We start from the raw sequence: 57,671 nt of genomic DNA, 5'->3' as shown, positions 1-57,671 counted from the left end.
CGGCGTTTAACAGGCGCTTCCGCATCAACAGGCCCCCTGGCGTCGGGGACGAATGTCCGCCCACCGGGCGTGCCGGCCCTACGGGACGGGTTCGACGTCGTTCGCGTGGTCCAGCGCGGCAGCCTTCCTGGCATTGGACGTTCCGCCGTCCCCGCGCAGCTCATCGAGCCGGACCAGGATGACGCCGCCCACAATGAGCACTCCGCCCAGCAGCTGGATGGCACCGGGGAGTTCACCCAGGAGCAGCCACGCCCAGATGACGGCGAACAACACCTCGGTCAGCGACACGAAAGAAGCCACCTTGGATCCGAGGGCGCGGGCCGCCATGATGCCGGAGACGTAGGCCAGGACCGTGGCGAGGATGATCAGGCCGGCCAGGGAAACCCACCAGGGCGTGATCCAGGGTCCAAGCCTCGTATCCGCGGTGCTGAACGCCATGGGAAGCAGGCCCGTGGCTGCGGTCAGCCACATCACGGCTGCACCCACCATCAGCCCGACGGATGCGAGCACGATGGGCGGCAGCGATTCGTTCTCCTTCGCCGTGATGAAGAAGTAGATGGCGAGGCAGACCGCCGCGGCCATGCCCCAGAGGACCCCGATGAGGTCGATTTTGACGGCTCCGGTGAAGTCCAGCACCAGGACCAGGCCGGCCAGGGACAGGAGTGTTCCGGCGAACGTGGAGGCCCGTGGCCTTTTCCTGCTCGCAGCCCAGAGCCACAACACGATGAGGACGGGGGCCAGGTATTCGAGCAACAGGGCCACACCCACGGAGAGCCGGGCCACGGCGTTGAAGTAGAACAGTTGGCACGCGGCCACCCCGATCAGCCCAAACAGGCCAATGGTGACCCAGTTGTCCCGCAACTGGTGCCAGCGGCCCCGCAATGACAGGACGGCAGGGACCGCCAGGATCAGCGCGGCCCCGGTCAGGCGCGCGGTGACGGCAGCGCCCGGTGACCAGCCTGTCTCCAGGAGGGCTTTGGCGAAGGATCCGGAAAGTCCGAAGACTGCCGAAGAGAACAGCGCGATGCCCAGGCCGGAGCCAAGGATCGAACGCACGGCTACGGGATTGCGGGCGGCAGGCACCGTGACCTCCTGTCAGGAGTAAAGTGGGGTAATGGTCCTGACATTACGCCCGCCCCTAGTAAGGAGTCAAGATGGTCTTTGCCCCTGACACTGAGATCGCCCTGCGCACCGTGGTCAACCTGATCAACACTGCAGCAACCGGAAGGGAAATGTTGGTCACCGTGGCCGACCTGGACGGGTTCCTTGAGACGGAGGGGTTCAGCGGGTCCCGTACGGGAGAAGAGGCCGAGGTAGCCAGTGTCCGGGAACTCCGGAGCCGCCTGACGGAACTATGGACCGCCGACGAGGACATGGCAGTAGCTACGGTCAACAGCCTGTTGCGGGAGGCCAACGCCCTTCCCCAGCTGATAAAGCACGACGGGTGGGACTGGCATCTGCACGCCACCACCAGGGAGGCACCCCTGGCCGAGCGGATGGGGACAGAGGCTGCCATGGCCCTTGCGGACGTCATCCGCAGCAAGGAGATGGACCGCATGCTGGTATGTGCGGCTGCTGACTGCGACGCCGTGGTGCTGGACCTCAGCCGAAACCGTTCCAAGCGGTATTGCGATACCGGGAACTGCGCCAACCGCGCGCATGTTGCTGCCTATCGCGCGCGAAGGGTCACAACCGGCTGAGCCGGCCCGCGGGACTTAAGGGTTGCCGGTTCCCTGGCTGTCCGCGTCAGGCGCCTCGGGCGTTCCGCCTGGCCGGTCCTGTCCGCGGGCACCGAAGCCGTGCGAAGCATTCTTGGCTGAACTCAGGTTGACACCGGATCCCTTGCCCAGGTGTTCGGCGTTTTCCTTGTAGCTCATGGAGAGCATGGCGGCGATCACCAGGGTGACGATGAAGGCGATTCCGGCGCCGGTAAAAGCGAGATCGAAACGCGGCGTCCGGGCACTGCCACCGGAAGCGAAGACCAGAACGGCCACAAAAGCGAGGGCGGCCCAGAACGCAGAGAACATCAGCGGCCCCTTCACCGAGGTCCGCAGGTTGCGCGGTTTTCCTGGTTTTTGGTCTGCCAAGGTAAGTTCCTCTCCTCCAGCCACGCCGGAGGGCTGCTGGTCTGATGTATGCGGTGGCCCGCGGATAACCGGTGGGGCACTGCGGCATTTCTACGCCGGGTAGAACCCGTTCGCTTCTAGTTTACGGCTTCGGGAGGGCAGGCCGGGAATCGTGCCTCAGGCTCAGCCCGGACAGTATCCACAGAACCCCGGAGATGATGGCCCCGCCACCGGCGACACCGAGCAGGGCGTGGGCTCCCAGGCTGATGAAAAAGGGCAGTGAAGCCGCGGTGCCCAGACCGATGATTCCTGATGCCACCCAGTCCCGGGCCAGCACGTGCCGCCCGCGGTGCCGGAGCCCGCAGTACAGTTCCGTGGCCCCCGCGATTCCGAGGCCCAGTGCCGCGACAGTCCCGAAGACGCCGTCCCCGTGAAGCAGCACTGCGGCAGCACCGGCACCCGTCAGCGCAGCCCCTCCGGCGGAAAGGATTTTGCCGGGCGCCCCGTCGCGTGCGAAGCCTGTCTTCGGGAGTCCCCAGAGGAGCAATACACCCGTGGCCAGTAGGTACAGGCCGCCGGCAAAGCCCATGACCTCAACGGACGGTCCGGGCCAGAAGATGGTCAGAGCTCCGAAGGCCAGGGCGGCAAGGGCCCGCAGCAGTACCGGCTTCCACAGGTCAGCCTGCCTGGCGGTTTCTGCAGCGGTGCCGGCGGGTGTCAGAGGTGGGTTCGGGTTCACCGGTCCAGTTTAGTGGCCGTGCGCCCTAGGGCGAACCCAGCACCATCCAGCGGTCGGACCGGGCCCGCGTCCCCAGGGTCACTGCCCGGGCACTCATGTAACCGAGGGCAAACGCGGCCCAGAGCCAGGCGAGTCCTGCAGCCGAGGAGATACCGGTGAGGGCCACAGTTGCGAGCAGGGGCGCATAGACCGCCAGGTTGGCGACCCCCGCCACCGCCAGGTACCTGGCATCCCCGGCGCCGATCAGCACGCCGTCGAGGACAAAGACGTAGCCGGCGATGGGCTGGCCGGCGGCCAGGATCCACAGGGCATACGTCAGGGCGGATTGGACTCCTGCGTCAGCCGTGAACAGCGCGCCAACCCACGGCGCGGCTACAGCCAGCAGGACACCGGTGACCACTCCGAATCCGGCGCCCCAGCGGATCATGGTCCGGGTCAGGAGCCGGGCACGCTGGGGATGGGAAGCCCCCAGTTCCTTGCCGATCAACGCCTGCGCGGCGATGGCAAGGGCGTCCAGGGCAAAAGCGAGGAAGGAGAAGATGGTCATGGCGAGCTGGTGTGCGGCGAGATTTACGGCGCCCTGTCCCGTCACCACAAACACTGTGGCCAGGATGGCGATGCGCAGGCTCAGCGTGCGGAGCATCAGCCACGAGCCCACGCGGGTCATGGCCCGGACTCCGCGCCAGTCCGGCCACAGGCTGATGCCATGGCGGGCGGCGTTCCGCTGGACCATCATCAGATAGACCGCAGCCATGGCCCACTGCGCCAGGCTGGTGCCCGCGGCCGAGCCCGCCACTGACCAGTCCAGGCCATAGACGAGCCAAAGGTTCAGGACAATGTTCAGGGCAAAGCCGGCGGTGGCGACCACCAGCGGCGTCCTGGTGTCCTGCAGTCCGCGGAGGACACCGGTGCCGGCAAAGATGAGCAGCATTGCCACCAGGCCGGGCATGGACCACCGGAGGTAGTCGGTGGCGTAGGACCGTACGTCGCCTTCCGCGCCCATCAGGGTTACCAGCGGTTCAGCGGCCCAAAAGCCGGCAACGGCAAGGGCGATGCCCAGCAGCATTGCCAGCCAGACGCCGTCGCGCCCTGCAGCGAGCGCCTTTCCCAGCTGGCCATGGCCAACCGCCCGGGCCACCGCCGGAGTGGTGGAATAGGCAAGGAACACCATCAGCCCGACGGCGCTGTGCAGCACTGCGGACGCCAGCCCCACACCGGCCAACTGGGCAACCCCAAGGTGGCCCACAATGGCGGAATCGGCCAGGAGGAAGAGCGGCTCGGCGATCAGTGCGCCAAACGCCGGAACGGCAAGCCGGAGGATCTCCCGGGACTGGCCGGCCGGCTTCTTCAGGGCAGCGGGAGCGGGTTGACGGGACACAGGGACAGCCTAGTGCGGCCTGCCCGGCTGACGTTCGGCTTACGTGACGTCCCGAGTCATGACATGGAACACAATCACACGGCATTAGTTGACACTTCAACTAATGATCAGTGAAACTCTTTATATGAACCAGTCACGCCTTACCACCACCGCCATCACCGTCCTGCGCATTATCCTCGGCTTCCTCTTCGCCGCCCACGGCTGGCAGAAGTTCAACGAATGGACTGTCGCCGGCACCCAGGCCGCCTTCGCCCAGATGGGCGTCCCCGCAGCCCAGATCTCTGCTCCCCTGGTCGCCGGCCTCGAACTGGCCGGCGGCATCGCCCTGATCCTGGGCGTGCTGACCCGGATCGTCGCAGCACTCCTGGCCCTGAACATGCTGGGCGCCCTGTTCCTGGTCCACGCCCCCGCCGGCGTCTTCGCAGACAAGGGCGGCTATGAGCTGGTCCTGCTGCTGGCCGCCGCAGCCCTGGCCCTCGCACTGACGGGCGCCGGCCGCGTTTCCGTGGACCGGGCACTGTTCGGCCGCAAGAACTCCCGGCTGGCCGTCCTCGCCTAGAGGGCACCCCTGCAACAGATATAACGCCCGACGGCGGACAGGCACCCAGGTGCGTGTCCGCCGTCGGGGGTTAAAAAGCCTTGGTGATCCGCCCGGGCGTGATCGGCGCCCCTAGCCAGTGACGCCCGTCAGCTCATTGGGAACATGCCGCAGTTCGCCGCTCTTCACTACCCTGCCGGACGTGAGGTCCACGGCGTGGATCTTCGAGCCGGCCGGCTCGGTGACGTAGGCCGTTGATCCCTGAACGAACAGAGTGGGACGTGGATCCTGCCAGATCTCCGGTTCCTCCCAGGCAGGAACCACCGGAACCGAACCAGTCTCAACGCCCGAGACCGGATCAATGGTGTGCAGTGCGCCGTCCGTCCCCAAGACCAGCGCCTCCCCGGCCGGACCGCGGCCCAGGGAGCGGAAGGAGTAACTGGCCCCCAGGTCCACGAGCTGCAGCGTGCCGGTGGCGGTATCCACCAGTGAAATCCGGGTGGGCCGCTCCAGCCCGGCGTCCCGGTCCACCTTGTAGTCGCCGAGAATCACCGGGGACGCGGGGCTTCCGGCCTGGTTACCCATCCGGCCGTACGGGTCAGGACTCGCAACCTTGGTGAAGGCCCCGTCCCGGTAGACCAGCATGCCGTCTTCGCAGCCCACCACCACTGTTGCACCGGCCGCAACCGCCTCACCGTGCACGCCGGGGCAGTCCTCGTTGCGGAGCAGTTCCGCACGCTCCTGGGTTTCCCCGGCCGGAGCAGCCAGCAGCACCAGGCCGCTGCGCCCCTCGTCATTGCCCAGCGTCGCAAGCAACTGTCCGCCCTCCAGCGTGACGGCGACGCCATGGTGGGCCTCGGGCGCGGTGTAGGCGGTGGTTGCCGGCAACCCGGTCTTGAGCGCATCCGAGAGGGTGGCAGGGTCAAAGATCTCCACTTTCCCTGTCCCGTCACTGAAGAGTGCTGTCCGCTTCGCGTGGGTGACCACATGGCCCGCCTCGCTGGCATCAAAAGCGCGGTCCGTCAGCTGCGGCGGGCCGGCATAGGAGTGGCCGTGGTCCCCGTGCCGCTCGGTCCACACGCCGGAATCGAACACGCGGAAAGCATCTCCCGACGAGATCAGCACATGCCTGCCGTCGCCCGCCTGGCTCAACCTGTTGAAGCCCTCAAGCGGCACCTCAGCAACAGTTTCCAGGGTTTTGGCATCCAGGACAGACACTCCGGCCGAATGGGTCAGGACCAGGCGCGGGACCGGCGCACGGGACTCCTTTGCCTCACCCCCGCCTCCGGTTGGATTGCTGCCGGCGGCGGCCCCCGACGGCGGGAGGGCGCTCTCGCCGGGAGCAGCTCCGCAGCCTGAAAGCAGAAGCAAGGAGGCCGCGAGGATAGCCGGGAACGCGAGGGTATGGCGGTTGGTGGGAGACAGATTCAGGGAGGATTTCATCATGTCGCTAATGATACTCATTATTATTAGCGACATGCGCAACGGCATCCGGGGGCGTTTACACCACATCCCGGGATCATGGTGGCAAAGCGCTCAAATACTCACAGTGAGCATCAGCAACTCCCAGAAAACAATCGCAAAAGTCTTGACGTCTACAACGTTGCACTGGTAAACCTGTGAACGATAACAAGGGTGGTCCGCATCACCATCCGCGTTGCTTGTCACCGAGGCGTCCCCTGCCCATCCCGACCCGCCGGCCTTCCAGGCCGGCGCACCCCAGAAAACAGCCACCACAAGTCTTCCGATTGTATTGAAACGATCCAAGCCCGCCGCAGTGGCCGGGCTTCCGCACCGCTCATCAAAGGAGATGTTCGTGATCCATCCCCCTCAAGACAGTCCGCTCAACATGGCGGAACCACCGCCGAACCCTGGCCGGAGCCGCCTTTCCCTGGGCACCAAAGCCGTGACAGCCGCCGTTGCCTCCGCGGCGCTGGCCTTCACGGGCCTGCCGGCAGTCCAAGCGGAGACGGCCCTGCCGCCGGTCGGCAGCGGCTTCCGTTTCGATTTCGGCCCCGGCAGCACCGAAACCGGCTACACCCGCGTCGACGCCGCCACCGCCTATTCCGCGGACGGGAAGTTTGGCTTTACGGACACCGCCGTCACCTCCGGCGTGGACCGCGGCACCGGCGACGCCCTCCGCTCGGATTTCGTCCAGGCGCAGGGCAGCAGCTTCCTGGTGGATCTGCCCAATGGCGACTACACCGTCAAGCTCATTGCCGGTGACGCCACTGAAGCCACCAACATCGCCATAACGGCCGAAAAGATGGCCAAGGTCCAGCTCACGGACAAACCCGCGGGCCAGTACCTGGAAATGGAGTTCCCCATTTCGCTGGTCGACGGGCAGCTGAATCTGGACTTCACCGGGACGGCTGCCAAGATCAACTCGCTGGTCATTGCTGCGCGTGCTCCGCGCGCTGCCACCACTGACCCCGGCGTCTACCTGGCCGGCGACTCCACGGTCCAGACCTACGATGCCGGCTACGTTCCGCAGGCGGGCTGGGGCCAGATGATCGACCGCTTCTTCGATGACAAGGTGGCCTTCAGGAACCACGCCATCGGCGGCCGCAGCTCAAAGAACTTCATCAGCCAGGGACGGCTGGACGAGATCCTCCGGGTCATCAACCCCGGGGACTACCTCATGGTGCAGTTCGGCCACAACGACGCGACCTTCGGCGTGGATGACCGCTACGCCTCCCCGGCCGACTACAAGGAATATCTCAGGACGTACGTCGATGGTGCCCGGCAACGCGGCGCCACCCCCGTCCTGGTAACGCCCGTGGGACGGCGCGACTACGACGAAGCAACCGGCAAATTCCGCGTCAGCTTCCCCGAATATGTGGCCAAGATGCAGGAACTGGCCACCGAGGAGAACGTGGCACTGGTGGATCTCTCCGCCATGAGCCGCGCCTACTACGACACCATCGGCCCGGAGGACACCAAGTCCGTCTTCCTGCACGTCGACGCCGGGGTTTACCCGAACCGGCCCACCGGCACCGTGGACAACACGCACTTCCAGGAATACGGCGCCATCCAGATCGCACGCCTGATCGCAGGCAGTGTCAAGCAGCTCAGCGATCCGCTGGCCGCACATGTCAAGGAGATCACCCCGCCGTCGGCCGTTCCCGCAAAGCCCCAGGGACTGGTGGCCGGGAGCATCTCCAACGCCGGGGCCCTCTTGAAGTGGCAGCCGGTGGAAGGCGCGGACATCTACAAGGTCTACCGCAAGCTGGCCTCCGAACCGGACACCGCCTGGAAGCTGGCCACCACCGCGACCGTCCCCACTGCCAACCTCACCGGGCTGGCCGAAGGCACGGCCTACAACGTCCGCGTCGCTGCCCTGAACGGCAAGGGACTCTCCGAGCCAAGCGACACCCTGAACCTGACCACCAAGGAAGCCAAGTACAAATTCGACTTCGGCCCCGTGGGAGCCCCGGTTGAACCCGGCTACACCGAGGTCAACAGGACCATGGCGTACTCCAAGGAACGTGGATTCGGGTTCAAGGACATCACCGTCCTCAGCGACCGCGATCGCGGCGCCGTGACAACTAACCTCCTGCGCGACTTCGTCCTCAGCGGCACCAGCTTCGAATTCCAGCTCGATGTGCCCAATGGCACGTATGCCCTGAAGACGTACCACAGCGACTGGATCGGCTCCACCCGGACCGACGTAGCCGCCGAAGGCACCCCCTACGGGCAGGTGGCCTCGTCCAAGGCCTCATCCGCCACCAAGATCATCAACCAGGTCCTGGTCTCCGACGGCCAGCTCAACCTGACCATCAGCGGTTCCGGGCAGCGCCTCAACGGCCTCGAGGTCACCCCGCTCCTCGTGGGACCCACCAATCTGCGCACCACGGCCATCGACGCCGGCGCGGAACCGCCGGTGGTGGACCTCGCGTGGGACGCTGTGGGCGATGCCGCCAGCTACAAGGTGTTCCGCAAGGCAGCCCATGAAGCTGACCCGCAGCTGGTCGCAGAGAACGTCACCACAGCAGCCTTCCGGGACAGCAGCGCCTTCGCCGGCCTCAAATACCAGTACTTCGTCACCGCGGTGGACCACACCGGCCTCGAGTCGGTCCCCTCCAACACCGTGGACGTGGCCCTCGTGGATCCGAACACTCCAGTGCCGGCTGCCACCGGCAAAGTGGACATCAAGGCCATCGAAAAGACCAGCATCAGCCTCAAATGGCAGAGGGTCACCGGTGCTGCGGCCTACCAGGTCTACCGGTCCACGTCCCCGGACGGACCATTTGAGTACGTCGGCCGGGCCACCGAGGTGAACTACACGGACACCACGGTCCTGACCACCATCAGGTACTACTACCGCGTGACCACCGTGAACAAGGGCGGCGAATCCGCGCCGTCCGCCGTGATCGGGACCGAAAAGGTCACCATTGTGAACCGGCAGATGGAGGCGCTTGACCGCGCCCCCGTTGCGCTGCTGACAGGCGAAGGCGTCCGGGTAGGCTGGCGCATGCTGGGCCTTGATCCTGAGCAGATCGGCTTCCATGTCATCCGCGACGGCGTCCAGCTCACCGTTGACCCGATCCGGAACAGCACCAGCTACCTTGATGCCGGGGGAACCGCGGGCTCCCGGTACGTCATCAAGGCTGTGGGCAACGGCGCGGACCAGCTCACCGCCGAGTTCGCCCCCCTGGCGCAGGACTACCTGGCGGTCAAGCTGGACAAGCCTGCCGACGACTACACCAAGGACGGGCAGCTCTACAGCTATTCCGCCGGCGACTCCAGCATTGCCGACGTCGACGGCGACGGCACCTACGAGGTCATCCAGCTGTGGTCGCCGTCCAACTCCAAGGACAACTCGCAGGCAGGCTACACCGGCACCGTCTACGTGGACGCCTACAAGATGGATGGGACCAAGCTCTGGCGGATCAACATGGGCCCGAACATCCGTGCCGGCGCGCACTACACGCAGCTGCTCGCCTACGACTTCGACAGCGACGGCAAGGCCGAAATCGCGATGAAGACAGCGGACGGCACACGTGACGCCGCAGGCACCGTCGTCGGAAACGCCACTGCGGATTACCGCAACAGCAGCGGCTACGTCCTGACAGGACCGGAGTACCTCTCGGTCTTCCACGGCGCCACCGGCACCATCATGGACACCGTGGCCTACGATCCGCCCCGCGGAGACGTGGCAGCCTGGGGTGACGGCTACGGCAACCGCGTGGACCGCTTCCTGGGGGCCGTGGCCTACCTCGACGGCGAACACCCCTCCATGATGTTCAGCCGCGGCTACTACACCCGCACCGTGCTGGCCACGTACGATCTCGTGGGCGGCAAGATCCTCAAGCGCTGGATCTTCGATTCAGACACCGCAGGCGCCCAGTACCGCGGCCAGGGAAACCACAACCTCTCAGTGGCCGACGTGGACGCTGACGGCAAGGACGAGTTCGTCTTTGGCTCCCTGACCATCGATGACAACGGCAAGCCGCTCTACAACACCGGCCTTGGCCACGGCGACGCGATCCACACCAGTGACCTTGACCCCTCCCGGCCGGGACTCGAAACGTTCGCCGCCCACGAGGACATGGGTTCCAGCGGGAACAAGGGCGCCACGTTCCGTGACTCCCGGACCGGTGAGGTCATCTGGAGCATTCCGGCCGTCAAGGACACCGGACGGGCAGCAGCCGGCGACATCGACCCCCGGCACGCCGGGGCTGAGGGCTGGGCAATCGGCGGCGACGCCGCGTGGAACTCCCCGGTGGGCGAACTCCGCTCAGCCAAGGGCGGCCTGATCGCCAACAACATCCCGGCGGCCAACTTCCTTGCCTGGTGGGACGGAGACCTGCTCCGCGAGATCGTGGACCACGATTGGGATGCCACCACCAGCAAGGGAACACCCACTATCTCGAAATGGAACTGGGAAACGGAATCGAGCGACCGGCTCCTGACGGCCGCGGGTGCGAAGTCGAACAACAGCACCAAGGGGACCCCGGCCATCCAGGCCGACCTCCTGGGCGACTGGCGAGAGGAAATCGCGTGGCCGTCGTCGGACAGCACGGAACTGCGGATCTACACCACCACCGCAGGCACTGACGTCCGGCTCCGGACCCTGATGCACGATCCTGTGTACCGCCTCTCGGTGGCGCGCGAAAACATCTCCTACAACCAGCCGCCGCATCCCGGCTTCTTTATCGGTGCCGGCATGGAGCTGCCTGCACAGCCGGATATCACGTACACCGGCGCACGTTAACCGCTTGGACACGCCGTAACCGGCAGCGGAACAACACGTTGCACCACGAACTGCCCTGTCCGCCCTCCGGCGGGCGGGGCAGTTCCTGTTGCGTCTTTGTGTCCTCCCTGACGCCCGGGTAACCCCGGCGCCTCAGTAAGATCGCAGCATGACTGAGTCCGCCGCCAATTCCGTGACCCTCCGCTTCCTGGCCGCTCCGATGGACGTGGGCCACAGCGGGTCCGTTGACGCCGGAACCGTGCTGGAGTGGGTGGACAAGGCCGCTTATGCTGCCGCCGTCGGCTGGGCAAAGTCCTACTGCGTCACGGCCTACGTCGGCAACATCCACTTCGCAGACCCGGTGAACAGCGGCGACATGGTGGAGGTGGAGGCCACCATCGTGTACACGGGCCGCTCCTCCATGCATATCCGGACCGTGGTCTCCTCCAGCGACCCCAAGGGTGGACCGGCCACGATGCGCAGCCAGTGCATCGTCATCTTCGTAGCGGTTGGCGATGACGGGAAACCGATCCCGGTAAGGCAGTTTGAGCCGGTGACCGCGGAAGAGATCGAACAGCGCGATCACGCCGTGGCACGGATCAAGGTCCGGGAACGGATCGTCGAAGCTATGAACGCCCAGGAATATACCGACGCCGGGACGGCCGAGCGTGTGACGCTGCGGTTCATGGCCGCCCCCACGGACGTGAACTGGGGAGGGAAGGTCCACGGCGGCATCGTGATGAAGTGGATCGACGAAGCCGCTTACGTCTGCGCTTCCCGCTACTGCGGCCTGGACACGGTAGCGGTCTTCTCCGGCGGCGTCCGCTTCTACCGCCCGCTGCTGATCGGCCACGTGGTGGAAGTGGAGGCGCGCCTGGTTTACACCGGAACCAAGGGAATGCACGTGGCTGTCCACGTGCGCTCCGGTGATCCGAAGACCAGGGAGCTGAACCTGACCACGTACTGCCTCACCGTGATGGTGGCGCGCGACGCCGAAGGCACCTCCGTGCCCATCCCCCGCTGGGTGCCGGTCTCGGAAGAGGACAAGCGGCTGCACGCGCATGCGCGCGAGCTGCTCGAAATCCGGGGCACAGCCCCGGGAAACCGGCTCCCCAACCACCTGCTGGCCCAGGGCTAAGCCCGTTCCAACGGCGGTGGTGGACCTTAGAAGCCGCCACCTCCGGCGTCGGCCGCCATGTTCGCAAAGCGGGAGTAGTGGCCCTGGAACGCCACCACGATGTCCTTGGTGGGTCCGTTACGGTGCTTGGCGATCAGGATGTCAGCCTCGCCTGCACGCGGTGACTCCTTGTCATAGACGTCTTCACGGTGCAGCAGGATGACCATGTCAGCATCCTGCTCGATGGAACCGGATTCACGGAGGTCCGAGACCATGGGCCGCTTGTCCTGGCGCTGCTCGGAGCCACGGTTCAGCTGCGAGAGGGCAATCACCGGCACCTGGAGCTCCTTGGCCAGGAGTTTGAGCGCGCGGGAGAACTCGGAGACTTCCTGCTGGCGCGACTCCACCTTCTTGCCCGAGCTCATGAGCTGCAGGTAGTCGAGGATCACCAGCTTGAGGTCATGCTGCTGCTTGAGGCGGCGGCACTTGGCGCGGATCTCCATCAGCGACATGTTGGGGCTGTCGTCAATAAACAGCGGGGCATCGTTCATCCTGCCCATGGTGGTGGCGATCTTGGACCACTGCTCGTCCTTGATGGTGCCCTTGCGAAGGTCCTGCAGGCCGATGGTTGCCTCGGCCGAGAGGAGGCGCATGGCAATCTCGTTCCGGCCCATTTCCAGGGAGAACATGACCGTGGCCAGGTTGTTCTTGATCGCGGCCGACCTGGCGAAGTCCAGGGCAAACGTGGACTTACCGACAGCGGGCCGGGCGGCGATGACAATCATCTGGCCCGGGTGCAGGCCGTGGGTAAGTTCGTCCAGCTCGTAAAAGCCGGTGGGCACACCTGTCATGCCTTCGCCGCGGTGTCCGGAGGCTTCGATCTCGTCCACCGTGGCTTCCATGACGTCCTTGAGGACCACATAGTCCTCGGCCGTGCGGCGCTCGGCCACGGCGTAGACCTCAGCCTGGGCCTGGTTGACCAGATCCTCCACCTCGCCATCGGAGCCATAGCCCAGCTGGACGATCTTGGTTCCTGCGTTGACGAGGCGGCGGAGGACAGCCCGTTCGGCCACGATCTCGGCGTAGTAGCCGGCGTTGGCCGCGGTGGGTACGGTCTGGATCAGCTCGTGCAGGTAGGCCGGGCCGCCGATCCTGTTGATCTCGGCACGCTTGGTCAGTTCATCTGAGACGGTGACGGCGTCGGCGGGCTCGCCACGGCCATAGAGGTCAATGATGGCCTCATAGATGGTTTCGTGGGCCGGCCGGTAAAAATCCTGGCCGCGGAGGATTTCCACAACATCGGCAATGGCATCCTTGGAAAGCATCATGCCGCCAAGAACAGACTGCTCAGCGGGGATGTCCTGGGGCGGCTTTCGGCTGGTTTCTGATCCGCGGGTACCGTCGATCGAGTCCAGGTGCGTTACTGACAAAGCTGCCGTCCTCCGTTTATATGCCGCGTGATGCCGCGGCGTTCAAGCCAATTCCTGCCGGATGCCGGCCTGTGGTTCTTTCACAACCCTGCCTCCAGCGCGGCTGGTTTCAGGTCTATCAGCCGCCACTGACAACGAAGGCCGCGTGGGCCTGGGCAGTCGGTTGTGCGGGCAAAGAGAGTTATCCCCACAATCCACAAAGTTATCCACAGAGGTTGCCGCCGGAGCAGGAATGGGTACCTGCCACCGGGGCACATACCCGTCCGCGGCGGCGCTGATTGCACCTCAAGGAACAGGTCTCCCGCTACGCTATCCGCCCCCGCTCCACTGTCCAAGCCCACCTCCCGTCCAGCCTGTGGATAACCTGTGCACTAACTGGCATAGCTTGTGCACAGCCTGTGGGTGAACCTGTGGAAACAAAAATACTTTGCACCCCTGCAAGCCTCTGACCTGCACAAACATTATTCCGGGGTGTGGACGAAATATTATTTTTCGAAACCTTCATCCACAGCTTGCAGCCCGGCAGGCCCGGACCGGGACAGCTTTGGCCTCCTTCGGAGGGCTGATTCATTCACTTCCCGTGATGAACCCCACAGGCTCTGCCGGCTTTGACGGGACGGCGGCAGCCATGTATGCAAGGCGGGAATGGGCTGTGGATAACGCCCCGTCTGGCATAAGCTCTAAACATGGGCGACATACTGATGGTCCTGCTGCCGGCCATCATCCTGGGGGCAGTTATTTGGGCACTGACAACAGCCCTGAGGCCCCGTGATTCGGGGACTTCGGATGCGGAAAAATATCAACAGGACCTCGCCAGACGCTCGGCAGAGCATTATGCGGAACAGGTGCGGGTGGCTACGGCCGCACGTGCCCGGCTAGAGGCCAAAACCCGTCCCAGCCAGAACGAACAACAGCAACTGCAGCAGGAAGGCAACGCCCGCGCCGCGCAGCGCGCCCAGTCCGGGACGGCGGCCGGTCACCATGGTCACTCGGTGGCTCACGGCGGGCAGTTGGACCCACAGCTTGCCTTGCAGCTTCAGACGCTGGCCCGTAACGGGCACAAGATTGAAGCCATCAAGCTCCTCCGCCAAGCAACCCAAACAGACCTGGCCACCGCCAAAGAGTATGTAGATCGGCTTTAGAAATGGAATCGCTCGTGATCCCCGTCATTATCCTCGCGGTCGTCGGCGCCGCAGTGGCCCTGGCAGCCCGCGCGTTCAGCAGGCGGCAGTCATCCGCCAGGAAAGCGGGCTCTGTTCCGCCGCCGGATCCGGTAGAGCTGGCACGCAGCGCCGCCGCAAAACTCACCGAAGAACAGCACCGCCGGCTGTACGCCCTGATCGCACAGGGTCAGGCAATGGCGGCCATCAAACTCTATTACGAGTCCACAGGTGAGGGCCTGCGCTCTGCCCGCGACGCCGTGGCGGCGTTGGCCGCCCACCCGCAGCCCTACCGCAGCGTTCCGGCAGAAACGGCCGAGGTGGACACTGACGACGACGCACCTCAGCGGTTCCCGTACCGGTACCGTGCCATTGCCAGCAAGGGTGATGTCACGCGGGAGGTCAGCAGCAACATGCTCAACGACGAAATCTACGGGCGTATCCGCACTCTGGCGCGAAGCGGCGACACAGAGGCCGCTGCGAACGCCCTCACCAGGCACTCGGACATCACCTTGAAGCAGGCGCGCGAGTTCATTGCCCTGCTCGATGACTAGCCGGGCGCCTGCTGGGCCCTAGAAGTCGAACAGGTCCCCCAGCCAGCCTTCCTTTTTCTTGGGCCGCCGGCGGTCGTAGTCACGGTCATAGCCCTGCCTGCCGTAGTTCCGGTCGTCAGAGCGGGGCCGGTCGTAGCGGGCCTGGCCACGCTGGGGCTCAAAGTTGGGATACAAGGGCGGCGGGACCGGCGCCGATGCCTGCGGCGCAGCAGCCGGGCGGGCAGCCGGCGGGGCGCTTCCCCCCATTGCCTCGTTGGCGCGGTCGATGATCTTATCCAGCTCACCCCGGTCGAGCCAGACGCCGCGGCACTGGGGGCAGTAGTCAATCTCCACACCGCTGCGTTCGCTCATGATCAGGTCAATCGAATCCACGGGACATTTCATGACCGGTCAACGATCGGCGGGCCTGGTTAGTTCGGCAGCCAGGATCAGCACCGGATCAACGGCCACCCGATATGCCTGCCAGCAGCTGTTCGAACGGCAGCGACTGCGCCACGGCGGGCCGGGAGCCCGGCTGCCCGCCCGTGAGGAGGTCCGCAAGCTCGGCTGCTGCACGGTCGATGCGGGCCGACAGGGGTGATCCGCCGTCGTCGTTGTTCCCCCAGTCCTGTGGGCCGGCAAAGACGCCGGTGGCAGTCATCCTGGTCCGCAGGTAGCTGAACAGCGGACGCATGGCGTACTCGAGGACCATCTGGTGGCGGTCCGTTCCACCGGTGGCCCCGAGCAGCACGGCCTTGCCTTCCAAGGACTTTGGATCAAGGACGTCGATGAACGACTTGAAAAGGCCGCTGTAGGACGCGCTGAAGACGGGGCTGACGGCAATAATGCCGTCGGAGGCCTCCACGCCGGTGATGACATCAGCCAGGCGCGGGCCCGCATAGCCGGTGACAAAGTTGTTTGCGATGTCCACGGCGAAGTCCCTGAGCTCAACAACGTCCACGCTCACGCCATAGCCCGCGGCAGTGAGCCGGTGTTCTGCGGCGGCGGCAAGCTGATCGGCGAGAAGCCGGCTTGAAGACGGGACACCAAGGCCGGCGGAAAGGACGGTGATGCGGCGGGTTTCCACGATGGACTCCTGAAAGTTCGGTTGATACAAGGATACATGTGTTTGCATGTATCGAGGTAACCGGCGGCAGCCTGCGTTTATTCCGCACCACGGGCGGAGGCGCTGCGCGGACGGCGGCACCCCGCACAACCCGCATCCTTGACAGCCCATCGAGCCTTGGGGAACATCGAGAGATGCCGGTGCCTGGCTGTCCCAGGAGCCGACCGGCGGTCCCCTCCTCGAAGGGATATCGGATGAAGTCGGCCCTCTCTCGTCTCAGATCCTTCCGGGGTGTGGCCACAACCGCGGCAGCCCTCCTGGCGGTCTCCATCGCGGGTTGCACCAGCGGTCCGGAGCCGCCTGACCGGCAGTCCCCTGCGGCTGAAGTACGGATCGCTGCTGTCGGCGACATGAACGGCCCCAAGACCACTGACCCGGACAGCCCGTCCGGCCGGAACGCTGCAGCGATCACCCGGCTCGTGCAGGACAACGAAATTGAGGCGTTTCTGGGGCTCGGGGACTTCCAGTACGACATTGCGGACTGCGCCGACTTCGTGAAGTACTGGGCGCCCCTGTGGGGTGGCACGATGCCCAAGTTGTACTGGGTGTCTGCGCCAAACCACGACTGGGAACCAGGTCGGAACGAAGACCTCGACAACTTCATGAACGGCCAGTGCCCGGGGTCCAAGGACAAGGCAGCCATCAACGAACAGCGCGGGTTCATCGGGAACGGAAGGGCCTACTCCAAGGACTTCGGGAACTGGCACTTTGCGTTCCTGTCGTCCGCCCACTGGCGGTATAACCCCCAGCAGGCCCGGTCATTGACGGCATGGCTCGATGAAGACCTCGCCGCAGCCAAGGCGGCCGGTAAGCATCTGGCAGTCGTCTACCACGAACCGTACTTCACATCGAACACGGACGAGCATGAGCGGGCCGCTGACCACAAGCCGTGGATCGACGTGATGTGGAAGCACCGGGTCCGCCTGACCCTGTCGGGGTCCCAACACAACTACGAACGGTCATGTCCGGTGGACAACGCCGACCAGTGCGTCAGTGACGGCATGACAGCCTTCCAGGTTTCCACGGGAGGTATCGGCCTGCGTCCGTTCACCAGCAGTCCGCCGTACATCGAGAAGCGGTTCAGCGACACTCACGGGTTCCTTCGGCTGACACTCAGGGACGACGGATCTTTTGATTGGAATTTCGTTCCAACGTCGGGCTCAAGCACGGACTCAGGCACGCGCGGCTGACAAGCCGCGCTGGCTCTGCCAGACTGCCTGCATGGCTGAAAACAAGACACGGGCAACCGGCGCGTCAGTGGAGGACTTCATCGCCGCCGTCGAACACCCTGTCCGGCATCGTGACGGCCTTCGCCTGCTGGAGCTGATGACTGGGATCACCGGAGAGAAAGCGGAGATGTGGGGACCCACAATTGTGGGCTTCGGGCACTACCACTACAAATACGAAACGGGCCGGGAGGGCGATGCCGCCGCAGTGGGGTTTTCTCCCCGTAAGGCGAGCCTTTCGCTCTACGGGCTCACCTATGGCCCCGAGGCCGGGGAACTGCTGCCGAGGCTGGGTAAGTACAAGACCGGCGCGGGCTGCCTGTACTCAACAAGCTCGAGGATGTGGACGAGGCAGTCCTTGCCGAGCTGATCCGGGCGGGCTACCGGCACGTGACCACAGTGATGCACAGCCCCTGACCCACCCCCGGCCACCACAGCAACGCGGGGTCACTTAATGCCGCTCGGAAGCCGTTTATTGGGTCTTGAGTGACCCCGCGTTGCAGTGGCGTCGGGCTGTCCGCGGGACGCAGAAAGACCCCCGCCGCCGGTGAGGGCGACGGGGGTCTTCCGGCAGTTCAGTGCTGCGTAGCCCTGAGGACTACTTGCCTGCGACTACGTCGAGTTCGATCACAGCAGCAACGTCGTCGTGGAGACGGACGTTGGCCTGGTAGGAACCAACCGACTTGATGTGTGCCGGCAGTTCAACCTTGCGCTTGTCGATGCGGCCAAGGCCAGCGGCCTCAACAGCGTCAGCGACGTCGGCCTGCTTGACGGTGCCGAACAGGCGTCCGGTCTCGCCAGCCTTGACGACGAGCTTGACCGGCTTGGCGGAGAGTGCAGCGGCCTGCTTCTGAGCGTCTTCCAGGGAAGCGTGCTCGCGGGCGGCGCGGGCAGCCTTGATGGACTCAACCTGCTTCTCGCCACCCTTGGACCAGGTCAGGGCGAAGTTGCGGGGCAGCAGGTAGTTACGTGCGTAACCGTCCTTGACCTCGACAACGTCGCCAGCAGCACCGAGACCGGTTACTTCGTGGGTCAGAATGAGCTTTGCCATGTTAGTTTCCCTTCCTTAACCGCGGCCAGCGCCGGAGTAAGGCAGCAGAGCAACTTCGCGGGCGTTCTTGATTGCCTGGGCGATTTTGCGCTGTTCCTGCACCGTGACGCCAGTGACGCGACGGGCGCGGATCTTTCCGCGGTCGGAGATGAACTTGCGCAGCAATGCTACGTCCTTGTAGTCGATGACAGTGATGTCAGCGGCCTTCAAGGGGTTGGACTTTGGTTTGGGCTTACGGAGTTCAGCCTTAGCCATCGTGGAGCTCCTATTCTAGGGAGCCCGTGGATGTTGATCCACGGGATGGTGGTGGTCCGACGGCGGCAGTAACCTGGGTGCCTTTGGCACCTGGGCGGTCCCGGCGTCGGGCCTTGTTTTTTGTTGTTTAGAAGGGAGGTTCGGAATCGGGGCCGTTGCCCCAGCCGCCCGCATTGGAGACACCGGGCGTTGCCCAGGGATCCTCCTGTGCAGCCTGCTGGTTGCCGCCACCGAAGCCACCGGAGTTGCCGCCCTGGTTTCCACCAGAGTTGCCGCCACCGAAGCCACCGCCGCCGTTGCCGCCGCCGAAGCCACCCTGTCCACCCTGACCGCCGGAGCGCTGGGTGCGGTTAACCTTGGCATTGGCGTAGCGCAGGCTCGGGCCGATTTCATCGACTTCGAGCTCGATTACGGTGCGCTTTTCGCCTTCTTTGGTTTCGTAGGAACGGCTCTTCAGCCGGCCGGAAACAATCACGCGCATGCCCTTGGTAAGGGACTCGGCGACGTTCTCGGCTGCTTCACGCCAGACGGCAGCGCGGAGGAACAGGGTTTCCCCGTCCTTCCACTCATTGGACTGGCGGTCAAAGGTGCGTGGGGTGGAAGCGATGGTGAAGTTCGCTACTGCCGAACCTGACGGTGTGAACCGCAATTCCGGGTCATTGGTGAGATTACCGATGACCGTAATAGTGGTTTCGCCTGCCATCTACTGCCTCCTTGTTCGATCCTGGATGAAGAATTCGATCCTGCGGGGTAAAGAATGAAGATTGAAGCTGAAATTACTCAGCAACAACTTTCTGCTCTTCGGGGCGGGTGATCTTGGTGCGCATGATGGTCTCGTTAAGAGACAACTGGCGGTCAAGTTCCTTGGCGGTATCCGGCTTGGCGGTGAAGTTCACCACGGCGTAGATACCTTCAGACTTCTTCTTGATTTCGTAGGCCAGCCGACGACGGCCCCAGATGTCAACCTTTTCGATGGTTCCACCATCGTTGGTGATGACATTCAGGAACTTCTGAAGCGACGGCTCAACGGTACGCTCTTCGACCTCGGGGTCGATGATTACCATCAATTCGTAAGGACGCATATGTGAACCCACCTCCTTTGGGCTAAGCGGTTACGGCATTTCCGTAACAGGAGGTTCATTTGCGATGCCATGCAAAGCCCCGCCAACGGAACGGAGGCAGGGCGCAGCACAGACTTCAATATCTTAGTGCATTTGGAACGGATAGGCGATTCGCGCTTGACTCAAAGGCTATCGAAGGACCCCGAACGCCGGAAGCCGGCGGCGGCGTATGTGGAAAACGGCGCCCGTGGCCGGTCCACGGCGTGCCGGGCCGAAGCTAGAGTACAGGGCATGGAAGCCGCCCAGCACAATGCCCGCCCACTCAAGGTGAGGCGCAGCCGGCTCAGGTTTGTGGCCATGATGGCGGCCGGACTCAGTGCGGCCGCCGCAGCCGGCGCCGCTGGCCTGTGGGTCCAGGCGCCGGCCGCGGGGTGGGCTACCGCATCCTTTGTCTACGTCGCCTGGGTCTGGCTGGTGGTCGGCCGCATGGATCCAGCGGAGACCAAGGCCCATGCCGTCGCCGAAGACCCCTCCCGGCCCACCACCGACCTGCTCATACTGGCGGCGAACGTTGCGTCCCTGGCCGCAGTCGCCGTCGTCGTGGTCTATTCCCACAGGCGCGATGACGCCACGCAGGTGGGCGGGGCGGCATTGGTCCTGGCCAGCGTGGCACTGTCCTGGATGCTCGTGCAAACGCTTTTTACGCTGCGATACGCGGCCCACTATTACGGCGGGGAGAAGGACGGCGGCGTCAGCTTTAACCAGGACGAGCCCCCGCAATACACCGACTTCGCCTACCTGGCCACCAGCATCGGAATGACGTACCAGGTATCGGACACCAACCTTGAGAATCCGCGGATCCGGCGCGAGGCGCTTAAACACAGCCTGCTCTCGTACCTTTTTGGCACTGTCATCCTTGCGGCGACAATCAACCTGGTGCTGGGACTCGCGGTCTAATGCGTAATTGATACCTGCAAATGCGCAAAATACCCCACATAAAAGTCGAGTACACGTGACCTCGAATTTCTCTGGTGCAACACCCTGATCGAAGCTATATTTGCATCCATCGGCTGGGTACCGTGCTGGACGCTAATTAAGCGTCCAGAAGTTTTGATCCGCAACCTGTGAGAGTGCGGATCCCTCATAAAGCAGTGCCGGATATAAAAGGAATCGGTCTCCTTCTTGGAAGATGGGGGCCGCATGTCGTTAATTGGCAGAAGCATGGAGTTGCAGCGGATCCTCTCGGTGATCCGGGGGCCCCGGGAATCTGCGCTGACAATCGTCGGGCGGCGGGGCGTGGGCAAATCCGCCCTCCTGTCCGAGATCCCGCGCCTCTCTGAATACCGAACTGTCTTCCTCCGGGCCAGCGCCTCCGAGTCCGACTGGCCGCTGTCAGGCCTCACCGCGCTCCTCAACGGGATAGACGATCCTGTGCTCAACCGGTTCGCCGAGAACCTCCTAAGGGATTCCACTGGCGCCATGGACGTCCCCACCGTTTCAACCATGCTGCTCAACGGGTTGCACCAACGCTCATCGTCACGGACCGTGATCGTGATAGACGACGCCGACCAGTTGGATCCCAGCAGCCAGGCAGTGATCGGATTCCTTGCCCGCCGCCTGGCCGGCACCGAGATCGCACTTTTCAGCAGCGTCCGGGAAGACTCACCGGACAGTCCGTTCAACAGCCTGCCGGCACTGCACCTGAGGGTGCTCAGCTACAACGACACCGTTCGTATGCTGGAAGCGATCCCCGCCCGGCAAACCGCGACGGCGGCCGTGCACGCCGTAGCCGCAGCCACCCAAGGCAACCCGTTGGCCGCCGTCGAACTTTATACGTGCTTGCTGGAGCGCCAGGCGGAAGGGAAGTATGCGCTCCCCATCCCGCTGCCCTGCAAAGGAAGTTTTGAGGCGGAGTTCGCCGCAACAGTGGGCGGCCTGACCCCGGCCGCGCGCCACTTACTTGACCTCATGTCGTTATCCTGCCGGAGTGACATCGCCGCCTTGGAAAAAGTTGATGGCGACGTCTGGGCAGGCGTGGACGAGCTCCTGGCCAACGGCATGGTCAGCAGGTCCGGTCCGTACCTGCGGATCCAGGACCCGTTGCTCCGTGGTTATGCGTTCGGCACCATGACACCGGCCATCCGGACAGCCAACCACCGCGCGCTGGCCGATGCCGCCGGGGAAACGGACCCGTACGCACACCGGTGGCACCAGAGTTTCACCGCACTGGAACGCCAGACACCCTTTGGCCTGCTTCGGTTCGCCGTTGACCTGATCCGGGGCGGAGAAGTGTCATTCGCCGTGGAATTCATCGAGCGCGCACTCACCATCAATCCGTGGGAAGCAGAGACAGCGGCACGGCTCACAGCGGTGGCGGAACTGCTGTTCAACAGGGGTGAGTTCGTCTACGCCAGGCGCTACCTGGACTGGGCACAGCGCGTGACACGCAACCCTCCGCTTATTCTTCGCCTCACAGGGCTCGCCTTCGAAATCCAATTCATGCAAGGCGCTGCCGTACGGTCCAGCATGGTGCTCCGCCTTGTCAAGGAGTTCGGGCAGCACGATCCGGCTTACTCCGCCTCGCTGTTGGCCGTCGGTTCGCTCTATTACGCCGAGCGGTGGGAACTGGAGGATGCGAAAGCGCTGCTCCAACACGCCGAAAAGTTCGGGGACGCCGCCTCCGAGAACTCCCTGGCGGTGGCAGACCAGGCCAAAATTCTGATCGAAGCGATCAGTGGCAACACAGATGACGTTAGCCGTAAGCACGAGGCTGCCGGCAAGACTGTTGCCACGCTCCTGGTGCAGGGGAGGGCCCTGAGCTACGCGGGACACCATGACCTTGCCCAGGAAGCCTTCGCCATCGTCCGGAACTCGGCGGAAGCGAGCAACGTCAATTGGCGGGAAACCGCAGACTGCCTCGCTGTTGATAACGAGATCCGGGCGGGCCATGTCCGCAAGGCCATCCGGCTCATTGAAGACCTGGAACTCAACGAACCGGAAGCGAAATACCACCGGGGGATGCGGCACATCTTCCGGGTATGGCGGGCCCATTCCTTGGGCGATGAGGCTATGGCACGGCTGTACGTTGCAGAGGCGCAGCATTTCTTCGGGGCGGACGGCCATCCGGCCATCACCGCACAGTTGGCGGCCTGCCAGGGGCACTTCGCACTCATGCGCGGCAATCTGGCGGAGTCCCTCGCGCAGCTCTCCCGCGCCGCCGAGATCGGAGCGGGATACGGAAACCCGACCCTGCTCCGCTGTGAGGCGGATCTGGTGGAAGTCCTGGTCCGCCTGGGCCGCCACCACGAAGCGACCCAGGCGCTCCGCCAGCTGGCGGGCCGCGCCGTGGGACAGCGGTCTCCCTGGCTGGTGACGGCCGTGGCCCGCAGCCGGGCCATGCTTGCCGACGGCGAACAGTCGCTTCACCTGTTCAAGTACGCCCTCGAGTCCCCGGCCTCCCAGGATTCGGTTCTGGAGCGCGCCAGGACCCTGCTGTGCTACGGGGAGCGGTTGAGCGCATTTGGCCGGCAACGCGAGGCCAAGGACGGCCTGATGCGCGCGAAGGTCATGTTTGACGAAGCCGGTGCGGACGCTTGGGCCCAGCACGTCGGGTCGCTGCTGCTCGACGAACGGATGGAACCGGCAGGAGCCCCCGGCAACCCCGCAATCCTCCTGCTTTCAGACCATGAGCGCGTGCTGGCCCGCATGGTGGCGCGCGGGATGCGGAACAAGGAAATCGCGGCAACCCTCTACGTGTCCGTGAGGACCGTAGAGGTGCGTCTCACCACGATTTACCGGAAGCTCGGCGTTGAATCACGCGCACAGCTGACAGCCCTCGCGACGGGCAAGGAGGCCGCCCGGGCCAGTGAACAATATGTCCTTCCCTTCCTCTAGGCCAACGGCCGGAATACAGGATCTGCAGGTTCCCGCAGTTCCCGCATGGTTCCGTGCCCGGGCCCACACAACAGGCTGCTTCCCGCGCCGGAAGGGAACGCAGCCAACTAATTTGGCAGTACGGAATGCAAAGTCCCTGGGGGCCAGGACGGGAAGGACCCGGACAATGAGTACGGTCGCCAGAGAAGCCGGTGCCAGGTGACTGCGGAAACCGTGCTGGCCCGCATCAAAGTCATGGAACCGTGGCTCGGCGACGATGAGACCCGCGCCGTGGCCGAGGTCCTTGCCTCCGGAGTGCTCACCCAGGGGCCGAAGGTGAAGGAGTTTGAGGCGAACTTCAGCGCCGTGCAGGAGGTGCGCCACGCCGTCGCAACGTCCAGCGGCACGTCCGCGCTGCACCTGGCATTGGTCGTGGCGGGCATCGGTCCCGGCGACGACGTGGTGGTTCCGTCACTGGCGTTCATCGCCACCGCCAATGCCGTGACATACGTCGGGGCGCGGCCGGTATTCTGCGACGTTGATCCGGTCACGGGCACCGTGACTGCGGCCGCTGTCCGGGCGGCACTGACCCTGGACACGCGGGCCGTGATCGTGGTGGATCAGGCCGGCGTTCCGGTTGACCTGGACCCTGTCGTCGAGCTGTGCGAGCGGCACGAAATCATCCTGATCGAAGACGCCGGATGCGCCGTTGGCTCTGCGTACCGGGGCAGGCCTGTGGGCACCGGGGCGGACATTGCCGTGTGGTCATTCCACCCGGAAAACGTCCTCACCACCGGCGAAGGAGGCATGCTGACAACCCACCGGGCGGACTGGGCGGCACGGGCCCGGAGCCTCCGTGCCCATTCCCTGAACGTGCCGCCGGCGGACCGTCGCCGCTCCCCCGTGGCCGCGCCGGAGGTTTACGTCGAGGTCGGCTTCGACTACCAGATGACGGAACTGGAGGCTGCGCTCGGCATTGTGCAACTGGGCAGGCTGGGCGAGATTGTGGCCCGCCGCCGGGAGATCGCGGCCCGTTATGAGGCGGGCCTTTCCGTCCTCGCCGGGCTCCGGTTGGTCACCGATCCGCCCTACGGGGAAACCAACTTCCAGTCCTTCTGGCTCGAAGTCCTCCCGGGCTTTGCCACCGACCGGGAAGGGCTCCTGGGCCGCCTGGCCGATGCCGGGATTTCAGCGTGCCGCGGCCCGATGGCGGCACACCGACAGCCCGCCTACCGGTGGCGCGATACTGGAAACGCAGGGCTCCAGGCCACGGAACGCCTGACCGACCGGACCCTGGTTCTTCCGATTTTCCACAACCTGGACAACGTGGGCCTGAACCGCGTCATGAACAGCATTCGTGCGGCAGCCGGGATCCGCCCGTGAGAGGTCCGATACTGAGCGCTGCCGGCGTTACCCCGGAAGGTGGCTTCCCGGGGCCTCCGCGGTGCCCGTTATGCCACGGCCAGGCAAAGCGGGCGGGCGTACGGAATGTCTTTGGGAGCGGCCGCAGAGGCGTCCCCGCCAGGCGATGCGCTTATCATCTGAGTATGCGTGAACACTTGCTCGTCCTGGGGGTGGCGGCAATCTTCCTGGCTGGCTGCTCGGCACCGTCCGCTCAACCGACAGTCGAGTGGGCAGAGCCGGCCACCACTTCAGCTTCAGCCATCCCAACGCCCACGCCCACGCCCAAGGTGAAGCCGACGCTCACGCCCACGCCGAAGCCGACGCCGACAACACTGTCGACCGGCTCGGCCGCCACGGATCTGAACTGGGGGACGCCGATCGCCGGCGACGAGTTCGATTACACCGGGGCCCCGGACCCCGCGAAGTGGTCCGTGTACAACAGTGCCGGGCATGCGGGAAATGGCATCCGCAGTCCGCAGCAGGTCACCGTAGACGGTTCCAAAATGGTCATCAACGGGACACCGGATGGCACGACCGCTGGAATCAGCGCAAAGTTCGGCAGGCAAAAGTACGGCCGGTGGGAGGTTCGGGCGGCGGGCTCGGGTGACAATGAGTACCATCTGGTGGCGCTCCTGTGGCCGGACAGCAGGAACTGGCCGTGTGAAGGAGAAGTTGACTACGCTGAGACCGCTGGTGACTGGAACGTCATGAAGTTCTACCATCACTATTCATGTGCGAACAAGCAGACGTCGACGGCCATTGCCCTGGACGTCAGTCAGTTCCACAACTACGCGGTTGACTGGTCTCCCCAGGGGATCGTCGGCTACGTGGATGGGGTGAAGTGGTTTGAGGACACCGACCCCGGGCACCAGCCTCCTGCATCGATGCACCAGACGCTGCAACTGGACTGGTTCCCGGACGACTCCCCTAACGGCCCTGGTGAAATGCGGGTGGACTGGGTGCGCGTCTATGCGCCGGCCGGTACTACTCCCTGACTCCCGCAGCGGCTCCCGGCCGCGGCCATCCCGTGTGTCGTGAAGGAGACCCCGGAAGTCTCCCTGGCTTGACCGGTGCCTCAGCCACCATCCGGACGCCAGTACCGTAGACCGCCGCTGGTGCCGCCATCATGGGCGACGTCGACCACGACGTACGGGAATGCCTGACGGTCCGACTGGTCAGGTCCGCCACCGCGGACGTCTGAAGACCACGTGCCGGTGTTGGCGTACCGGGTGGCGGACGCCTCCAGCGCCGACTCAAGGGCCCGGTGGGTGTGGCCCGAGATATACCAGGCCACCCCGGAACCGTGTGCCTCCAGGATCCGCGCGGAGCGGCCCGCCGCAGCAGGAGCCTCCTCGCCGGCATTTCTGCGCCCGGCCGCCGCGAGCACCATACGGGTGGCGGCGCGCGGGAGTGCCTGGGCCGTGCGGAACCGGGACAGGCGCGCCAGCTCCCGAACGGCCGCCTCGTCGAGCGCGAGCCCTGCTGACGCGGTCTGCAACATCCCGTCGTACGCGGATTCCCGGACGCGGCGTTCGGCCCTTTCGGACTCCAGGCAGGCCCGTGCAACTGCCCGGGCACGGCTCACGCGCGACGACGACGGCTGGGCGTGCCAGGCAGCGAGCGGTGGCAGGGCGAGGTCATCTGTGCCGTTGACGCCCGTGCGGAGCAGTTCAGGGATGCGGTGCAGCGCGTGGTGTTGGTGCCCGTGCTCGGCCACCAGCACCCGGGGCACGTGCAGCAACCACGGATGTACCTGGATCCGGGTGGGCTCACCGGGTGACAGAAGCTCGGACAGGCGGGCCGCAACGGCGGGCCGGGCGAGTTCCACGTCGTGGTTGCCGCACACGAAGTGCAGCTGCACGCCACGCGCGGCACACGCCGCCAGCGCCTCGAACGTGGCGGGGTGGCTTGCAAGGATGGACTCGAGCCGGGCCAGGCTCCCGCCCTCGTCGAAACCGGCGAGCTCGAACGTGTCACCGACGAAGGCTACGCGCTGCTGCGGACCGGAAGCTGCGAGCACTTCGCGGTGCAGGAACTCCGGCAGTACTCTGCCGGGGAGCCGGGGGTCCTCATCCGAATCGCCCAGGTGGAGGTCGCTAAGGAGCCACCACCGTGCCGCGCGGCTCACGCGATCAGTCCCAGGACGCGTGGAACGAAGAGGATCAGGTAGAGCGCCCACATGACGGCGACAGCCCTGCCGCTCACCGTTCGGCCGAGGACCTTCGGGCGCGTGGGCTGACCGGAGTCTGATCCGGCGCGCCGGACCTCGAGCGCCACGAGGGTGGCCAGCAGCGCGGCAGTCGCAAGCAATCCCGCAACTTCGATCATGATGTGGCCTCCTGCCGTGCGCGTGCCACGCATGCGAGGACGGTGATGACGGCCATCGTGACGACGCATGCCTGCCATGACCACACAGTGAGGTAGAACATCGCGGTGGCCACTGCCGTGAGCGATGCGAGCCCCAGCGCCAGGACGAGCAGTGCGATCAGCGCGCCGTCGGTCACGGGCGTGAGCCGCGCCAGTGCCTGGCCCGGGAGCAGGATGAGGACTGCTATGGCAGCGATGGCCTGCAGCAGTGTTGGCAGCCCGATGAGCGTCACCAGTGTGAGAGCGACCGCCGCGAGAGCGAGGGCGACGGTAAGCCGGCTGATACCAATGCCGCTCATGGCGTCACCCGGTACACGCGGGCGTCAGCGGTGCTGAACGCGAGCTGCACCCCGTCCTGCGCGCTGAACCATTCCTCCAAATCGGCGAAGCCGCGGATGCTGCTCTTTCCCTGGAGTACGAGACTCGCCTCCGATGCCCTCGTCAGCAGCAGGAACGAGCCTGCGGAGTTGTTCCGTGCGTAGCTGTAGATGAGCGGGCCGCACGTCTCCGTCGTCAGACTGGACGGGCACAGGTCGTCAATCGTCCGGTACCGGTGTTCGAGGTAGGTCTCGTCGCGCCAGGGCGTCGGGTGGGCCGCCGAAATGATCGTGGCGCCGGGCGGCGCGAGGCTCTGGACGGTGGTGACGGCGGCCATCTCGGCATCGCTGAATACGTCATACTCCGCGTTACCGTACCGGCCGGTCACACTCATCACAGTCAGCAGCAAGCAGGTGAGCGCCAGACGCTTCGCCGCCCGGACGGACGGGCGTGTGCCGCGCGACGCCGCCCGGGTGGGAGGGCGGGTGCTGCCGTGTGTGGGAAGAAGGACCGAGCACGCCAGCAGGGCAATGAAGGGCAGTGCGAACAGCGAGACGCGGATGAGCATCTCGCCGCCGTATGACTGCACGGGGAAGAGCAGCAGCGGCGTGGCGGCGAGGAGGGCCACCCGGAAATCGAGACGACCTCTGCGCCAGTCGAGAAATGCCCCCACAGCGGCGAGCGTCCACAGGACGACCGTGAGGACCACGCGGATCTGCACCACGAGCATGTGCCCGGCGCTGCCGCTCACACGGTCGACAACGTTCGCCTCGACTGCACCCTGCAAGCCGGCGTCCTCCAGCGGCGGGTGCCCAACGAGGTAGGCACTCGCGGGGTAGGCGAGCCAGAGCGCCAGCACCACCACGGTAATCAGGGGCAGGCGGCTGGGCCAGACGTGTCCGCTCACGGTGAGGGCGGTGATGGTGATGAGCGCCAGGAACGGCGTCAGCTGATGGCTCGCGCAGATGACAACCACGAGCAACAGGATGACCGCGAGGGCACTTACCCGGTGCCCCGGCCGGGACTCGACAGGCATCCGTCCCCGCCACATCGCCGTCAGCTCGGCGCGCCGGAAGCCGTTGAATGCGGCAGGACGTGAGGCCAACGGACCGAGGAGCAGCGCGACGATGACGAGGTACAGGAAGAAGCTGAAGGCTTGGGGAGACAGGTAGTCCTGATCCTGCCAGTTGCCGAGGCAGAAGACCCAGAGCACCAGCCAGCGCCGCCTCGGGTCGGGCGTCAGGTAGCGCGTCAGGACGCCTACGGCAGCAAGCCACAGACCTATGTTGAGCACCGGTGCCCACAGGGCAACTGCCACCGGATCCAGACCGGTGGCCGGGAGCACCGTCGCCAGGAGGGCGAAGAAACCCGGCCAGTTGAAGTACGCGTCGATCGTCGGATCAATTCCCTGGCTGCCGGACAGGGCGTCTGCGATGCCAAGGTGACGGAACGCGACCTCGCCGCGCGGTATGTCGGTCACGAAGGCTGCAGCCCCGAAGAGCACAAGGACCAGCACCACGACGAGCCACACCATGACGGCGTGGCGTGCCGGGCCCGCGGGGTTTCCCCGAAGCGCCACGACGAAGGAGATGTTCAGAAGCAGGACACCCAGCCAGTACGGGTAGGGCAGCACGGCGACCAGCCCCAGGTCACTGTACACAGGCACAGACACCGCGGAGGCGGCCCCCACGGCAAGAGCCAGTGACACGATGCCGCCCACCGCGCACCATACGTCCAGGGGCCGCCAGCGATCCTGTCTCTGGGTTTGGCGCGGCACGTCAAGCGTCCTGGTCATCGCGCCTCCTTCTTGACGCGCCGGAGGATGGCGAGCAAACGGAGTCCCATCCCCGCGGCGCCGATGGATAGGACAACGAGCCACGCAATGGCCATGGCGGTGGGGCCATTGTCGGCGACCAGGAGTGCTGAAACGCAGAGGGCGACTCCGAGAGCCACGCCCACCACAATCGCCTCCGTGTAGAGGCTGCGGACCCGGCAGACGGAATTGTAAGCCTGCAACACCGCGTACGGCACCAGTCCGGCCGCCAATATCCGCAGGGCGTCAGTGGACGAATTGGCGTACCGGTCCCCGAGCAGGTGGAGCAGTGGGTGCGCGAAGATGACAAGGACGACGGCGGCAATGCCACCGATGGCGAGCGACCAACGGAAACTCGCCCAAGTGGTCGCCACCAGGCGCCCAGGGTCGCGGACTCCCTCGGAGAATTGGACGATTCCTATCAGCATCGGGGCTGTGTAGGCGGCCCAGGCCATCATCCATGCGGGGTACCAGTAGGCAGCTGCTTCCGGCGATACCATGTGCGCCAGCAGGAGCGGAAGCACCAGCCCGGGAGCACGCTCGGTGATGGTGAGGAGCTGGTGCGGGATTCCCAGCACCAGGGTTGACCGGTTCTTGGCCGGTCGCAAGGAGGGCCGCGGCCGGTAGCCGACCAGTCGTCTGAGCTGGACGATACCCAAAACACACGTCAAGGCCGACCCGAGGGTCCAGCAGGCCATCATCACGTCGGCCGGGGCGCCGTGGGCCTGCCAGGCCACGAGCGCTGTCGCTCCAAGGGAGAAGACGCCGCCCACCAGGTACCTGGACGTGGCGCTGGATCCGCGGCCCAACGCCACCAGCGCCTGGTCCAGCACGGTGCACAGAGTTCCTGTGACGGCAGCTATGAGGAACGTGAGCCAGAAGAGCACCGACATCACTGCCGTGTCCGGTGTAACCATCCACTGCAGCACGAGGTAGCCGAGGGCCAGCACCGTGCTGGCCACCCCCACGATGCCGAACGCTGCATCCAGCACCCGCGCGGGCGGTTCCCCCCGCCCCACGGAGACAATCACGGCGGATCCGGCGCCCAGCACCGCGAGCTGCGTGCAGATCATCACCGCCGAGACTGCTGCCGTGGTGAGCCCGACCTCACGGTCGAATGTCGCATGCGCGGCCACTACCCAGAAGGCGAAACCTGTGCCTGTCTGGGCGGCTTTGGCCACGACCAGGCCGAGGGAGCTGCGCAGCGCGGAGTGCCGGACGACAGTCGAAGCCTCCGTGACAGCGATCCCCCGGTCAGCCCGCACGTCCGATGCCCCTCGCCATGCCCGCGTAGTTGTACCAGCAGAAGGCTGCGTAGTAGCGCAGCCATGCAGGCTGGCCCGCCGCGAGGCTCAAGGCGCTGCCCCGGACGGCGGCCGCCGCGGGCAGCAGCGCCAACCGTGCACCGCGCCAGCCGTGCTTGCGGATCATCAGTCCCAGCCCCGTTCCGTCCATGAGGAACTGGTCGAGCGCGAAGTCGAAATCGTCCGCGGCGAAACGGTGTTCGACCATGACCCGGCGTGACACTGCTGTCCGCATCCCTGACTGCCGCATCCGCCAGCGCAGCTCGATGTCCTCCCCGGACTTGAACGAGTCATCGAAACCCATGCCAAGCATCAGGTCCCGGTCCACGATGGTCGCCACGAGCCCGAACCAGTTGCGGCTGCGGCCGGTGCGGTGGTGATGTGCCAGCGCCTGCCCCCAATACCCCGGTCCGGCAACACTCTCCAGACCGGCCTGGAGGGCGTCGTGGCCGTCCTCCACCAGCTCGGTGAGCAGGTCGGCGATCCCCGTGGGCCCGAACACGACGTCGGAGTCCACGAGCAGCACCCAACGGGTGGTGCTGCTTTGCACACCAAGCGTTCGGGCCCACGGCAGACCGCGTCCCTCATCACTCAGGACCCGGGCACCGGCAGCAAGGGCGAGCTCGACGGTGCGGTCGGTGGAACATCCGTCCACCAGGATGATCTCGGCCACACCGGACTGACGCAGTGCCTCCAGACAGCGCGGGAGCATCTGCTCCGCGTTGCGGGCCGGCACGACTGCGGTGACCTCGGCAGGGCTGTGACCCATCTGTCGCCACCCCCTCAGACTTGCTCGTCGAGAACGGCCGGCAGCAGCTCCTCGAGATGCCGGACGATGTCGTCCGAGGCCTCGTCCGCCGAGTACGCCGCCGGCACCTGGAGCAGGTGGCAGGGACGTCCGTCGAGCGCTTTGCTCAGCACGACGCCCTTTGCCGCGAAGTGCTCTCGCCAGGGGACGACGGACGTGGCCGCCAAGCCGGTCACGACCCGCTGCGAGAAGCCCGCCATCTCGATGTGGAAGTTGCCGATCATGCGGTCGATCATCCAGTCCTTGGTCTTCTCGACAATCCTGGACTTGGAGCCCTCAAAGCGCTCGATGTAAATGGCGGCCGCGAGCGGGGCTTTGGTGGTCACTGCGCGCCCTGGGAAGGCTGCCGCGGCATCAACCATGCGGTGCTCCGGCGACCACCGGCGCGAGAAGTCCGCGAGCCGCGGATAACGGATGACGAACGGGTGTACCACCGTGGTCAGGCGGCCGACGCTCTGCGAGAGCCCTGAGGGGACGAGGGGCTTCCGGACGCCTTCGAACAGGTGTGGATAGATTTCTTTGTGGTGCGGCTTGATGAACATTGGCTTCGCATAGCCGAGCAGCGTGGCGTCCTCGGCGAGGAAGGCCCAGTCGTCGCCCATGAACGACCAGCCCTCACGGCGCATCAGTTTGGCCGCCGTGCTGGTCTTACCGGTTCCACCGGCGGCGGGAAGCGCGATCGCGTGACCCCGGTAAGCCATGGTGGCCGCGTGGATCATGCCGGCTCCCCGACTGACCATGGCGGCATCGAGCACAGGAACCACGGAGGTCAACAGCTCACCCGGGCCGTGAATGCGCCACTGCGATCCATCCCTCACCACCTGGACCCGATCGGCGTTGTAGCGCACGCTGTTCTCGGTGTACGCCAGTTCATGCTCGAGCAGGCCAGCATCCGGCATGGGCTCCGGCCGGTCATCGACGACGATGTCGGCTGGCCGTTCGGCATCGGTGGCGAAACACGCCAACATGGTCCGAAGCTGGTGTGCTGCCGGCGCCTGAGCGTCGACGCTGATCGTGAGCCTTCCGTGGATGTCGAAGTTCAGTGCTTTACTCGGTGTGGTGCTCATGGTCGTCCCCTGTCTAAATGTTTGGTGATCGGATGGTATTGCTCTGGACGGTGCCGTCCGAGCCGACGGCGTCCGCCTAGTTCTTTATCGTGAGTACCAGCTTGGGTGCTGCTGTGCTGCCGGCCTCCTTGGAGTTGAGGTCCAGTCCGTCGCTGCTGCTGGAGTCCATGCCAAGGGAGAGCTGTTGGCCGAGCTCTCCGGCCAGGCCGCCGGCATTCAGCGCGACGCTGTAGTCGGTGTTGGTAGTTGTCGGGCCGAGTGTGCCGATGCTGCTGGTACCGAGCCCCGGGCGGGCGTTATAGGTGATCCCGGTCTCACTCCAGTTGTCATCAGCGACCAGTTTGACGTTCTGCGTTCCCGTGGATCCGCTCCCGGCGCTGCGCAGCTGCAACGTCGCACTTTCCAGCGTCCTGCCCGCATACGCCGACAGGTCGAATTTGAGGTACGTAACCTCCACCGGGCTGTTGTCCACACCCAGCATGGAACCCGTGCCATGGTTCGTCGTCGGCACGGCGCTCGACACGTAGGTGTCAGCGGCGGCAGGGAGCGTCACGGTCTGCGACGTCCCGCCGCCTGCGGAAGCTGTGGTGAACGTCCAGGCCCTGTCGGTCGCCAACGCGTTACCGGCAATGTCCTTTACCCCGGCGGAGCCGCCCTTGATCGTTGCCGTGTAGGCGGTACCGGCGGCCAGATCCGCAAAGGGATCCAGGGTCGCAATCCTGGACGGACCGTCATAGCCCACAGCGGCCTGCACCGTCGTCGAACCCGCCGTCAACGTGAAGGTGCCGGGCGTAATGGTCGAGGCATTCATCGGCTCCGAGAACGTCCCCGTCACATTCCCGGTCACCGCCAGATCAGTCGACCCGGCAGCCGGCGACGTACCCGTCACCGTAGGTGCCGTTGTATCTCCACCACCGCCACTGCCGCCGCTGCCGTCGTAATAATGCCAGTACCGGCTGGTGGCGCTCACATCGGCAATCACCAGCAGGCCGCTGTTGGCCGTGCCCCGCGCCGAACTGTTCAGGTTCTGCTTCGTCGACGTCACGTTATGGACATACTGGTCGGCGTCGACGATACGGGGAGTCTTCGTCGCAGTGCTGAAGTCAATATTGCTCAAGGGCGTGGACTTCTCGTAGATCGCACCCCCGGAGCTGGTGCAGGCACCGGCGTTCGTGGTGCCGCCCGGCTTCGGGTAGGTGGCGAAGGTACGCAGCCTCTGTGTGCTCTCATCGATCAGGACGATCACCCGGTTCGGGCACTCCGCCACAGTGGCGATGGTGTGCGCCGTCCACGTGGTCCCATTCAATGCCAGCAGCTGGATCAGCGGCTGGGAAGCTGACGTGAACGATGTCTTAATGGCGGCGAAGACCTTTCCACTCGCGGAGGCGTCCAGCCACTTCAGGTTCATGTGGTCATCGCCGCTGCGCTGCCCGGATACTGCAGCCACCGGAGCTGTCCAGGCCGTGTTCGAGGCTCCGTCGGCGTGATAGCTCCAATACATGCCGTCGGTGGAGTCACCGACCTGCCGGCTCCACATCACACCTATCTTGTTGCCGTCGAACGCGATGACAGCCGACGTGTCGTCCACGGAGACGTTGCTGAGCGACGCAGGATGGGCGAAAGGCGTCCCCCAGGTCCTCCCATCTGTGGCGGTGACGTTCAGGTAGATCCGGTTTCCCTGCTGCCAGGTGGCCCACACCCGGCCGGTGGAGTCCTTATCGATGGTCAGGGTCTCAACTTTTGAGTTGTTGATCTGTGTGGAACCCAGCAGAGAGTACGTTTTTGTACTGGTGTTGTAGCTGTAACGCCGCATCGTCGTCGGGAAGCCGGGCTCAGCCGGCAGGGTGTCGTTAACGAACCGATAGCTCGCCACATACAGTGTGGTCCCGTCCCACAACACGTCATGATGGGTTTCCGCCCGGGTGTCGGTTGCCACGCCCGTATCCACCCACGAACTTGTCGCGGCATTGAACCGGAAGATATGGAAATCCGAGCTTGCGGTGTCCCACAGGTTCCCCCACCAGGACCCGTCGTTGAACCACAACGCACTCGTGGCACGCTTCGTGCCGGTCGGTGACCCCGTCCCCGAATGCGACGGGCCCTCAACCCCGACATCTCCCGGGGCAGCCGACGCCACAACGGGCACCATCAGGAGGCCCAGGGTCAGCAACAGCGCTGTCAGCAGTGCATTAAGCCGCAGCGTCCACGACCCGCGTAGGCGAGGACCGGCCGGGCGGCCGGCTCCCCTCCCTACTTCAAGCCAGGGAGTCCCGCGCACCAGAAGCCGGGCCCGTTCGTTGTAGGTTGGCATGACGTTTTCCCCTCCTTGTTGATGCCGCGTCATGGTGCAGTTTCAACCGCCTGTGCGCGGCGACTGTCGGCAGCTCTACGGTGCCGACAGTTCACTCACTGGACTTCCCTCCAAGGCGAACCTTGGTGGGCAGTCCTGCTGAGCTGGGTCGTGGAGACGTGCGCGAGCCGGCGCCCGCGCAAGTAGCCGGCGGATGTGAAGGCCAATACGGCGATAACGGACCCTGCACGGCCCAGGCCCCGGGGGTTGTTTCCGGTGCCCCAGTCGATAAGTCCCGCCAGGACAGCCCGTGGCAGCACGGACTTCACGTACCGGCGTTCCGGTCCAAGCGCCCGCTTGTGGCCCACCACCTGACTGACCTGGGCCTTGGAAATTCCTTCGGACCAGGACCGGGACAGCATGTAGCGCAGTGTCCCCCGGTGGGCGGGAACGTGGTGCCGCACCAGGGCCGCCGGCTCATAAACGATCCGTGAACCGGGGGCACCTATCCTGGAACGGATACAGATTTCGGTCTCTTCGCAACCCAGGGGTTTTGAGCCTTGACGGCCAAGGGCGAGGTTGAAGCCACCTACCTGGCGGAGGACTTCAAGCCGGAAGGACATGTTTGCGCCGATGACATTCCGGACTTCGGACGCCACCTTGGGCAGACCGCGGTGGCTGCACCCCACGATCCAGTCGAGTTCCTCGCCGAAGTGCGCCGGGCGGCCGTATTCCCACACCGGTTCAACGCGCCCGCCCACACCCAGCACATCGGGGTCGTCATAAAATGCCAAGAGTCGTTCGAGCCATTGCGGGGAAGCTTCGGCGTCGTCGTCCAGAAACGCCAGGATATCGGAACTGGCAATCTCCACCCCGGTGTTTCGGGCTCCGGAAAGCCCCACAGGGCCCATGCTCCTGACCAGGGTCACGTCATCGAGAATGGAGCGGAGACGCTCATACAGGTCCTCGTTGTGGTCAACCACAACAATGATCTCCTGGGGGACCAGCGTCTGGGCTCGAACCGAGTCAATGACGTCAAGCAACCGGTCCCAGCGCTCCAGGGTGTAGCAGCAAATGACAACCGAGACAGTTGGGGGCTCACTGGGAATGAACATGCTAGTGCCCTTCCGCCAGCGCCAGGAGGCTCTGCGGATCCGTGGGTGTCCGGGGGAACCTGACATTTGCATACGCATACTTCACGCGCCGCAGGGCCTCGGGACGGGCACCGGCAGTGGGCGCCTCCCAGACGGTGCATTCGCGTGCAAGGGTGCTGAGGACCCGCCACCCGTCACGGAACGTCTGCAGATTCGAGGCTCCGGATATGCGGTCAAGCTCAATGCTCGGAACCTCGGCGATGCGGAGGCCCGCTCTGGCCGCCCGGACAATCAGCTCCGTTTCGATTTCAAAGCCGTCCGATTCGAGTTCCAGAACCTCCAGGCACTCCTTGCGGAACGCTATGTATCCATAGCAGAGGTCGGAGTAGTCGCTGCGCAACACGGTGTTGGCCAACCCGGTCAGCGCCTTGTTGCCGGCGTTCCGCAACCAGGTCAGGTCCTCGGAACCGCCCCCGGTGACATAACGCGAGCCTTTGACGAAGTCGTAGTCATGCTGGAGCGGGGAGACGAACCAGCCGATCTCCTGGGGGTCCATGCTGCCATCCGCGTCCAACATGACGATGATGTCTCCTGAGGCTGCTGCAAAACCTGAGCGAAGGGCCACGCCCTTCCCCTTGCGCTTTTCGTTGACGATGATGGCGTCCTCGCGGATTGCGCGTGCCACTCCCACGGTGTTATCCGTTGAACGGCCATCTACGATCACGATTTCGTCGACATAAGAGGGCATCCGGCGGAGAACCCACGGAATGTTTTTCGCCTCGTTCAACGTGGGGATGACGACACTTACCGAGGCCCTTACGGCTTCGAATGCCAACATCGGGAGTGTAATTGGGAGCTGGGTGGAAATGGACAAATACCTCACCACTTCATGACGTTTGCGGGTGGAGTCAACACCTAACCCAGCCTGGAAGCTGAGCGAGGCATCAACGCTTCATCCGGTCATGGTCTGGTCTCTGGCCCCAGCTCTCATTGCCATTGACTCTGGCCGTGCATTAGAGCCTATGTTCCGCATCACGAGCTATCACGAGTAGTCGGTACTCGCTTTTACAGCGCGCTTCCACCTCCTGTGAGTAAGTACAGGGATTAACGGGAAGTGAATTCTTTAGGTATGGGGGATGTCCGGCAAAAGAATCAATGAGGGTATAGGGCCTTTTTATGCCCGTAAATCCACGGCGGGCGGGCGGCGGTGAAGCATGCCGGTTAGGCTCCGGTCCGGAAAAACAGTCCGGCGGCTGCAGCCAGAAACGCGGGGTCCTGCACTCCGCAAAGTTCGCGTGCAGAGTGCATCGACAGCAGCGGCACACCCACATCCACGGTCCGGATTCCCAACCGGGTGGCCGTCAGCGGCCCGATGGTGGATCCGCAGGGAACCCCGTTGTTGGATACGAATTCCTGGTAAGGCACCTTGGCCTCGGCACTGAGCCTCGCCCAAAATGCCGCGCCCGTAGCGTCCGTGGCATACCGCTGGTTGGCGTTGATTTTGAGCAGCGGGCCGCCGTTGAGGACCGGGTGGTTGGCGGGATCGTGCCGTTCGGCGTAATTGGGGTGGACCGCGTGGCCGGCGTCCGCGGAAACACAGAACGACGCCGCCAGCGCCCGCCGCCGTTCACTTACCGTTGCTCCAAGGCCGTCGGAGATGCGGACCAGCACGTCTTCGAGGATGGGTCCGCAGGCTCCCGAGCGGGAGTTGGACCCGATTTCCTCGTGGTCGAACGCCGCCAGCACAGCGATCGGCGCATCAGCGCCCGAAACTGAAGAAGCGGCGATCAGGGCCGCCAGCCCGGCGTGGGTCGCTGAAAGGTTATCCAACCGCCCGGAGGCGAAGAACTCACCGTTGGCCCCGAAAACCGCGGGCGCCTGCGTGTCCGCAATGACGACGTCGTACCCGCCTATCAGGGCGGGATCAACGGACGCGTCAGGCACGTGCGAAGCCAACACGGACAGCAGGTCAGAATCAGCAGGATTGCCCAATCCCCACACCGGGTTCATGTGCCGCTGCTTGTCCAGCGTGAGGCCGTCATTCACATTCCGGTCCAGGTGGATGGCCAGTTGCGGGAACCGGAGCAGGGCACCGGTGGCGGTCAGGTGCTGCGTGCCGTCCAGCATGACCAGCCGGCCGGCCAACTGCAGCTCCCGGTCCAGCCAGGAGTTCAGCAGCGGACCGCCGTACACCTCGACGCCGGCCTGCAGCCAGCCATGTGCGCCGGTGGTCGGCTTTGGTTTGAGTTTGAAGGACGGGGAGTCAGTGTGCGTGCCCAGGATGTTGAACCCGGTGGTGGGCCCTGCGTTTTCCGGGACCACCCAGGCGATCAGGGCGCCGTCGCGGACAATGTAGAACCGTCCCGCCCCGCCTTCCCATGGCTCCAGTTCATCCAGCCCGGTGAATCCGGCCACCTCCAGGCGCCGGGCAGCTTCGTGCGCGGCATGAAAGCTCGACGGCGACGCGCTGACATATGCGCCAAGGTCCTGGATGTGGTCTGCGGCGGAAGGTGAAGGCATGGTTCCGAGTCTAGATGGTCACGTTAAGCCCTGCCGTGTACCCGGTGGCGGCCGAGCCGGTCATCGTGGCCAACTGGTAGATCCCGCCGTCGTCGCCGAATACGTTGTCCGACCGCAGGGTGGTCCGCTTCATGTTGGTGACGCTGGCCTCGTAACCGGCAGTGGCGTAAACGTCGTCGCAGGCGGCCTGGGTCAGGGCGATCTGCGAGACCGCCAGCACCTGCCCGGCAGCAGTGGCGTTGCTCATCGATTCGAAGACCTCGAAGTGGATGTGCGGCCAGCGGCCCGGGTAGGCGCCCGGGAAGATGGATGTGAAGGTGACCTGCCCGTTCGCGTCGGCCTCCTGGACCCCGCGGAGGTAGTTCTCGCCGGTCAGGCCGGAATCGTAGAGGGAATACCGCCCTTCGCGGTCGCAGTGCCAGGCGTACACCGCAGCCCAGGCAAGGGGAACGCACCCGTTGGCGTTGTCGAGCAGGGTCAGGGTGAAGGTCAGCGGCACGCCCTCGGCCCGGGCGCTGCCTGTCCCGAAGCTTGTGGTGATGTCCTGCCGTACCACTCCGGATGCCGTCAGCACATTGGGGCCGTTCGAGCCGTCACCCGGGTACGGGCCCGCGGTTTCCGCGGGAATCTCCACGCCGCATTCGGCGATCGCCCGGGTGAGCGTGGGCGATGCGGAGGGCGTCGCCGTCGCACTGACAGCGGCACCCGACGTGCCGGTAGCCGTGGCACTTTCGGTGGCGGCCGACGTCGTCGTGCCGGCTGTGCTGCCGGATCCGCCGGGCGTGCACGCCGCCAGGGCAGCAACGGCGCCGCCGGCGCCGAAGAACATGCCCAGCGAACGGCGGCTCATCATCGTGGAGAGATCAAATTCGAGGCCGCGGTCATGGTTGGGATGGGGAACATGATTGGTCATGTCCCCCATCCAATCTGCCGCGCCTATCCCTTGCATAGGCGGTTCCTGTGCGGAACCTGTGCGCTGCCTCTTAGACGTCGCGTTTCTTGAGCACGACGGCGGCGACAACCACCGGGATGACCACCCAGGCGCCGAGGACCAGGGCAGCCTGCCACGCCTCGAGCGTGTCGGGTACGTGCTGCACGGCCGTTATGGGCTCCACCGTGTTGCCGGGCAGGTACTTGCGGGTCTGGACGAAGAAGTCTCCCGGAATCAGCTGGAACGCGATCGGAGCAACGAAGAACAGGCCCACCAGGGTCATGATGCCGCCCGCGGAATTCCGGAGCAACGTGCCCAGCGCCATGCCGATGGCGGCAACAGCGGCCACGTAAGCACTGTTGATCAGCAGCATCTTCACTGACTGCGAGCTGGAAAGGTCCAGCGCCAGGTCGTAGTTGTCCAGGATCGGCACGGACACGAGACCCGCCACGTACACGGACAGTGCGGTGACAACGAATGCGGTGACCATGACCACCAGCAGCTTCGCGACGAAGGCCGGCGTCCGCTTGGGCACTGCGGCGAAGGTGGAGCGTGCCATTCCGGTGGTGAACTCCGAGCTCATCAGCAGTACCCCAAGGGAGCCCAGGATCAACTGTGCGAAAGCGATACCGGACGTTGGCACACCGACGGCGATGTCGCCGCCCTGGGCGGCAAAGGCAGCGGCGGCCTCCGGGTCGTTCAGGGCCTGCTCGGCAAACTGGCCGGTTCCCCACGCGGACAGGGCACCGAAGCCCACCACAACCAGGACGGTGCAGGCAAGGAGGATGAGCGTGGAAAGCAAGGTACGGAACTTGATGAACTCGGAGTTGAGCACCCGGGGGAAAGAGGGGCCGGGGCCTGCGCTGGTGCCATCGCCTGGCAGTTGACCGGCAAGGGCTGCGCCGGCGTGCGCTCCGCGGCGGGAGGGGTTGGGTTCGAGGGTGGTTGAGCTCATGGCTTAGTTGCCTCCGGCCTGGACGGAAGCGTCGGCGCCCGTGGTGATCAGCGAATGGTATTCGACCTCGTCCTTGGTCAGCTCCATATAGGCTTCCTCAAGGCTGGCCTGCAGCGGGGTGAGTTCGTAGATCATGGTGTGGCTCTCGAGCGCTGTCCGGGCGATCTGGCGGGGATCGAGGCCGGTCACCTCAAGCAGTTCGTTGTCCTGAAGCTCCACGGAAACACCTTCGCCGGCGAGCAGCCGCATCAGCTGTTCGGGCTGGTCGGTGCGGACCCTGGTGCGGATCATGCCCTTGCCGTTGATGATGTCCGTAATGGGCGCGTCGGCAATGATCCGGCCGCGGCCGATCACGATCAGGTGGTCTGCGGTGAGTGCCATTTCGCTCATCAGGTGGCTGGAGAGGAAGACGGTGCGTCCCTCGGAGGCCAGGTACTTGACCAGGTTCCGGACCCAGACAACACCCTCCGGGTCCAGGCCGTTGACGGGCTCGTCCAGGATGATGGTCTGCGGATCGCCGAGCAGGGCCGCGGCAATCCCAAGCCGCTGCCCCATGCCGAGCGAGAAGCCGCCCACCTTTTTCCTGGCCACCTCGGTGAGCCCTGTCATTTCAATGACGTCGTGCACCCGTTTTTTCGGAATGCTGTGCGTTGCGGCCATGGCCAGCAGGTGGTTGTAGGCCGAGCGGCTCGTGTGGACGGCCTTGGCATCGAGCAGGGCCCCGACGTCGCGAAGCGGCGCTGCATGGCGGGTGAACGGTGAACCGTTGACGGTCACCGTGCCCGACGTCGGTCGGTCCAGTCCCATGATCATGCGCATGGTTGTTGACTTGCCGGCGCCGTTGGGGCCGAGGAAACCGGTAACCCGGCCGGCCTCGACAGTGAAATTGACTCCGGCGACGGCGGTTTTCTCGCCGAAAACCTTTGTCAGGCCTTTTGCCTCAATCATGGACGTGTTCCTTCGAATGGCAGCCGGACGGCTGCGGGATGGCTGAAAGGATGGTTATTACTGTCCACGCTACCCATGACGCAGGCCGATTTCGTGCGACTCAGGGATGAATCAGGGTCGAATCAGGGTTTGTCCAACGTAATGATCAGGGGCGGTTCATGGCCGGGGCGAGTAGTAGGTCAGTGCTTGCCGTTTGACCCGGATCCGCACGCTCCGCACGCCCGCCACCGCTTCGCCGTCGACCGCCAGAACCATGGGGGACCCGTCTGCCTCAATCCGGACCTCTGATGCCTCCCGCAGGTGGGTGATCCTTGACGTCGCCACCGTTCCGGTCAGCACCGACCACAGCAGGCGCAGTCGGGCAAGGTCCTCGTCAGCGGTGATCATCCGGACATCAAGGACCGAGTCGTCCAGCACTGGCCGCAACAGCGGTGCATGGTCGCGTGGGTAGTAGCGTCCGCGCCCGACGTAGGCGATCCACACCTTGTGCTTCACACCGTCCACGGTCAAGGTGGTGGGAGTTCCGGCCGCGAAGGTACGGAACATGGCCACAACACCTGCCAGCGGTTTGCCAAGCGCCGGCTGCAGCTGTTCCCTCCGCCGGACCAGGTTGGGGTACAGGCCGATGCTTGCCGTATTCAGCATGATGTGTTCGGCGGTCTCCGGGTTGCCTGCCAGCCCCCGCTCCACGGTCACCATGCCAACGTCGGCGCGGGCCGCCTCGCCGCGGGTGGCTGCGGCCACGGCCTCCTGGAGGCTGCCGGTTCCGGCGTCCCGGGCAAAGTGGTTCAGCGTCCCGCCGGGAAGGACCAGCAAGGGGAGGGAACGCTCGACGGCGGCAGCGGCTGCCGTGCCAACTGTTCCGTCACCACCCCACACGCCCAAGGCCACCGTCTCAGGGCGGTCGACGAGTTTCAGAATGGCTTCTTCCAGAGCCTCGTCCGGCTTGACCGTCTCTATATGCGCCTTCGGGAATACGTCTTGGAGAGCGCCGGCGGTCTGCTCCGTGAAGGCACCGCCAAGCGTGTTCACCACGATGCCGAGGCCTGCGCCGTCCGGGAGTTCGGGCGCCTCCGTCCAACTGCGTGCAGTGGCCGGAAACGGCGGGCGGACCGGCCACCACTTCCGGGTGATCAGGGCAGCCCCCGCACCAATGGCTGATCCGAAGATGACGTCCGACGGCCAGTGGGCCCCGGTATGCACCCGGGAATAGGCGACGCCGGCCGCCAGCGGGGCCAGCGCCGCTCCCAGGCCGGGGTGGATGAGTCCCGCGCCCACCGCGAAGGCAACGGCTGATGCAGAGTGTCCGGACGGCATGGAGGAACTGGTGGGCTGGGGGTGCACAAACCGGAAAACCGGCAGGTGCTCCGGGAGGGGGCGGGTACGCGGGAGCAGGGTCTTGAATCCGAGGTTGGTGACCGCAGAGGCAACCGCCTGCGCGATCAGGCCGTGCAAAGCGGCCCGCCGCGGCTTTCCGGGAAAGGCAGCCATCACGGCAGCCGCCCCCATCCACAACTTGCCGTGGTTCGCGGAGGCGGACAGGCGGCGGAAGAAGGTGTCGTGGTCACCGCCCGGGAAGGACGACACCCTGCGGACCAGATACCGGTCCAAGCGGCTGATCTGGCCCGGTCCCTTGCGCCATACTCTGTGCATCTCCCCACCCTACTGCGGAGGGGAAGCAGTGCCCCGCAGTGCCGTGCCGTGGGCGGGTGCTCCGTCCGGAGGGCCCCTACTTAGAGGTCAGTGGCTTCGCAGCGCCCGCGAGGAGCAGCGCCACCAGAATCGGCGCCAGGATGGCCAGCAGCGCCAGATGGATGCCGGTGAGATCGCCCAGGTAGCCCAGCAGCGGCGGTCCGGCGAGGAACGAGACATACCCCAGCGTGGATACAACCGAAACCCGGGCAGCCGCTTGCTTCGGATCGTCGGCAGCCGCGGACATTCCCATGGGGAACGCAAGCGCTGCGCCGACGCCCCACAGGGCGGCGCCGATGGCAGCGAGCCACACGTTCCCGGCGAGTACAAATAAACCCAGGCCTGCCGCTGCTGCCCCCATGCTGGCGCGGAGCACCGCGACGCGTCCAAACTTGTCGATGACCCGGCCGCCGAAGAACCTCATGGCCGTCATGGCCAGGACAAACAGGGCGAACATCAGGGCGCCGGTGGATTCTGAGGTTCCCAGCCCGTCGACAGTTGCCTTGGCGATCCAGTCGTTTCCTGCACCTTCGGTCAGGGTGGCGCCGAGAACCACCACACCGATCAGCAGGGTCCGGCTGTCACGCCAGGCGGATCCCGTTGGAGCCTTGGGTTCACCGTCGGCTGGTGCCGCCGCAGGCACGTGGGGGAGGAAATAGCGGGGAGCAATCAGCGCCACGATGACCACAGCACCGGCGATGACCAGCAGGTGGAGCGGAAGGCCAACGCCGATGCTCGAGAGCCCGGCGCCGATCAGCGCCCCCACAAAGGCCCCGCCGCTGAAGGCAGCGTGGAACTGGGGCATGATGGTCCGCCGCAGCTTGTGCTCGACATCGGCTCCCTCAATGTTCTGGGAAACGTCCCACAAGCCGATGCCAATGCCAAAGAAGAACAGGGCAACGGCGGTGCCCACCACCGATTCCGCTGACAGGGAGAGCGCAATCCCCACGCCGGCCAGGGCTGCCACTACGCCGGCGGAGCGAACGGCGTTCGCGGTGCCGATCCTTCCCACCACAAGCCCCGCCGTCGGAAGCGCAAGCAGCGAGCCGATGGCCGTGCACAGGAGCAGCGTGCCCATCTGGCCGGAGGTCAGGTGCAGTGTTTCGGTGACGGCAGGAATACGTGCGGCCCAACTGGCGAAAACGAAGCCATTGACTCCGAAGACCACAAACGTGGCGGCGGCCGCTGCCCGGAGGGAGGGCCCGGCCGTGGTGCTGGTGTTGATGCTCATGCTTTGACTACTTCCACCGATAGTTTGTTAAGGTGTGCGCGTTCATCCGCACTGAAATCTTTGTCCGTCACGATCACGTCCACTGCCTCAAGGGCAGCAATCATTGCCACGCCGCTAGCATTCCACTTGGAACCGGCCCCGGCCATAATGAGCCTGCCCGATGATTCAAGGCCTGCCCGCTTCACTGCTGCATCGTCAAGATCATGGGCCAGCAGGCCGTCCCTGAAGTTCACCGCACAGGGCGTCACCACCGCCGTGTCGAACCGGAGGGAACGGATGTTGGACTCCGCCAGGGGACCTCGGAAGCACAGTTCTCCGGGGACCAGGCTCCCCCCGGGCAGAAGCAGGGCGGGACGGTGCCCGGCATCGCCGCCGTCACCTGTCACCGCATTCAGCGCGCGCACCGACGTCGGCATCAGGGTGAGCTCCCGGCCCCGCAGGGCCTTGGCGATTTCCGTTGCAGTACTGCCGCTGTCCAGCCACACATGTTCCCTGTCTCCCAACAGCCCGGAGACCGCGGTGGCGATGCGGATCTTGACATCGCGGTCTTCTAGTTCGCGTTGCCCGTACCCCGGGTTCTCACCACGGTCGATCAGGCTCTTGGCGCCACCATGGACCCGCCGGAGAACCCCGTTGGCCGCGAGCACCTCGAGGTCGCGGCGGATCGTGGCGCCGGAGGCTTCGCATGCTGCCACCAGCTCATCCACGCTCACCTCGGTCCGTTGCCTCAGCAACTCACCGATCAGCCGGTGGCGCTCATCTGTCTTCATGCTTATATGCTAACCAATATTGATCATTTAATCATTTCTTTGATTGCCGCTGGGTCTTTCTTCCCCAGCGCCGGGAGTAGGGTTTGGCTATGGCGAAGGAATTGTTCAAAGACGGCAAGTTATCCGGAACCGGCGGGTACCTGGACGGGGAAAGGCAGGGGCGCTGGACTTTTTACAACCGGAACGGCCAGGTCAAAGCTGAGGTGGGTTACCAGAAGGGCCAGTTGGACGGACCCTGCACCTGGTACCGCGAGGGCGGCGGCCTGCTGCAGAAGGGCGGGTTCAGCGATGGCAAGCAGGACGGGTTCTGGCAGCGCTGGCACAGCACAGGTGAACTGCTGGATGAAGGGACGTACGACGTCGGCCGGAAAGTAGGCGAGTGGGTCACCTACGCCCCGGACGGCTCCGAAACCAAGCGCAAGGTCTTCAAGTAGCCCGACCCGGCCCCCAACGCTCTCATTAAGTGAGAGAGCGTCGGGGCTAGCGGGCGCGCTGCACCCGCTTTTCGTCCCAGACCGGTTCGGCGGATTCGTAGACGCGGCCGTCGGAGCCGAAGACCAGGAAGCGGTCGAAGGTCCTGGCGAACCACCGGTCGTGGGTGACGGCCAGGACAGTCCCCTCAAAGTGGTCGATGGCCTTTTCCAGCGCCTCGGCGGAGTGCAGGTCCAGGTTGTCGGTCGGCTCATCGAGAAGCAGCAGCGTGGCACCCGAAAGCTGCAGCAGCAGGATCTGGAACCTGGCCTGCTGCCCTCCGGAGAGGGATTCATACTTCTGCTCGGACTGGCCCGCCAGGCCATAACCGTCCAGTGCGCTGGCGGCGGCCTCACGGCCCAGCCCGGACCGGTGTTCGTCGCCGCGGTGCAAAATCTCCAGCAGTGTCTTGCCGAGAAGGTCCGGACGGACGTGGGTCTGCGCAAAGAAGCCGGGCCGGATGCGGGCGCCGAGCTTCACGGTGCCTTCGTGCGGCACCTCGGCGATCTCGACGTCGGATACGGGGACGTGCTCCTTCTCCGGGTCCGTACCGCCAGTGGCGAGCAGGCGCAGGAAGTGGCTCTTGCCGGAACCGTTCGATCCGAGCACACCCACGCGGTCGCCGAACCAGACCTCGGTGGAGAAGGGATCCATCAGTCCGGTCAGCTCCAGCTTTTCCGCCACGATGGCGCGTTTCGCAGTCCGGCCGCCCTTGAGGCGCATCTTGACGTTCTGCTCAATGGGGAGTGCCTCGGGAGGACCCACTTCCAGGAATTTTGCCAGCCGGGTCTGGGCCGCGTGGTAGCGGTTGGCCATGTCCGAGCGGAAGGCGGCCTTGTTCTTGTACATGTTGACGAGTTCCTTGAGCTTGATGTGCTCCTCGTCCCAGCGTTTGCGCAACTCCTCGAAGCGGGCGTTGCGGTCCGCGCGCGCGTCCACATAGGAACCGAAGCCGCCCCCGTGCACCCAGGCGCCGGCGCCGTTGATGCCGGGTTCCAGGGTGACGATGCGCCCAGCGGCGTTGTTCAGCAGTTCGCGGTCGTGGCTGATGAAGAACACGGTCTTCTTGGACTCGTTGAGCTTGTCCTCGAGCCAGCGTTTGCCGGGGACGTCAAGGTAGTTGTCGGGTTCGTCCAGGAGCAGGAGTTCGTCGGGGCCGGCAAACAGGGCTTCGAGTACCAGCCGCTTCTGCTCGCCGCCGGAGAGGCTCGACGCCGGCCGGTGCTGTGCCCGGTCGAACGGCAGGCCCAGCGCCGCCATGCAGACCTCGTCCCAGACGGTCTCCACGTCGTAACCGCCGGCATCTCCCCAATCCACGATGGCCTGGGCGTAGCGCATCTGCGATGGTTCGTCGTCGTGCTCCACCATGGCGAGCTCTGCCTCATCCACCTCCTTGGCCGCCGCGGCCAGAGCCGGCGGGGCCGCAGAGACCAGCAGGTCCCGGACCGTGGACTCATCCCGGACCTGGCCCACGAACTGGCGCATGATGCCCATGTTCCCGGAGCGGCCGATCACGCCTTCATCAGGGACCAGATCGCCGGCGATGATCCGGAACAGCGTGGTCTTTCCGGTGCCGTTGGGGCCGATCAGCGCCGTTTTGGTGCCGTCCGGGACCTTGAACGTCACGCCGTTGAGCAGCTGCGTGCCATCGGATAGGAAGTAGTCAATGCCGGAAATGTCTATGTGGGCCACGCCAACAATCTTCCCACGCCCGGCTGCCGGTGCTTTCCCGGCGGTCAGCCGGCCGCGGTCAGGAACTGCTTGAGCAAGGGCCCCGAGGTGGTGGCCCCGAGCCCCCCATCCTCGACGAACACTGCGACGGCGAGGTCCCCGTGAACGGCAACAATCCAGGCGTGCGTCTTGGGCGGGTTCTCGTTGCCGAACTCTGCCGTTCCGGTCTTTGCACCAACGGGCGCTCCGGGAACGCTGGACAGGAATCCGGCGTGGCCCGAGGTGACCACGGCCCGCATCATGTCGGCCAGTGCAGCCGCTTCGGCAGCGGTGATCGGTTGGCCGGATGCCTGGGACGGCGCTTCGGGGGTAACGCCCGACGACGGCGACGCGGCATCCGCCGTCGGCTCACCGGGTGTCCCTCCCGCGGCAGCACCGGCGTCGGGGTTCAGGACAAGCTGCGGTGAGACGGGGGAGCCCTTGGCCACGGATCCAGTCATGATGGCCGCTGCCAGGGGCGACACCAGGACCTTTCCCTGGCCGATCATCGAGGCCGCGTGTTCAGTCCCCGCAGCTTCCCCCGGCACCGAGCCGAGGAAGGCGGCGGCACCCAGCGAGGGCGCCTCCACGGCAACCCCCATGGCCATCGCTGCCGCCTCAAGCTGTGCCTGGGAGACGGAATCGCGGGCTGCGATGAAGGCCGTGTTACAGGAGTGGGCAAAGGCGTCGCGGAGTGTGACCGAGCCCAGGGAGCTTTCAGGGTAGCCCTCCGCATTCTTGAAGGTCCGGCCGTCCACGGTGAGCGTGGGGGTGCATTCAACCTTCGAATCCGGGGTGAGGCCGTTGCGGAGCATCGCGAGCGAATCCACCATCTTGAAGGTTGATCCCGGGGCGTACTGGCCGAGCATCGCTGTGTTGTAGCCATTGCTTCCGGGGCCGGAGGCGGCCGCCAGAACGGCACCGCTGGAGGGGCGAAGGGCCACGACGGCCGACGCCGGACCCACGCCGGCGAGCGTGCTCTCGGCCAGCGCCTGCAGGTTGGGGTCCAGCGTGGTTTTCAGGGGAGTTCCCGGCGTGGGAGCGACCTCGAAGACCACCCGGCGGGGATCGGTTGCCGCCGCCTGGATCTGTTCAGCGGTGAGATCGGCCCGCTGTGCGCGGATCACCACGGCGTCAGTGCCGCGGAGCTGCGCATCGTACTGCTGCTGCAGTCCACCGATCCCGGTGATGTCTCCGGCGGTGAGTGCGCCGGCTGACGCTTCGATCTGTTCGGCGTTGGCCTCACCCACGGTGCCAAGGACTGCCCGGGCGAAGGTCCGGCTGGGCGCCAAAGGCTGGGTTGCCGGGATGGCACGGGCCCCGGGGATGGCCTGGATCTGCTGGTCCGTGATGGTCCGGCCTTCTTCGCGGAGAGTGATGGCGATGACGAAAGCTTCAGCACCCGACGCCGCGACCTGCTGGGTGTACGCTGCGGGGTCCACCCCGACCAGCTCGGCCAGCTGGGTTGCCGAAGCCGCCGGATCAGCTGAACCCAGCTGCGGCTTATCAATCCCCACGTTCACCACGGGGCGGTAGGTAACCAGCTTCGCATCGCCGGCGCCCAGGATGTCGGCCCGCTGTGGCGACTGGCTGCCCTTGCTGAGGACTTCATTGTCGTTGAGGCCCGGAACCAGGGATGCCGGGTTCCAGACTGTCAGCCACTTGTCGCCGGATTTCGTGAATTTAGCGGAGACCGTGTATTTCCACTCTCCCGAAGCGATCTTCCACGTGTAGTCCAAGGGGACGCTGGCCGTGTCGCCATCCAGGGTAAGTTCGCCTGCGGCCACCGTTGGCCGGTCCGGCTCCAACGCTTTGAACACGTCCTGGACCTGCTGCCTGGCTACGGCCGAATCCTTGCCATTAAACGGTACAGAGCCGACGTCGAGAGTGGACATGGCTGCCGCAAACTGTTTCGCCGCGTTCTCGGCACCCCCTCTGCCGTCGTCGCAGGCAACCAGGGAGGCACCGAGGATGAATACAGCTATGGCAAGTGAAAGTTTCTTTGAGTTCCCCACGGCGCTATTATGCCCCCTTTTTGGAATGCGCTTGCTGACCAGACATGGGAGGGGCCCCGGACCAACAACGCGGACCCCCAGCTGTCCGGTGGAGGCGGCTCAGAGCCCCAGCGCCGGAACAGCACGTCCAAATATGTCTTTCAGGGCATACTTAGCGGCGAAGAAGCCGGGCATGCCTGTCACGCCGGGGCCTGGCGGTGTGGATGACGAACACAGATACACGCCAGGCAGTGGCGTGCGCCATGGGACGCGGGAGATGACGGGCCGCTGGAGAAGTCCGCGCATGTCCATGATTCCGGCACTGAAATCTCCGCCGACATAATTCCGGTTGTAGTTGGCCAGGCCGGCCGCCGTGGTGACATGTGTCTGCACCACCACGTCGCGGAAGCCCGGCGCGAAGCGCTCCAGCTGGGCTGTGACGGCTTCGCTCATATCCCTGTCCGAGCCTGCCGGAACGTGGCAGTATGCCCACAGGGTGTGGCGCCCGGCCGGGGCCCGGCTGCCGTCAAAACGGGATGGTTGGGCAACCAGTACGTAGGGGCGCCCGGGATGCTTTCCTGCAGACACTTCGTTTTCTGCCTGGGCTACTTCCGCCCGGGTGCCGCCCACATGAACCGTTCCGGCGTTGGCGAGTTCTTTGGCTGCCCAGGGGACCGGACCGGACAGGATGTAGTCCACCTTGCAGGACCCGTTGCCGTATCGGAATGACTCCAGGGACCTCCGGTAGTTCCCGGGCAGTACATCGCCGGCGATGTTAAGCAGTCCCTGCGGGGCTACGTCCAGCAAGGTAACCCGCGCACCCTGAAGCTGCCCGAGGTTGTCGATGGGCACACCGGTGTGGATTATTCCGCCGTGGGCGCGGATGTCATCTGCCAGTGCCCCCGCAATGGCGGCCGAGCCGCCCAGCGGGATAGGCCAGCCCTGGCCATGTGCCAGAGCCGTGAGCATCAGGCCTGCCCCCGCCGCAGCCAGCGAGGGCAGGTGCGAGACGGCATGGGCAGCCACGCCACTGAGCAGGGCGGGCGCCAGCGGCTCCTTGAAGCGGGCGTTCCACAGCGGAGAGCCCTGTTCGAGGGTGCGCATCCCGAAAAGCGCCGCAGCCAGGGGGTTCCGGGGGACCCGGAGCAGCTGATGCTGGGTGAAGTCCATGACCCCGTCGATCCGGCTCACCAGCGGGCCAAGAAGCCGCCGGTAGGCAGCACCGTCCCTGCCCAGGCCTTCGGCGGTCCGTTCCAGGGAGTGATAGCCCAGGGCAGCCCGGCCGCCGTCGAGGGGTGACCCGAAGGCAAGCTCCGGAACCGCGAGCTCGATCCTGCGTGCCAGCTCGAAAGCGCGGAAGAAGGGTGAGGCCAGAGCCATGGGGTGGACCGCCGAGCAGATGTCATGGAGGTGCCCGGGCTGCATCAGCTCGGAGGTGCGGGTACCGCCACCGATGGTGCCGGCGGCCTCAAAGATCTCGACCGAGAGTCCGGCCCGGGCCATCACGGCAGCGGCGGCAAGCCCGTTGGGGCCGGCACCCACGACGGCGACGTCAGGCATGCCGCTTCTCCCGCCAGGGGAGGATTGCCCGGGAGGGGTGCCGGGGATTGATGCGCAGCCAATCGGGCAGGGCCTCGTACGGGCCGCCCTGCGGGTCATCGACGTCGTGGCGGCGGATGGGATCGTAGGTAGGGTCATAGATGTCCCAAACGACCCTGAGCATCAGATATGCCGTAGCGAGCATATGGGCTGCAACCGCCAGGACGTAGTACGGCATATCGATATTGTGTTGCGAGGTCCCCTGGCTTGTCACTTGGCCAAGGTACATCCAGATCGCAACCCAGTGAAAGGCCTCGACGCCTTGCCAGACGAGGAAGTCCCGCCACCGCGGCCGCGCCAAAGCCACAAGCGGGATCAGCCAGAGCACAAACTGGGGTGAGTAGACCTTGTTGGTCAGAATGAATGCTGCCACGATCAGGAAGACCAGTTGGGCCAGCCGCGGCCGCCGGGATGCGGTGAGGGCCACCAGCGCTATCAGGAGGCAGGCCAGGAGAAAGAGCGATACGGCCACCCAGTTGATGACCGCGGCGTCCAGGACCGTCCAGCGGAGCCGGCGGGCCACCAGGTTGTAGGCGTACCAGAGCGAACCGTAGCCCGCTTCCCTGTTGCCCGGAAAACCAAAGGAGTAACCCCAGCTGGACGGGTTGGCGAGGACGATGGGCGCGTTGACCGCCAGCCAGGCGCCTGCGGCGGCCGCTGAAGTCACCAGGAACGGGCGGATCCGCCCGGTACGCAGCGCCAGCAGGAGGATGGCAACCAGGATGAGGACGGTGTACAGCTTTGACGCCGCAGCAAGGCCGATCAGTATGCCAGCCAGGACCAGCCTGCCGCGTGAGAAGCACAGCATGGCCAGGGCCAGGAACCCCACGGCCCACATGTCCCAATTGATGGTCCCGGCCAGAACGATGCCAGGAGCCAGAGCCACCATCGCAGCATCCCAGGGGCGCCGCCGGGACATCCGGGCGGTGGCCAGCACCGTGACAACCCAGACTGCTGCGATCAGGGTCGCATTCGTATCGAAGTAGCCCAGGACCCGCGTATCGGAAACACCCTCACCCGGGATCAGCCAGGCGGTCGCCCCGGCTATGAGTCCAACCAGGACAGGATCGTCAAAAACGCTTCCCTGGCTCAAGAACGGGAACGTGCCCTCGCCCAGTCCGCGGTTCCTGAAGTACTCCGGAAAATCCGAGTAACAGGTGGAATAGAACTGTCCGGGCGTTTCCCAGCCGGTGGCCCGGCAATAGCCTTTGATGGCGATGCCGGCCAATGCGGCCAGCACCGTCAGGATGATCAGCACGCGCTCCACGGTAAACACGCCGGGGGAGACGATGCCCGGCGCCGACCGGGCACCCAGCGGTCCGCCAATCAGCTCCGTGAAGTTCCTCAGCAGCAGGTCGCTGCGGCTCGGCACCACCAGGCGGGCGCGCCTGTGGAGTCGCGGCGGCTTCGTCTCCTGCATGACTCAGAGCTTACCGGTGTGGTGCCCTGAGAGACCGTGACAGTGTGATCAGGGCACCGGCGGTTTCCGGGCTTCAGCGCAGGCCGGCCCTTTGCTGGTGCATCAGGACAAAAACGTCGTCGCGCCGTTGGTCCAGCAGCCGGCCGTTGAATTGGCGGCGCTCAGTGCGGACAGGAACGCGCAGCCTCAACAGCGCCCTCTTGATTTTCTTGATCATTGTACTAACCTCCTTTCCGATGGAAATGGGCATGGCAAATAAAGCCAACTAAAGCCAGATAAAAGTCGGCCGAATTCAGGCAAAGAAACGCCCGGTGTTAATGAGTGGTTTGCAAAAGCGGAATGGGGCCGCGGAAATAGCGTGGTGCAGCGCCCAACAGGAAGCACGGTTCCGAATTATGGGGTTGCTGCGTCACCGCATGGGCCGCTGCGCAGTGCGCCGGCGCACGCCAACAGGTGGTGGAAGGTGCTTCCCGCTCCAGTGGTTCCGCCGCAAAGGCGGAATCAGGTGCTGGGGCTAGGAGGCAAGCACTCCGTGAAAGTGGCGCGCGAAAGCAGCAGGGGCCGGGGTGGCGGTGATGGTCATCTTCCATCCGCTAGTCAAAGTAATCATTTTCCCAACCTCCTTTTCTGCTCAGCCGTTGCACCAGCAGACTGGCTTGGCAACGCGCACCGCGACCCCGGCAGATCGCTCTGGGGTCAGGAATAAAATTACCCTACGAACGCGGCTATGCGCTACTTAATTCATAAACTTTTTTCAAGAAAGTTTATGAATGCCCTTATAGTCCCCAACGGACAATGGCGGGCGTCCTTTTGTCCCATCCCAAGGTGCAGACTTTTGCCGTGCCCAGGATGAAGTGGCGGCCTTCTGCGGGCGGCAATTCGAGCCACCGCGCAGTCAGGATCCGGGAGAAGTGCCCATGGGCCACAATCAGGACGTTATCCAGCCCCGATTCCAGCACCCGCGCCACGATCTTGTCCGCGCGGGCGGCCACCTCGTCCAGGGTTTCGCCGTTCGGCACCCCATGCGTCCAGATCAGGTAGTCAGGATTGTCCTTGCGGATGAGATCAGAACTGATGCCCTCGTAATCGCCGTAGTTCCATTCAACGGACAGCGGTTCGTGCTGCGCGTCAGGGAACCCCGCCAGTTCAGCGGTCCGCCGGGCCCGCCGCAGCGGGGAGGTCAGCACGAGGTCGAAATCGACCGCATCGAGCACCTTCCGGGCCTCCACCGCCTGCTGCTCACCCTCCACGGTCAGGGGCAGGTCAGTGAGTCCCGTGTATTGCCCGCTCTTGGACCATTCCGTCTCACCGTGGCGCATGATCCAGAGCTGGGGACGTGGCGCAAGCATCGGGACGCTCATGTGGACTCCTTGTTCGGGGAAGGTTCGACGCCGGCAGCAGACGGTGTGGTCTCCGCTGACTGGGGTGCGGGTTCGGTAAGGGGGGTGGATTCCGGCTGTTCGGCCCACCACGCCAGGAGCCGTGCCTGGGCATCTTCCGGCGGCAGGGGTCCGTGCTCCATCCGTTCCTCCAGCAGGTACTTATAGGCACGGCCAACAACGGGTCCCGGCCGGAGGTCCAGGATGGCCATGATCTGGGCGCCGTCCAGGTCGGGGCGCACAGCGTCAAGCGACTCCTGCTCCCGGAGCGTGGCGATCCTTTCTTCCAGGTCGTCGTAGGCGAACGACAGACGCTCGGCCTTGCGTTGGTTGCGGGTGGTGACGTCCGAGCGTGTCAGGCGGTGCAGCCGCTCCAGCAGAGGCCCTGCGTCCGTGACGTAGCGCCTGACCGCGGAGTCGCTCCAGCCGGCCTCGCCGTAGCCGTAGAAGCGCATATGCAGTTCCACCAGGCGGGCCACCGCCTTGATGGTGTCGTTGTCGAAGCGGAGGGTCTTCATCCTCTTGGCGGTGAGTTTGGACCCCACCATGTCGTGGTGGCGGAAGCTGACCGCACCGCCCGGTTCGAAGCGGCGCGTAGCCGGCTTGCCGACGTCGTGCATCAGCGCTGCGAACCGCAGCACAAAATCCGGGCCCGGCACGGCGCCGTCGGCATCGGTCTCCAAAGCGGCGGCCTGCTCCAGCACCTGGAGGGAGTGCTGGTACACGTCCTTGTGGCGGTGGTGCTCGTCGGATTCCAGCCGCAGGGCGGAGACTTCGGGCAGCACGAATTCGGCGAGTCCGGTTTCCACCAGCAGGTCAACGCCGGCCCGGGGGTGGGCACCGCAGATGAGCTTGACCAGTTCATCGCGCACGCGCTCCGCAGAGATGATGGTGATGCGTTCCGCCATCTGGGTCATGGCCAACCGGACGTCGTCGTGCACTGCTATACCCAGCTGCGAGGCAAACCGGGCGGCACGCATCATGCGGAGCGGGTCATCGGAGAAAGAGTCCTCGGGGGAGCCGGGTGTGGCAAGAACGGTGGCGTGGAGGTCCCGGACACCGCCGAACGGATCAACCAGTTCCAGGGAGGGGAGCTTCAATGCCATGGCGTTGATGGTGAAGTCCCGGCGCAGCAGGTCGTCGGTGAGCGATGATCCGAAGGCCACCACGGGCTTGCGCGATTCAGGGTCATAGGCCTCGGCCCGGTAGGTGGTGATCTCGATCTGGAAGCCGGCCTTGCGCATGCCGATGGTTCCGAAGGCGCGGCCGATCTCCCAGTAGTTGTCGGCCCATTTCCTGATGAGGGCCACGGTTTGGTCCGGGGTGGCGTCGGTGGTGAAGTCCAGGTCCGGCGACGTCCGGCCGAGGAAGAGGTCCCGCACCGGACCGCCCACCAGCGACAGCTCGTGACCGGCGTCGACAAAGCGCTGCCCGAGTTCCAGGACCACCGGGTCTACCTGGAATTCGACAGTGTGGGAATCAGTCTTGTGATGTGCGTGCGCCATAGTTACTTAAGCTTGTCAGAAACCAGCGGCTTGGCAGGCCAAAATCCGGTCAAGATCGCGCGTATTCGCTCACAGGGCCGCAAACTGCGTCATACGCCGTCCATCTTGAAGTCATGTTCCGGTCATCATGAACGGGCAAGAGTCGTTAGAGTGGACTCCATGGCCCATCCCGTACCGAGCGCTCCCGGCAGGAGGACAAACGCACCGTTGCCATCGGCAATCGGTGCCCATGTCGCGCCCGCCTTGCACTCGGCGCCGGCCTCGCTCCCCACCGTTGAGGAAATTTCCGCCGGGGGCGTTGTGGTGGACACGTCCGACGCCGAACTCAGGGTTGCGATCATTGCCCGCCTTAACAGGGGCGGACGCCTGGAGTGGTGCCTTCCGAAGGGCCACCCGGAAGGCAAGGAAGACAACGAGCAGGCCGCGGTCCGCGAGATAGCCGAAGAAACAGGCATCGAGGGTGACATCCTGGCGCCGCTGGGCAGCATCGACTACTGGTTCACAGTGAGCGGCCACCGCGTCCACAAGACCGTCCACCACTATTTGCTCCGCGCCACCGGCGGCGAACTCACCATCGAGAACGATCCTGACCAGGAAGCCGTGGACGTGGCGTGGGTGCCCATCCGGGAGCTGGCGCGGAAACTCTCCTTTCCCAATGAACGCCGCATCGCTGACCTGGCCCGGGACGTACTGCCGGAACACCTCTGACGCCTGAAGGCTCCCTGTCCGTTGCGGAACAAACCGCGTCCGGGTGAGACGATGAACTCGATGTCAGCTTCCAACTTCCCCTCCGATAAGGCGGGCCGCGCCGGGCAAACCGGACCGGCCGCCGATCCGGCGGTTCCTGCCGGGCCTGCAACCGGGCCTGTGGCCGCGCGTGACGGCGATGCCGCGGTTCCCAGCGGTCCGAGCGAAACCCGCTCCAGCGCCATCATGGCGGCGGGGACCCTGGTCTCGCGTTTCCTTGGCTTCGGCAAGACGTGGATGCTGGGGGCCGCCCTGGGGCTGAGCTCCACTGTCAATGACACGTTCATCAACGCCAATAACCTGCCCAACCTGATTTTCCTGCTGGTGGCCGGCGGTGTGTTCAACGCCGTGCTGGTCCCGCAGATCATTAAGGCAAGCAAGGCACCGGACAGGGGAGCGGACTACATCAGCCGCCTCCTCACCCTTACCGTCCTCCTTCTCCTGGGCCTCACCGCCCTGGTCACCCTCGCGGCGCCCATGATCATCGACCTGACCACCCAGGGATACTCGCCCCCGCAGAAGGCGCTGGCGGTCGCCTTTGCCTTCTGGTGCCTGCCGCAGATCTTCTTTTACGGTCTCTACGCCCTCCTCACGCAGGTGCTCAACGCCAACGGCGCCTTTGGACCCGCCATGTGGGCACCGATCCTGAACAACCTCGTGGCCATCGGCGGCCTGGGCATGTTCATCTGGATTTACGGCGCTAATGAGGTCAACCCGCACACCCTGGACAACTGGGGGCCGTCGCAGACGCTGTTCGTAGCCGGCTTCTCCACCATCGGCGTGGTGGCCCAGACCGCTATCCTGCTCATTCCGGTCTTCCGGCTCAGACTGGGCCTTCGTCCCAGGTTCGGCTGGCGCGGGGTGGGACTGGGCCAGGCCGCAAAGCTGAGCGTCTGGACATTGCTGACCGCCGCCGTCGGGCAGCTGGCGTTCCTCTACGTCATGCGGATCGCCACCATCCCGGGTGCGGAACGCCTGCGCCTGGAGCGCGCGGGGGATCCTGCCGCTGACTTCCTGCCCGGAAACGCCGTCCTGGAGGTGGCCAGCCAGCTTTACCTGCTGCCTCACTCGATCATTGCGCTCTCGCTCGCCACTGTCCTCTTTAACCGGATGACCCGCGCCTCGCAGGACGGCAACAAGGCCGAGCTCCGTGATGCCCTGTCCCACGGACTCCGGACCATGGCCGTGGCCACGGTCTTTGGTGCCCTTGCCCTGTTTGCGCTGGCCGGCCCGCTGGGCATGTTCTTCTCGGGCGGTGACAAGCAGGACGGCGTGATGCTGGCGCAGACCCTGACCATCCTGGCGCTAAGCACCCCGTTCATGAGCGCCAACTTCATGATGTCCCGGGTGTTCTACGCCAATGAGGATGCCCGGACGCCGTTCTACGTCCAGCTCCTGCTCGCTTTCGTCTACGTGGCCGGTGCCTTCGGAATCCAGTTCCTGCCGGTGGGCCAGATCATTTACGCAATTGCCCTGCTGTACATGGTTGGCAACATCCTGTCAGTGGCCATCAGCGCCTACTTCCTCCGCCGGCTTCTGGGCCACCTCGACGGCCCCCGCATCGCCAACTCCTACATCCGGATGG

At 65.1% G+C, this 57,671-nt stretch carries 50 protein-coding genes and 1 pseudogene (1 of these 51 cut by a window edge); 15 read left to right on the top strand and 36 right to left on the bottom strand.

From position 1 onward, the window contains the following. Positions 1–78: 78 nt before the first annotated feature. Positions 79–1,083, bottom strand: a complete 1,005-nt coding sequence (locus AC1MCA_RS10560; protein WP_479796756.1) for an EamA family transporter — start codon at positions 1,081–1,083, stop codon at positions 79–81. 71 nt (positions 1,084–1,154) lie between these two features. Here AC1MCA_RS10560 and AC1MCA_RS10555 point away from each other — a divergent pair, with 71 nt between their 5' ends. Beyond that, the gene (locus AC1MCA_RS10555; RefSeq protein ID WP_479796753.1) at positions 1,155–1,700 is read left to right on the top strand and encodes a CGNR zinc finger domain-containing protein; all 546 of its coding nucleotides are present in this window, start codon (positions 1,155–1,157) and stop codon (positions 1,698–1,700) included. 15 nt (positions 1,701–1,715) lie between these two features. Here AC1MCA_RS10555 and AC1MCA_RS10550 read toward each other — a convergent pair whose 3' ends face one another. The 3 genes from AC1MCA_RS10550 to AC1MCA_RS10540 all read right to left on the bottom strand — a co-directional run bounded on the left by AC1MCA_RS10550 (position 1,716) and on the right by AC1MCA_RS10540 (position 4,183). Further along, the gene (locus tag AC1MCA_RS10550; RefSeq protein ID WP_479796749.1) at positions 1,716–2,087 is read right to left on the bottom strand and encodes a hypothetical protein; all 372 of its coding nucleotides are present in this window, start codon (positions 2,085–2,087) and stop codon (positions 1,716–1,718) included. Between the two features lie 121 nt (positions 2,088–2,208). After that, positions 2,209–2,805 carry a hypothetical protein gene (locus AC1MCA_RS10545; RefSeq protein WP_479796746.1) on the bottom strand — a complete coding sequence of 199 codons (597 nt, stop codon included), beginning with the start codon at positions 2,803–2,805 and terminating at the stop codon, positions 2,209–2,211. Positions 2,806–2,830: 25 nt separating this feature from the next. After that, entirely contained in the window at positions 2,831–4,183 is a 1,353-nt protein-coding gene (locus tag AC1MCA_RS10540; protein ID WP_479796744.1) for an MATE family efflux transporter, read from the bottom strand. 124 nt (positions 4,184–4,307) lie between these two features. Between AC1MCA_RS10540 and AC1MCA_RS10535 the strand changes: the two genes are divergently transcribed. Further along, entirely contained in the window at positions 4,308–4,742 is a 435-nt protein-coding gene (locus AC1MCA_RS10535) for a DoxX family protein (protein ID WP_479796742.1), read from the top strand. Between the two features lie 111 nt (positions 4,743–4,853). Here AC1MCA_RS10535 and aztD read toward each other — a convergent pair whose 3' ends face one another. Continuing rightward, positions 4,854–6,167, bottom strand: a complete 1,314-nt coding sequence (gene aztD, locus AC1MCA_RS10530) for a zinc metallochaperone AztD (protein WP_479796739.1) — start codon at positions 6,165–6,167, stop codon at positions 4,854–4,856. Between the two features lie 403 nt (positions 6,168–6,570). Between aztD and AC1MCA_RS10525 the strand changes: the two genes are divergently transcribed. Together AC1MCA_RS10525 and AC1MCA_RS10520 are read left to right on the top strand one after the other, a co-directional pair. Beyond that, entirely contained in the window at positions 6,571–10,938 is a 4,368-nt protein-coding gene (locus tag AC1MCA_RS10525; protein WP_479803356.1) for a rhamnogalacturonan lyase family protein, read from the top strand. 148 nt (positions 10,939–11,086) lie between these two features. After that, positions 11,087–12,055, top strand: a complete 969-nt coding sequence (locus AC1MCA_RS10520) for an acyl-CoA thioesterase (protein WP_479796735.1) — start codon at positions 11,087–11,089, stop codon at positions 12,053–12,055. Positions 12,056–12,081: 26 nt separating this feature from the next. Here the strand turns inward: AC1MCA_RS10520 and dnaB are convergent, their stop codons facing one another. Next, positions 12,082–13,464: a replicative DNA helicase gene (dnaB, locus tag AC1MCA_RS10515; RefSeq protein ID WP_479796733.1), complete on the bottom strand. Its 1,383-nt coding sequence runs from the start codon at positions 13,462–13,464 to the stop codon at positions 12,082–12,084. Positions 13,465–14,150: 686 nt separating this feature from the next. On the opposite strand from dnaB, the gene AC1MCA_RS10510 reads away from it, so the two are divergent. Continuing rightward, entirely contained in the window at positions 14,151–14,606 is a 456-nt protein-coding gene (locus AC1MCA_RS10510) for a hypothetical protein (protein WP_479796729.1), read from the top strand. Positions 14,607–14,608: 2 nt separating this feature from the next. Beyond that, complete coding sequence (locus tag AC1MCA_RS10505) at positions 14,609–15,178, top strand: hypothetical protein (protein WP_479796728.1); 570 nt, start codon at positions 14,609–14,611, stop codon at positions 15,176–15,178. Positions 15,179–15,196: 18 nt separating this feature from the next. On the opposite strand, the gene AC1MCA_RS10500 is transcribed toward AC1MCA_RS10505, so the two are convergent. Both AC1MCA_RS10500 and AC1MCA_RS10495 read right to left on the bottom strand, forming a co-directional pair. Continuing rightward, entirely contained in the window at positions 15,197–15,550 is a 354-nt protein-coding gene (locus tag AC1MCA_RS10500) for a TFIIB-type zinc ribbon-containing protein (RefSeq protein WP_479796727.1), read from the bottom strand. 67 nt (positions 15,551–15,617) lie between these two features. Next, on the bottom strand, positions 15,618–16,244 hold the full coding sequence (locus AC1MCA_RS10495; protein ID WP_479796724.1) for an FMN reductase: 627 nt from the start codon (positions 16,242–16,244) through the stop codon (positions 15,618–15,620). 272 nt (positions 16,245–16,516) lie between these two features. Here AC1MCA_RS10495 and AC1MCA_RS10490 point away from each other — a divergent pair, with 272 nt between their 5' ends. Further along, positions 16,517–17,473, top strand: a complete 957-nt coding sequence (locus AC1MCA_RS10490) for a metallophosphoesterase family protein (RefSeq protein ID WP_479796723.1) — start codon at positions 16,517–16,519, stop codon at positions 17,471–17,473. 31 nt (positions 17,474–17,504) lie between these two features. Next, a pseudogene (locus tag AC1MCA_RS10485) lies at positions 17,505–17,926 on the top strand (DUF1801 domain-containing protein). Between the two features lie 181 nt (positions 17,927–18,107). Here AC1MCA_RS10485 and rplI read toward each other — a convergent pair. From rplI to rpsF, 4 genes are all read right to left on the bottom strand, one after another. Beyond that, positions 18,108–18,560: a 50S ribosomal protein L9 gene (gene rplI, locus AC1MCA_RS10480; protein ID WP_108597660.1), complete on the bottom strand. Its 453-nt coding sequence runs from the start codon at positions 18,558–18,560 to the stop codon at positions 18,108–18,110. Positions 18,561–18,575: 15 nt separating this feature from the next. After that, the gene (rpsR, locus tag AC1MCA_RS10475; protein ID WP_003800144.1) at positions 18,576–18,815 is read right to left on the bottom strand and encodes a 30S ribosomal protein S18; all 240 of its coding nucleotides are present in this window, start codon (positions 18,813–18,815) and stop codon (positions 18,576–18,578) included. Positions 18,816–18,942: 127 nt separating this feature from the next. Next, positions 18,943–19,518, bottom strand: coding sequence for a single-stranded DNA-binding protein (locus AC1MCA_RS10470; RefSeq protein ID WP_108597659.1), 576 nt, complete (start codon positions 19,516–19,518; stop codon positions 18,943–18,945). A gap of 73 nt (positions 19,519–19,591) precedes the next feature. Further along, on the bottom strand, positions 19,592–19,897 hold the full coding sequence (rpsF, locus tag AC1MCA_RS10465) for a 30S ribosomal protein S6 (protein WP_011693941.1): 306 nt from the start codon (positions 19,895–19,897) through the stop codon (positions 19,592–19,594). A gap of 270 nt (positions 19,898–20,167) precedes the next feature. On the opposite strand from rpsF, the gene AC1MCA_RS10460 reads away from it, so the two are divergent. The 4 genes from AC1MCA_RS10460 to AC1MCA_RS10445 all read left to right on the top strand — a co-directional run bounded on the left by AC1MCA_RS10460 (position 20,168) and on the right by AC1MCA_RS10445 (position 26,148). Continuing rightward, positions 20,168–20,833 (top strand): DUF1345 domain-containing protein, encoded by a 666-nt coding sequence (locus AC1MCA_RS10460; protein WP_479796721.1) that lies wholly within the window; start codon positions 20,168–20,170, stop codon positions 20,831–20,833. Positions 20,834–21,076: 243 nt separating this feature from the next. Beyond that, positions 21,077–23,770, top strand: a complete 2,694-nt coding sequence (locus AC1MCA_RS10455) for an AAA family ATPase (protein ID WP_479796720.1) — start codon at positions 21,077–21,079, stop codon at positions 23,768–23,770. A gap of 198 nt (positions 23,771–23,968) precedes the next feature. Continuing rightward, positions 23,969–25,132, top strand: a complete 1,164-nt coding sequence (locus AC1MCA_RS10450; protein ID WP_479796718.1) for a DegT/DnrJ/EryC1/StrS family aminotransferase — start codon at positions 23,969–23,971, stop codon at positions 25,130–25,132. Positions 25,133–25,296: 164 nt separating this feature from the next. Continuing rightward, on the top strand, positions 25,297–26,148 hold the full coding sequence (locus tag AC1MCA_RS10445) for a glycoside hydrolase family 16 protein (protein WP_479796716.1): 852 nt from the start codon (positions 25,297–25,299) through the stop codon (positions 26,146–26,148). Positions 26,149–26,228: 80 nt separating this feature from the next. Here the strand turns inward: AC1MCA_RS10445 and AC1MCA_RS10440 are convergent, their stop codons facing one another. From AC1MCA_RS10440 to AC1MCA_RS10360, 17 genes are all read right to left on the bottom strand, one after another. Continuing rightward, positions 26,229–27,281 carry a hypothetical protein gene (locus tag AC1MCA_RS10440; RefSeq protein WP_479796714.1) on the bottom strand — a complete coding sequence of 351 codons (1,053 nt, stop codon included), beginning with the start codon at positions 27,279–27,281 and terminating at the stop codon, positions 26,229–26,231. Then, the gene (locus AC1MCA_RS10435) at positions 27,278–27,481 is read right to left on the bottom strand and encodes a hypothetical protein (protein WP_479796712.1); all 204 of its coding nucleotides are present in this window, start codon (positions 27,479–27,481) and stop codon (positions 27,278–27,280) included. The genes AC1MCA_RS10440 and AC1MCA_RS10435 overlap by 4 nt, the downstream gene beginning before the upstream one ends. Continuing rightward, positions 27,478–27,819, bottom strand: a complete 342-nt coding sequence (locus tag AC1MCA_RS10430; RefSeq protein ID WP_479796710.1) for a hypothetical protein — start codon at positions 27,817–27,819, stop codon at positions 27,478–27,480. The genes AC1MCA_RS10435 and AC1MCA_RS10430 overlap by 4 nt, the downstream gene beginning before the upstream one ends. Next, a complete protein-coding gene (locus AC1MCA_RS10425) occupies positions 27,816–29,633 on the bottom strand; it encodes a glycosyltransferase (protein ID WP_479796708.1) in 1,818 nt (605 codons plus the stop codon). Before AC1MCA_RS10425 ends, AC1MCA_RS10430 begins: the two co-directional genes overlap by 4 nt. Further along, positions 29,630–30,916 carry a lipopolysaccharide biosynthesis protein gene (locus tag AC1MCA_RS10420; RefSeq protein WP_479796706.1) on the bottom strand — a complete coding sequence of 429 codons (1,287 nt, stop codon included), beginning with the start codon at positions 30,914–30,916 and terminating at the stop codon, positions 29,630–29,632. Before AC1MCA_RS10420 ends, AC1MCA_RS10425 begins: the two co-directional genes overlap by 4 nt. Further along, entirely contained in the window at positions 30,906–31,724 is an 819-nt protein-coding gene (locus AC1MCA_RS10415) for a glycosyltransferase family 2 protein (RefSeq protein ID WP_108598216.1), read from the bottom strand. Before AC1MCA_RS10415 ends, AC1MCA_RS10420 begins: the two co-directional genes overlap by 11 nt. A 14-nt stretch (positions 31,725–31,738) precedes the next feature. Beyond that, positions 31,739–32,830: a hypothetical protein gene (locus tag AC1MCA_RS10410; RefSeq protein WP_479796704.1), complete on the bottom strand. Its 1,092-nt coding sequence runs from the start codon at positions 32,828–32,830 to the stop codon at positions 31,739–31,741. Positions 32,831–32,906: 76 nt separating this feature from the next. Next, complete coding sequence (locus tag AC1MCA_RS10405; protein ID WP_479796702.1) at positions 32,907–35,141, bottom strand: CBM96 family carbohydrate-binding protein; 2,235 nt, start codon at positions 35,139–35,141, stop codon at positions 32,907–32,909. 95 nt (positions 35,142–35,236) lie between these two features. After that, entirely contained in the window at positions 35,237–36,235 is a 999-nt protein-coding gene (locus AC1MCA_RS10400; protein ID WP_479796700.1) for a glycosyltransferase family 2 protein, read from the bottom strand. Position 36,236: 1 nt separating this feature from the next. After that, complete coding sequence (locus AC1MCA_RS10395; RefSeq protein WP_108598420.1) at positions 36,237–37,052, bottom strand: glycosyltransferase family 2 protein; 816 nt, start codon at positions 37,050–37,052, stop codon at positions 36,237–36,239. 383 nt (positions 37,053–37,435) lie between these two features. Then, entirely contained in the window at positions 37,436–38,734 is a 1,299-nt protein-coding gene (locus AC1MCA_RS10390; protein ID WP_479796698.1) for a M18 family aminopeptidase, read from the bottom strand. A 10-nt stretch (positions 38,735–38,744) separates the two neighbouring features. Further along, entirely contained in the window at positions 38,745–39,647 is a 903-nt protein-coding gene (locus AC1MCA_RS10385; RefSeq protein ID WP_479796696.1) for an intradiol ring-cleavage dioxygenase, read from the bottom strand. Positions 39,648–39,717: 70 nt separating this feature from the next. Further along, the gene (locus tag AC1MCA_RS10380) at positions 39,718–40,620 is read right to left on the bottom strand and encodes an ABC transporter permease (RefSeq protein WP_479796694.1); all 903 of its coding nucleotides are present in this window, start codon (positions 40,618–40,620) and stop codon (positions 39,718–39,720) included. Between the two features lie 3 nt (positions 40,621–40,623). Continuing rightward, positions 40,624–41,568 (bottom strand): ABC transporter ATP-binding protein, encoded by a 945-nt coding sequence (locus AC1MCA_RS10375; RefSeq protein WP_479803244.1) that lies wholly within the window; start codon positions 41,566–41,568, stop codon positions 40,624–40,626. Between the two features lie 156 nt (positions 41,569–41,724). Beyond that, the gene (locus AC1MCA_RS10370; protein ID WP_479803242.1) at positions 41,725–43,221 is read right to left on the bottom strand and encodes a phosphatase PAP2 family protein; all 1,497 of its coding nucleotides are present in this window, start codon (positions 43,219–43,221) and stop codon (positions 41,725–41,727) included. Between the two features lie 76 nt (positions 43,222–43,297). Continuing rightward, complete coding sequence (locus AC1MCA_RS10365) at positions 43,298–44,491, bottom strand: MFS transporter (RefSeq protein ID WP_479803240.1); 1,194 nt, start codon at positions 44,489–44,491, stop codon at positions 43,298–43,300. After that, entirely contained in the window at positions 44,488–45,261 is a 774-nt protein-coding gene (locus AC1MCA_RS10360) for a DeoR/GlpR family DNA-binding transcription regulator (protein ID WP_479803238.1), read from the bottom strand. The genes AC1MCA_RS10365 and AC1MCA_RS10360 overlap by 4 nt, the downstream gene beginning before the upstream one ends. 89 nt (positions 45,262–45,350) lie before the next feature. On the opposite strand from AC1MCA_RS10360, the gene AC1MCA_RS10355 reads away from it, so the two are divergent. Further along, positions 45,351–45,695, top strand: a complete 345-nt coding sequence (locus tag AC1MCA_RS10355) for a toxin-antitoxin system YwqK family antitoxin (protein ID WP_479803236.1) — start codon at positions 45,351–45,353, stop codon at positions 45,693–45,695. Positions 45,696–45,741: 46 nt separating this feature from the next. Here the strand turns inward: AC1MCA_RS10355 and AC1MCA_RS10350 are convergent, their stop codons facing one another. The 7 genes from AC1MCA_RS10350 to AC1MCA_RS10320 all read right to left on the bottom strand — a co-directional run bounded on the left by AC1MCA_RS10350 (position 45,742) and on the right by AC1MCA_RS10320 (position 55,339). After that, positions 45,742–47,424, bottom strand: a complete 1,683-nt coding sequence (locus tag AC1MCA_RS10350; protein ID WP_479803234.1) for an ABC-F family ATP-binding cassette domain-containing protein — start codon at positions 47,422–47,424, stop codon at positions 45,742–45,744. Positions 47,425–47,468: 44 nt separating this feature from the next. Next, positions 47,469–49,457 (bottom strand): penicillin-binding transpeptidase domain-containing protein, encoded by a 1,989-nt coding sequence (locus tag AC1MCA_RS10345; protein ID WP_479803232.1) that lies wholly within the window; start codon positions 49,455–49,457, stop codon positions 47,469–47,471. A 99-nt stretch (positions 49,458–49,556) separates the two neighbouring features. Continuing rightward, positions 49,557–50,996, bottom strand: coding sequence for a phytoene desaturase family protein (locus AC1MCA_RS10340; RefSeq protein WP_479803230.1), 1,440 nt, complete (start codon positions 50,994–50,996; stop codon positions 49,557–49,559). Next, the gene (locus tag AC1MCA_RS10335; RefSeq protein ID WP_479803229.1) at positions 50,989–52,455 is read right to left on the bottom strand and encodes a glycosyltransferase family 87 protein; all 1,467 of its coding nucleotides are present in this window, start codon (positions 52,453–52,455) and stop codon (positions 50,989–50,991) included. Before AC1MCA_RS10335 ends, AC1MCA_RS10340 begins: the two co-directional genes overlap by 8 nt. 73 nt (positions 52,456–52,528) lie before the next feature. Next, entirely contained in the window at positions 52,529–52,672 is a 144-nt protein-coding gene (locus AC1MCA_RS10330; protein WP_181365065.1) for a hypothetical protein, read from the bottom strand. A 559-nt stretch (positions 52,673–53,231) separates the two neighbouring features. After that, positions 53,232–53,816 carry a histidine phosphatase family protein gene (locus AC1MCA_RS10325; protein ID WP_479803227.1) on the bottom strand — a complete coding sequence of 195 codons (585 nt, stop codon included), beginning with the start codon at positions 53,814–53,816 and terminating at the stop codon, positions 53,232–53,234. Beyond that, a complete protein-coding gene (locus tag AC1MCA_RS10320; RefSeq protein WP_479803225.1) occupies positions 53,813–55,339 on the bottom strand; it encodes a CCA tRNA nucleotidyltransferase in 1,527 nt (508 codons plus the stop codon). The genes AC1MCA_RS10325 and AC1MCA_RS10320 overlap by 4 nt, the downstream gene beginning before the upstream one ends. Before the next feature lie 207 nt (positions 55,340–55,546). On the opposite strand from AC1MCA_RS10320, the gene AC1MCA_RS10315 reads away from it, so the two are divergent. Then, complete coding sequence (locus tag AC1MCA_RS10315; protein WP_108598354.1) at positions 55,547–56,047, top strand: NUDIX hydrolase; 501 nt, start codon at positions 55,547–55,549, stop codon at positions 56,045–56,047. A gap of 60 nt (positions 56,048–56,107) precedes the next feature. Then, positions 56,108–57,671, top strand: the 5' portion of a protein-coding gene (gene murJ / locus AC1MCA_RS10310) for a murein biosynthesis integral membrane protein MurJ (protein WP_479803223.1). 626 nt of this gene lie beyond the right edge of the window; 1,564 of the gene's 2,190 nt are visible here — the first part of the coding sequence; it begins with the start codon at positions 56,108–56,110; its stop codon lies off the right edge, out of view.

The organism is Arthrobacter sp. BK1 (assembly GCF_056680055.1).
This window is presented reverse-complemented; position numbering and strand designations above follow the sequence as displayed.

Excerpts from the sequence above, each read along its gene's own strand:
- AC1MCA_RS10355 (WP_479803236.1), top strand. The coding sequence starts at position 45,351 with ATGGCGAAGGAATTGTTCAAAGACGGCAAGTTATCCGGAACCGGCGGG.
- AC1MCA_RS10385 (WP_479796696.1), bottom strand. The coding sequence starts at position 39,647 with ATGACCAATCATGTTCCCCATCCCAACCATGACCGCGGCCTCGAATTT.
- AC1MCA_RS10555 (WP_479796753.1), top strand. The coding sequence starts at position 1,155 with ATGGTCTTTGCCCCTGACACTGAGATCGCCCTGCGCACCGTGGTCAAC.
- AC1MCA_RS10375 (WP_479803244.1), bottom strand. The coding sequence starts at position 41,568 with ATGATTGAGGCAAAAGGCCTGACAAAGGTTTTCGGCGAGAAAACCGCC.
- AC1MCA_RS10455 (WP_479796720.1), top strand. The coding sequence starts at position 21,077 with ATGTCGTTAATTGGCAGAAGCATGGAGTTGCAGCGGATCCTCTCGGTG.
- AC1MCA_RS10370 (WP_479803242.1), bottom strand. The coding sequence starts at position 43,221 with ATGCACAGAGTATGGCGCAAGGGACCGGGCCAGATCAGCCGCTTGGAC.
- AC1MCA_RS10460 (WP_479796721.1), top strand. The coding sequence starts at position 20,168 with ATGGAAGCCGCCCAGCACAATGCCCGCCCACTCAAGGTGAGGCGCAGC.
- AC1MCA_RS10445 (WP_479796716.1), top strand. The coding sequence starts at position 25,297 with ATGCGTGAACACTTGCTCGTCCTGGGGGTGGCGGCAATCTTCCTGGCT.
- rpsF (WP_011693941.1), bottom strand. The coding sequence starts at position 19,897 with ATGCGTCCTTACGAATTGATGGTAATCATCGACCCCGAGGTCGAAGAG.
- AC1MCA_RS10525 (WP_479803356.1), top strand. The coding sequence starts at position 6,571 with ATGGCGGAACCACCGCCGAACCCTGGCCGGAGCCGCCTTTCCCTGGGC.
- AC1MCA_RS10340 (WP_479803230.1), bottom strand. The coding sequence starts at position 50,996 with ATGCCTGACGTCGCCGTCGTGGGTGCCGGCCCCAACGGGCTTGCCGCC.
- aztD (WP_479796739.1), bottom strand. The coding sequence starts at position 6,167 with ATGATGAAATCCTCCCTGAATCTGTCTCCCACCAACCGCCATACCCTC.
- AC1MCA_RS10390 (WP_479796698.1), bottom strand. The coding sequence starts at position 38,734 with ATGCCTTCACCTTCCGCCGCAGACCACATCCAGGACCTTGGCGCATAT.
- AC1MCA_RS10535 (WP_479796742.1), top strand. The coding sequence starts at position 4,308 with ATGAACCAGTCACGCCTTACCACCACCGCCATCACCGTCCTGCGCATT.
- AC1MCA_RS10405 (WP_479796702.1), bottom strand. The coding sequence starts at position 35,141 with ATGCCAACCTACAACGAACGGGCCCGGCTTCTGGTGCGCGGGACTCCC.
- AC1MCA_RS10505 (WP_479796728.1), top strand. The coding sequence starts at position 14,609 with ATGGAATCGCTCGTGATCCCCGTCATTATCCTCGCGGTCGTCGGCGCC.
- AC1MCA_RS10335 (WP_479803229.1), bottom strand. The coding sequence starts at position 52,455 with ATGCAGGAGACGAAGCCGCCGCGACTCCACAGGCGCGCCCGCCTGGTG.
- AC1MCA_RS10520 (WP_479796735.1), top strand. The coding sequence starts at position 11,087 with ATGACTGAGTCCGCCGCCAATTCCGTGACCCTCCGCTTCCTGGCCGCT.
- AC1MCA_RS10325 (WP_479803227.1), bottom strand. The coding sequence starts at position 53,816 with ATGAGCGTCCCGATGCTTGCGCCACGTCCCCAGCTCTGGATCATGCGC.
- rplI (WP_108597660.1), bottom strand. The coding sequence starts at position 18,560 with ATGGCAAAGCTCATTCTGACCCACGAAGTAACCGGTCTCGGTGCTGCT.
- AC1MCA_RS10395 (WP_108598420.1), bottom strand. The coding sequence starts at position 37,052 with ATGTTGGCATTCGAAGCCGTAAGGGCCTCGGTAAGTGTCGTCATCCCC.
- AC1MCA_RS10380 (WP_479796694.1), bottom strand. The coding sequence starts at position 40,620 with ATGAGCTCAACCACCCTCGAACCCAACCCCTCCCGCCGCGGAGCGCAC.
- AC1MCA_RS10320 (WP_479803225.1), bottom strand. The coding sequence starts at position 55,339 with ATGGCGCACGCACATCACAAGACTGATTCCCACACTGTCGAATTCCAG.
- AC1MCA_RS10330 (WP_181365065.1), bottom strand. The coding sequence starts at position 52,672 with ATGATCAAGAAAATCAAGAGGGCGCTGTTGAGGCTGCGCGTTCCTGTC.
- AC1MCA_RS10510 (WP_479796729.1), top strand. The coding sequence starts at position 14,151 with ATGGGCGACATACTGATGGTCCTGCTGCCGGCCATCATCCTGGGGGCA.
- AC1MCA_RS10360 (WP_479803238.1), bottom strand. The coding sequence starts at position 45,261 with ATGAAGACAGATGAGCGCCACCGGCTGATCGGTGAGTTGCTGAGGCAA.
- AC1MCA_RS10400 (WP_479796700.1), bottom strand. The coding sequence starts at position 36,235 with ATGTTCATTCCCAGTGAGCCCCCAACTGTCTCGGTTGTCATTTGCTGC.
- AC1MCA_RS10415 (WP_108598216.1), bottom strand. The coding sequence starts at position 31,724 with ATGGGTCACAGCCCTGCCGAGGTCACCGCAGTCGTGCCGGCCCGCAAC.
- AC1MCA_RS10365 (WP_479803240.1), bottom strand. The coding sequence starts at position 44,491 with ATGAGCATCAACACCAGCACCACGGCCGGGCCCTCCCTCCGGGCAGCG.
- AC1MCA_RS10430 (WP_479796710.1), bottom strand. The coding sequence starts at position 27,819 with ATGAGCGGCATTGGTATCAGCCGGCTTACCGTCGCCCTCGCTCTCGCG.
- AC1MCA_RS10435 (WP_479796712.1), bottom strand. The coding sequence starts at position 27,481 with ATGATCGAAGTTGCGGGATTGCTTGCGACTGCCGCGCTGCTGGCCACC.
- AC1MCA_RS10425 (WP_479796708.1), bottom strand. The coding sequence starts at position 29,633 with ATGACCAGGACGCTTGACGTGCCGCGCCAAACCCAGAGACAGGATCGC.
- AC1MCA_RS10410 (WP_479796704.1), bottom strand. The coding sequence starts at position 32,830 with ATGAGCACCACACCGAGTAAAGCACTGAACTTCGACATCCACGGAAGG.
- rpsR (WP_003800144.1), bottom strand. The coding sequence starts at position 18,815 with ATGGCTAAGGCTGAACTCCGTAAGCCCAAACCAAAGTCCAACCCCTTG.
- AC1MCA_RS10470 (WP_108597659.1), bottom strand. The coding sequence starts at position 19,518 with ATGGCAGGCGAAACCACTATTACGGTCATCGGTAATCTCACCAATGAC.